Origin of the sequence: Caballeronia sp. LZ028 (genome assembly GCF_031451415.1) — a bacterium.
Lineage (GTDB): Bacteria > Pseudomonadota > Gammaproteobacteria > Burkholderiales > Burkholderiaceae > Caballeronia > Caballeronia zhejiangensis.
On record NZ_JARUXN010000015.1, the window covers coordinates 1 to 57,108 of the forward strand.

Genomic DNA, 57,108 nt, shown 5'->3' on the forward strand with positions numbered 1-57,108 from the left:
CGCGGCGAACATCTCGTACAACCTGCTGAAGACGGCGGCGGGAAGCGGCATCGCGATCGGGCCGATCCTGCTCGGCGCGGCGAAGCCGGTTCACGTGCTGACGTCGTCGGCCACGGTGCGGCGGATCGTCAATATGACGGCACTGATCGGTGCGTGCGCAAAGACCAAGGAGCGCCATGAGTGCAGATGACAGACTACATCGACTGATCGGAGGCGATCGCTTCTCGCAAAGGCCGAAAGGGAACTATAAAAACATCACACGGTGGGGAGATCTTGTCTTCGTCTCGGGCAAATCCGCGGGTAGATCCGTCGACGGCAAGATGCCCAAGGGCCGTTTAGGGCAAACGCTGTCGCTCGATGACGGGATCGCATTCGCACGTGAAGCGGCTCTCGAGCTACTGCTGACGCTGTGCGAAGAACTGGATCGCTCGAGCGCGTGCAACAAGTACTCGACATACAGGGCTTCGTCAATGCGGACGCTTAGTTCGAAGAACATGGGAAGGTACTCGATGGTGCTTCGGATGTTCTCGTTGACGTCCCCTTGGTGACGCGGGATTACACGCGCGTTCGGTTTTCGGATGCGCTTCATTGCGTGGAGGTCAGCCCGTGATCTTGCGTGCCGTGGTCGGACTGAAAACCTCACCGCAAGGAAAGCTGTTGATTTTCGCCGGATTCTCGCTGAAGCCTATCCTACAACGACGAAAATTCTCCGATTTCACTGATGCCGGACGACGGAGGATATCCGGTTTGAGGCATTAACATTGACTATCGTCAGGAGACCGCGTTGGGTCGCGATCTGCCCGAACCGGACCGGTCAATGGCGGACTACCTGTCGATCAACGTCGGAGCGGGGTCGGCCACGAGCCGCCTTTCGCGCGACGATTGAAGCGGTCAGTCGAACGGCTGTTGATTGCTCAATAGCTGCCGCCACGGCGGTCTGACCCGGGACCGCCTCGCGACGCGCGGTGAACCATGAGGGGCTCGGGCACATTAACGCTCGATTGCCTCACGAATCTTTTCGACCGCGACAAAGTACGGCCCCTTGCAATCCCGGATTCGCTGAAAGCAATGAATCCGGAAGTGTGGCGTCAACTGGCTGATGAGCTGCGCCAGTTCGATATCAATCGCGTCCATCGACTAGTCCGCCAAGTGTTTAATCGCGAAATCCACGAAGGCGCGAAGACGATGTAGCCGCCTGAGATCGCGATGGTACCCCATCCAGACGTCCCGATGCGGGGGCTCGTCGCTCAGATCGAGCCTTCGGATGGTATCGAGCTGATCACCGACAGGTCGCGGCAATACAGCAATGCCTAAGCCCCTGCCGCACATCTGCGCCTGGACGTTACGGTTATTTGACTGCAAAACCACGCTCGCGTTTGGGAAGCGACTCTTTAGCCAGTCAATATCCGGAAATGTGCCCGTCGACGTATCCATCGCGATCAGCCGCTGCCCCGCGCCATCACCTTCCACCGGATCGGCACTCGTGGTGGCCACGTAGACGCCGTACCGCATCCGGGCAAGACGTCGTTGCACGATATCAGGTCCATTGAATGGAACAATACGGAAAGCGACGTCTGCTTCGCGCTGTGCCAGATTGAACAGGCGTGTTCCTGTCAGCACCTCGATTTCAACAAGCGGATACTCGCGCGAATATTCGACAAGCACTGATGGCAGCACATAGGCGCCAAACCAGTCGGCCGACGACACCTTGAGTGTGCCCTCCATCTTCTGCTGCTCGCCGGTTAGCCGCCGCTCCATCGTCAGCGCGCTTTCCTCCATCTGCTCGGCAAGCGGAAGGATAGCCGTTCCCTCCTCGGTCAAAACGAAGCCGTCCGCGGTTCGCTGAAACAGCACCTGGCCCGTGGCCTGTTCGAGCGCGCGAAGCCGTCGCCCGATGGTCGGATGACTGAGCTGCAGCGCGCGTGCGGCGGCGCCGAGTGTCCCGGTCCTCGCGACCGCAAGGAAGATCCTGACATCGCTCCAATCCACCCCACCCCCACAATAGTGAACGACAAGGGTGCATTTTAGTGAATTGCCGAACGGAAATGAATTTGCAAAACTTCGATCCGTCGCATGTAGCAAGGCGCTCGGGAACAGCTGCCCGAGGCTTATCGAACAACAGGCAGAACGGGGATCGTCATGTCTTGCATCGCATCACCAACCGTGTATGTCACCTACGAAGGCACTCCGCACGACCGTTTTGACCGGAGCTACTACGTCGAACGCCATCTGCCGCTCGTAATGCAGGCATGGCGACGGTACGGTCTCGAGCGAATCGCGGCTTTCTTTCCCGCGCTGTCAGCCGCGGACACCGGCGTCGGCACTCTCGTGATCTGCGAATGCCGTTTTTGCGACGAGGCAGCAATTGAAGCAGCCTTCGGATCTCCGGAAGCTGTGGAAGTCATGGCCGACGTTACGGCCTTCACCGACATTTTCCCGACCCGCTTACGCGTCGCCCAGATCTGATCGGACCGATGCACAACTCGTGCGCCGCGCGCCGTCAAATTCTAAACAACGGAGAATGACCATGGCCTTTTGGAACAGTACAGTCCCGCGCACCGTGCGTCGCGGACACATGTGGATTCCGGGCGACCGGATCGAACAACACGGCGAGACGTACCAAAGCGGCCCGCTCTTTGTCGAGTGGGAAGCGCCGGAGCAGGTGAGTCGTCCGTGGCCAATTGTGCTGTTGCATGGAGGCGGCTATCAGGGAACCGAGTGGTTCGACACGCCGGATGGACGGCCAGGCTGGGCCCAGCGCCTCGTGGAAGCTGGTTATGCGGTTCTCGTCGCCGACCGTCCGGGACAAGGACGCTCGCCCTTTCACGTCGAGACGATGGGGCCGATGGGCCCGGCGTTTTCCTATGAACACGGCCGCCATATCTACTTCCCGACCGAATATGAAGGTCAGCACACGCAGTGGCCCTTTGCCCGCGACGACGACGCCGCGATGGACGAGTTCATCGCTGGCTATGGGCCGCTTCCCGCCGATCTCACGTTTTCCGAGGACATGGAGGCGGACCGGATCGCAAAGCTGTTGGACCGAATCGGCCCGGCGATCCTGCTGACGCACTCGGCGTCAGGGCCGGTCGGCTGGTTGGTGGCTGATCGTCGGCCGGGCCTCGTGAAGGCGATCATCGCAATCGAGCCGATGGGCCCTCCTTTCGCGGAAATTCCCAACATCGGATCGCTGACGTGGGGCCTCGCGGCGGCGCCGCTGAGTTGGGAGCCGCCGGTCGCATCGCCTGAAGAATTGCGCGCAGCCGCACCGGGTACGCATCGGCTGCCCGCGCTCGCCGGTTTGCCGATCGTCGCCGTCACGGCGGAGGCTTCCTCGTTCGCTGCTGCCAGTCGACCTGCAATCGAGCAACTCAAGGCAGCAGGCAGCCACGCCGAAGTACTGCATCTTCCCGACCATGGCGTGTTCGGTAACGGGCATGGACTCATCTATGAGAAAAACTCGGATGACGCGCTGCTGCCGGTATTGAACTGGCTAATCGAACACACGGAAGCACCGGACCCGGATCGAGCAAGATCGTGAAAAAACAAGGTTCATTACGGGCTGTTCCAGCGCCCTAGGTCAACACCTCGCGCGGGCTGTCGCGGCGCGAGGGGACCAACTGATAGCGACAGCCCGTGACGTGGGGACGCTGCGCGCACTCGCGCACGACTATCCGCAGACTGTGCACGTGTGCACGCTGGACGTCACGCTGATCGCGGTGGCGAGGCATCGGATCAGCGACTACGACCAAACTGCGGGCCAGCGACGCGCCTATCGCGACAGCAACGATGGCAAGCAGTCGGGCGACCCGGTCAAGGCTGTCACGTGATGCTGCGGGCCGTCGACAGCGAAGCGCCGCCGTCGCATTCGCCGTTGGTGCCAGTCGCCTACGGCATTGCCGAGCGCAAGCTGGTGGCGAAGACATCGACGCATGGCGTCAGGTCTCCGTCGCAACCGATTTCAGCTGAGACCCGGCAGTTTTGTCGGGCAGCACCTCGCTCGTTTGCCACCTCGTTAGGCAGCTAAATTATCTGGGAGAATCAAATGGAGATCGGAATCATCGGTCTAGGAGCAATGGGCCGGGAAATCGCCCGCAATCTGGTCGCCGCCGGTCATACCGTCACGGCATGGAATCGTTCCGGCGGGAATGTCGAGGGTGTGCGGATGGTCCAAACACCTGCGCAAGCATTGCAGGCCGATGTGGCCCTGACGATGCTGTCCGACGACCGGGCAATCCGCAACGTCCTGCTAGATACGAATCTGCTGTTGAAGACGCGGCCGGGCCTCGTACACGTCGTGGCGTCGACAATCTCCGTGGCGCTCGCGCGGGAGCTGGTGGAGCTTCACCGCGCGGCGGGTGTCGCCTATGTGGCGGCTCCTGTGCTGGGGCGGCCGGATGTCGCCGCCCGGGGCGAACTCAACGTCCTCACAGCAGGCGCGCCTACTGCGGTGGTAAAAGTAATGCCGGCGCTAAAAGTCATTAGCAAACAGGTCTGGGACCTGGGCGAAGAGCCGCCCGCGGCCTATGCCGCGAAGATTGCCTGCAACATGATGATCACAATGGCGATCGAGGCGATGGCCGAAGCCGTTGTTCTAACTCAGACGAACGGCCTTTCGCGAGAGCGCTTCTTCGAATTGATCCTGGGAACACTGTTCGGCAGTCGCCCTTATCAGACCTATTCCGGCAATATCATCCGCAACGAGTATCAACCTGGCTTCAAAGCGGTGCTTGGGTTGAAGGATCTCCGTCTCGCTGCCGAAGCAGCCGAACAGGCTGGGCGCGTGTTGCCGATGCTCGACGCCGTACATGGCCGGATGGCCGAAACCGTCGACGCTGGCATGGGCGATTGCGACTGGTCGGCAATCGCAGCCTTGACGGCGGATCCGGATGCGCAGAAGCGCATGATTGGCGCTGCTGCGAAGCCAAACGAGTAAACGAGATCGCATCATTTGCCGAGGAATGGGCCGCGTGAGCGTATCCGATTGACGGTGCTTTTGTGGTCAACCGGGTGCCGCACTTTGTGCATGCCGGAGCAAACCCGAATCGCTGCATTAATCTGACACCGGGCCCTGGCAGTTCCGAACGCGCGATCGGCGATAACGGGTCGCCTGCAGCCGACGGCCCTGTCCGGCGGGCGTCTACTAGGAATGCCAGGCTTGCGACAGGCGTCGAGCAATGCTGAACGTGCTCGGGCGGCTACCTTTGGCGTAACGATAAGCTCACTGTTCCCGAGCAGCCGGGCGTACCATTCGTCTATCGATCCCTTGAAAGTGTCATCGCCTGATCGCCTCGATTGACCTGCTGGCAATTTCCACGGTGCTCATCAACGAATCAAGCGGCACCGCATCGCGTGCCTGAATCGACAAGCCCTGGACGACGCTCGTTATATATCGCGCCCATGCAGCGCAATCGACATCCGCCCTGACTTGCCCTTCCTGTTTCCCGCGCTCGAGTCTCACTGTCGCCCTCTCGATCCCTTCGGCGCGAAGTTGGCGACCATATTCCGTTAGCGCGTCGTCGCCTGGCCATGCCTGCGCGAGGGTGATCATGCAACCGGGCGTCGCTGGATTATTCGAAAAAGCTCTCGCAGCATCGTGAAGTAGCCGGATCATCGCATCAACCGCGTTGTCTTCCTGCTCCAGTGCCCGCGCACCGAAGCCACCAATCGTTGCGCGATAGCGTTCCATCGCTTCGCGATACAGCGCTTCTTTGGACTCGAACGCGGCATAGAGACTTTGCGCCGAAATACCCATTGCGACGGTCAGCATCGGAATCGACGCGCCCGCGAAACCCTCGGCCCAGAACACGTGCATCGCGCGCTCCAGCGCGACGTCCCGATCAAAAGCGCGCGGACGGCCCCGCACCCTCCTATTTATCACATCGACCATTGTGATATTTACCAGAAGTCTGTATTATGGAACGGTCATTGTGACATATCTCGGGTCGAGCGGTGATGTGACCGGACCGCGCCCTTTCCCACCGATGCAAACCGGAGCCTTTCCATGCTGTTCGATTCGATAGCAGACTACTTCAAGCCGGAAGCGGTGTCGCAAGACACCATCGCGATAAATCAGCGCCTTAAGAAGATGCTCGCCGCCAGCGCCACGCCGGCGGATCTTGCCGCGTCGCGCGACGCGTACGTTAGCGGACGGCTAGGCATTCCCGTCGGACCACGCTCAACGCGCGCTCTGACGCGCGTGATCCCCGGTCCGCGGGGCGACATTGAACTGCGCATTCTGGTTCCGAAGGTCGTGCGCGGCGCTTACCTGTATATCCACGGCGGCGGCTGGATGATGGGTTCGAATGATCTTAGCGATGACCAGCTCGAGCTGATCGGACAGCGCGCAGGGCTCGTTGCCGTCAGCGTGCAATACCGGCTTGCGCCCGAGCACCCGTTTCCGGCGCCCGTCGACGATTGCGTCGCCGCAGCGCGCTGGCTGATTGCCAACGTGGAGAGCAAGTTCGGCGTGTCGTGGCTGGCGATCGGCGGCGAATCCGCAGGCGCACATCTGACTGCCGCGACCCTGCTGAGGCTGCGCGATGACGGACTCGGCAACGCGTATCGCGCCGCGAGCCTGATGTACGGGTGCTTCGATCTTTCAATTACGCCGAGCCTACGGTGCGCCGCGCCCGATACGCCCTTCGTGAATACTGCATCGGTGGCAGCGATGGTCGATGCCTTCCGTTCGAACGTCGACTCCCGCGATCCTGCCATCTCCCCTTTGTACGCCGACCTGTGCGGGCTGCCGCCGGCTCTCTTCTCCGTCGGCACGGCGGATTCGCTGGTCGATGACACCCTCTTCATGAACATGCGCTGGCAGGCTGCCGGTAATGATGCGCAACTTGCGATCTATCCTGGCGGCGTCCACGGCTTCAATTTTCTTGAAGGCGAACTGGCCTCATCCGCGAATGAGAAAGTAGCCAACTTCCTGAATCAGCTGAACCTGGCGGATAACGGACACCGCGCGTTCGATTCAGAAGAGCCTTTGACCTGCGACCACTGAAACAGACACGCTATGACGTTACGAGACCAACCGGCCTACATCATCAGGATGCGCGCCAAACCGGGGGCAGGCGACAAGTTATTTCAATTGGCGACCGCGGGCATGGAGCGGTCCGGGGCTTCCGACCGCTTCATCATTCTTCGCGAGGACGGGGAGCCAGACGTCTTATGGAACATCGAGGTGTTCAAGTCCGACGCGGCTAAGGCGGCCTATGAAAGCGGTCCGCTCGCGGACATGCTTCGCGACGAGATTCTGCAACTTCTAGAGGAGCCGCCGATGCGCATTGCGGCCCACCCTTACTCTGCCGCCCCTTGAATGAAGCATTGATGGCCACAGCGTCGCCGCACAAATCGAAGGGTGATTTGTGGCCCGTCAATGCTGCACCATATGGCCGCTGCAGTTCGGAAGCCGCCGTTTGCATGCTGCTGCCGGGACTGGCTCAAACGGGGGTGTCAAGAGCCAATGGTGTCCGCCGGACGGCCGCCGTTCAAGGATTGCGACAACCTTCTGAAGCATGGTTCCGGTTACAAATGTGCTTTCAGGCCCGTATCAACGCGTCCGCGCGCGCGGAATTTCGCCTTGCATGATGGCCCCAATCGGCACGCCTGAGATTTTTGAAGCGCCAACCTCCTCGCTCGGCAGATGTTCAGGCGAACGGAATGCGTAAGCACGATGGAGCGAGACGGCGCACGATCGACCCCGTGTGACCTTCCGCCTCGCGCAATAAACTCTGAGTCCCTCCAGAGGAGCCGTCACCGTCAGCGAGCGCGTAGTCCGGGTGAATAGCCTGAGACCAAAATACTGCCGCAGCCGCTGGGTGCTCTACTGCATCGAGCGCGCGACGAGTCCCTTCGCTTCGTTGCTGCTCGAATCGATCGAAAGCGCAGCGTTGGCATTTTGCCAGGCACACATGGCACGCTCCTGCACGACGCAACTGCGTGCCGCTTGCAAGGCCGCATTGCGAGCCCTCTCCCGCGACAGAAAATCCTGCTTGAGCCGAAGGGCCTCGGGATTGTCAGGCTGCAACGAAAGCGCCCAAGAAATGCCGGACCGCGCCAGTTGCAGGTTGTTTTTTTGGAGACCGTCGTGCGCTCGTGCGAGGGCAAGCGGCATCAATTTCAGATTTTTGTCAGCGGATAACTTGTCACTCGGCGGCGGCGCTTCCGAGCTTGGGGCGATCGCCGGAACCTTCGGCATGGTCCTGGCCTGCGCGGGCCGATTCAAGTCGTTCGACGTCACCGTGCCTCTCGCGGCGATCGATCTCGTCGGATCCTCCTGCGCGTTATGGCTCTGAATCGAGAACAAGAGCCCCGATCCGCCGATCAGCACGAAGGCCGACGCAAGCGTCAGCACTGCCCCCTTTTTCATGCTCCGACGACCGGCATCGCGGCGCGGTGACGGATGGACCTCATCGTCGGGATAGACGGCGTCGTTCGATGCGAACGAGAATGCATTTTGCCGCGGCCACGGCGGCGGGTTAGCTGGAACATTAACACGCGCGTTCGGTGCGCCGTGCGCTGCCGCTCTGGGCTTCCTGGCGGCGGGCGCACTGTCGCCAACCACAAACCGCTCAGGCGCGCCGCAACGAGGACATGCCGGAATCGGCCGCAGCACCTTGCCACCGCAGCGTGCGCATGTACCCGTGACACTTGCGGCACGAACGTCCTGATCGTTCATCTGAACTCTTCTCCTTGTGAAGTCGAACGAAACATCAGACCGGAGAAGTGCTTGATGCGACTGGCATGACGGGCACAGGTGGCCGTTCGATCGATATGGGAGGGCTGTCTTCGTCGCGATGACGAGGTCGACTAGCGCTGTTAGTTTAACATCGGCCGCTCGGGCGCATCTTTACGCGATCGCCATGGGACGTTAGCGATAGAGCGACGGGACGTCTTAATACCGGTATCCATATTACTTACTGAGGACCGAAAAGGTCCTTGATCAACAGTCAAACCGACCGCGTCGAATAAGCAGTCGAATAGTTGAGTGAAGCGCACGACCGATTCGGGCTATGGTTCTTCATTGCGCATAACAGCCAGGCGGGCGCCTTCGCATCGGACTCCAATCGAATCTCAGCCTTTGCTGCCTAAAACGTCAAATCCGCTAGATTTGGAAATGACGGACGGCCGAAAGCCTGCCGCGTCGGCTATGCGGACACTCTGCGTCTCGGCGAAGCTTGGGCGTAGCGTGTTCTGCGTCAGCGTGATGGCGCGTTCGGGTGTGTTGGACTGTGCGCGTGGTAAAGCGATTCTGGGATCAATGAACGCCGCAGCGAACGTCAACTGTCGATTAGTCTTCCATGCCGTCAACATCGACTTCCAGGCGGCGTCGCACGGCGTTTCCGCGACATCCCTGCCGCTCCTCTTAAGGTTTGTTCGACGCCTGCCTATGCCGCCTGCCCGCAAGCGCGAGGCAGCGTATGCGGGCAGGCGTTGGACAAACCTGAAGGGAGGAAACCGCGGAGTGCTCCGATGCAATAGGAGTTTTCGGGTCTATGGCGATTGATCGACCAGGAGAACCTGCGGAACTACGGGATGCGCGGTCCGGCGGTGTGCCGAGTGAACGCTAATGATGTGCCGACGGGGTGCAGTCGTGCAATCGTGATGTCGGATCGAAGGTGTGAGGGAATGCGGGGAGCGACAGGCGCGAACGTCCGCTCGTGGGCCCCGTTGCCGCAGAGCCGACGATGGGGTTGCTCGTCCTGGAACAGTTGCGTTCATGTCTCGGCCCGACGCGTGGGTGGTGCGCGGATCGGTGCGGTGCGCGCAAGGATATCGATGACGATCATCGGTGCGCCGCAGTGACGGCAGATGAAGGCAGGTCGCGTTTCGATGACGGTTTCGTGGGGTGATGGGTCGACTCCGGGCGTGACGTCCAGCAGTTCACGCACCTTCGCGAGACTGGCGCGGCGCACCGGGTTGGCAAGCAATCCGTAGTGACGGATACGATGGAAGCCGCTGGGCAACACATGGAGCAGGAAGCGGCGCATGAACTCGCCGGTTTCGAGAGTCATGGTCTTGTAGCGAGTGCGTCCCGTTGCACGGTAGTCCTTCCAGCGGAAGGTGACGCCGCGTTCATCGAATGCGAGCAGGCGCTGGTTGGAGATCGCCACGCGGTGCGTATAACGCGATAGATACGCCAGCACCGCTTCGGGTCCTGCAAAGGGGCGCTTTGCGTAGACGACCCATTCGCAGGCACGTAGCGGTGCAAGCCAGGCGTCAAAGACAGCTGGGTCGGCCAGTTCAGCGTACTGGCTGAAGAACTGCAGGTGGCCATGCCGGTGTGCGTCCGTAAGCGCTTCGAGGAAGCGCCTGCGGAACAGGCGCGAGAGCACACGCACCGGCAGGAAGAAGCCGGGCCGGCAGGCGCCGGGTGAAAGCCTTGCAACGGATGCTGACCCGCACGTTGTCCGCAAAGCTGTACGCGGTACGACGTGTTACGCAGAATCAAGGTGCGCGAACGGCCGGAGTCGATCGCGAACTGTGGGATTCGCCTGAGAGCCGGTGGGAAGCTATCGGCAGGTTGAAGCGGCGTGGGTACAAGCCTTTGCCATTACGGAGAGTCTTTATCCCCAAGGCCAATGGAAAGGAGCGCCCTTTGGGCATTCCGACCATGCGAGACAGGGCGATGCAAGCCCTGTATCTGCTGGCCTTGGAGCCGGTGTCGGAATCGACGAGTGATCCGAACTCTTATGGGTTCAGACTCAATCGCTCGACAGCCGATGCCATGTCGCAGATATTCGTCGCAATGTCCCAAAAGGGCTCGGCCCGATGGGTGCTGGAAGCGGATATCAAAGGCTGCTTTGACTGGATCAACCACGACTGGTTAGAAAGCCATGTCCCGATGGACAAGGAGATCCTCCGCAAGTGGTTGAGGGCTGGCCTGATTTACAAGGGGCAGCTACAGGCGACCGAGGCCGGTACGCCGCAGGGGGGCATCATCTCCCCGACGCTGGCAAATGTGACGCTGAACGGGCTGGAGCGTGAACTGATTGGGCACCTCGGTGCGACGTTGGGAATCGCGAAAGCCAAGAAGCTGAAAGTGAATGTGGTGCGATACGCGGATGACTTCGTGATCACCGGCGACTCGAAAGAGATTCTGGAAAACGAGGTCAGGCCTTGGGTGGAAGCATTCCTTGCTGTTCGGGGCTTGCAACTGTCCGAGACAAAAACGCGGATCACTCACATTGACGAAGGCTTCGATTTCCTTGGGTGGAATTTCCGGAAGTACTCGGGAAAGCTGCTCATCAAGCCGAGCAAGAAGAACGTGCAGACGTTCTATCGCAAGGTGTCGGAAACGATCAGCGGTAACAAGACGGTGAAGCACGAGGATTTAATCCGATTGCTGAATCCGATGCTACGGGGTTGGGCGCAATATCACAGCCCCGTCGTAGCTAAGCAGGCATACAGCCGCATGGAGTCTCTGATCTTCCGAAGACTTTGGTGGTGGTCAAAACGGCGACATCCAAACAAGGGTGCTGAATGGGTGAGGAAGAAATACTTTCATTCCAATGGCACTCGACACTGGATTTTTGCTGTTCCTGTAGTTCGAGACGATGGCAGTAACGGCTTGACCGAGTTGTACCAGCTTCGCGGTACATCGATCAGGCGGCATCGCAAGATCAAAGGCGACTTCAATCCTTTTGATCTTGGTTGGGAGCAGTATGGCGAACAATTGCGACAGGCGCGCATGGAAGTATCAATGCGTCATCGCAAGCAATGGGTTTCGCTATACCTATCGCAAGGCGGGCTGTGTGCGCACTGCGGCGGTGCTCTGACACGAGAGACCGGTTGGCACGATCATCATCTGGAATACCGGATGCATGGTGGTTCCGACGGCCTCTTCAATCGAGTGCTATTGCATCCCGACTGCCACCGACAAGTGCATGTAGGTAAAATTGCGCTAACTAAGCCGGCCCGGTCATAAAACTGGGCTTTGTACGTAGATTGGAGCCGTATGCGGGGAAACTCGCACGTACGGTTCTTAGGGGGCTCTCCTTCTGCGAAGAAGGGGGGCTACCCTCCTCACGGTACTTGAACGCGGAGCCTATCCCGAGGGGTTTGCTCAATCATCGCATATCGAGTTGCAGCCTGAATCGAAGCAGCTAGTCGTTGCCTATGACCTGCCCGAATGCGACAAAATTGTCCCGACGATAAAATCGGTCAAATACGTTAAAGCCTCGGATTCATTCACCGAATCTGCACGTCCTGACAGCCAACGACGTACGATGTACGCCGATGCAGTGGCCCAAACCACGTTGCGGTCGCTTCACGAAATCTTTGCATCGGATGCTGTCGGACACGTTGAGACAGTCGTCTTTAATGGGTATGTCGATTCAATCGACAGAGGTACTGGCAAGCCTATTCGGCCTTGCATCATAACCGTTCGCGCCACGCGAGAAGTATTCCAGGACATCGACCTAGCGCATGTCGATCCGCTAACCTGCTTGAAATCGCTGAACGCCTCAGTTTCGAAGAGTGCGGCAGAGCTAGCGCCTGTACGGCCCGTGCTTGAGCTAAACATGACTGACCCTCGCTTCATCGATGAAGGCGACGTGCTTTCTACGCTCGATCAGCGGCCCAATTTGATGGACCTCACGCCTGGCGAGTTCGAATCACTGATTACCAATCTGTTCCATGCGATGGGTTTGGAGTCGCGTCAGACGCAGGCCTCCAGGGACGGCGGCGTGGATTGTGTGGCGTTTGACCCGCGTCCCATCTTTGGGGGTAAGGTCGTGATCCAAGCGAAACGATACAAAAACACCGTGGGAGTGAGCGCCGTCCGCGACCTGTACGGTACGATGCAAAACGAAGGCGCGTCGAAGGGCATTTTGGTTGCGACCAGCGGCTACGGGAAGGCGGCTTTTGAGTTCGCCAACGGCAAGCCTATTGAACTCCTAGCCGGTAGCAATCTACTGTAAGCACCCGGGGAAGGCATCTTGACGGGGCAATCGCTGAAACCATCAAGCAGTGGTCGGCGTCCAGCGATGAGGAAGAAGTTGCGTGATGTCGGCGGCACGGTGTGTCGGCAAGCGCGTCAGCACGTTCTTCAGGTAAGCCAGCGGATCGTGCCCGTTTAGTTGTGCCGAGCGGATCAATGTCATGATCGCGGCCGCGCGTTTTCCGGCACGCAGGGATCCTGCGAACAACCAGTTCGACCGCCCCAGGGCCCATGGACGTATTTGATTCTCGACCCAATTATGCCGACTCCTCGATTATGCCGCGTCATGCATGCACGGACACAACGGTTGGCGGATCTCTGTTCCCGGTCACTCCGGTTGTCGGCATTATCAGAGGGCCTCCAGGAAGGCGAGCAACGGATCTGGAGGTTTGTAGCGTGTCGGTGCAACGCCACTCGCCGTCGCGTGCGCGAGCGCCCGTTCCTTGAGTTGCATGTCGGCGTGCAAATAGATCTGAGTAGTCTCGGAGGACTCGTGCCCGAGCCAGAGTGCGATCACGGTCAGGTCGACGCCGTGATGCATCAGGCTCATCGCGGCCGTGTGCCGAAGCGTATGAGGCGTTATTGATTTCTTCTTCAGCGAGGGGCACGAGAGGCGCGCGATTTCGGCGTTGCGCGACACGAGTTGCTGAAGAGCATCAGCACTGAGATGACCGCCGCGCGAACTGGGGAAGACCGGATCGCCTGGTTCGCCTGGTTGATACAGCAGCCACTGTTTCAGGACGGCAACTACATCGGGTCGCAGCGGAGTACATCTCATCTTTCTGCCTTTGCCGAGGCAACGAACGTGGGCGCCTGTCCCGAGCGCCACATCCTGACGCCGGAGTGCGGTCAATTCGCTATTGCGCAGACCCGTTTGAACCGCTACAAGAAGCAGCGTTCGGTCGCGGTTGCCGATCCAGTTTCGTACGTCAGGCGCCCCTACCAGGGGTAATCGTCCTTTTCGTGCAAAATCTGGCGGTTTCACTCCAACCCCTTCATTACAAGGCTCTCGCGGCGATTCTGACAATGGTGGTCAACTCAAAACGGCGTCTGCGGTAACATACCAAGCCGCGAATCTGGATCGCGCCGTTTCGGGGGGAGTCAGGACATGCCAGGCCTGGAACTTCGCTATGTGGGACAGGATCGCCTACCCACCCGGTTGACGGAATTTGATGTCGAACGTTACTTCGCGCTCACCGAACATGATGTCGCGGCGATCAACGCGCGCTTCCGGCACGACCGACGCCCGGGTGCCGCGATTCAGTTGGTCTTTCTGCGGGCGAGCGGTCATACTCTTGACCATGTTGGCACCTTGCCGCGCCAGTTGCTGCGGTACGTCGGTGAGAGGCTCGACCTACCTACCCCGACGATTGCCTCGCTTCGTACGCTCTATCGACGCTACAAGACGCAGTACGAGCATCAGATCTGGGCTTGCGAATATCTCGGACTGAGGTCAATCGAGACGGGCCATTGGGCGGAACTCGAAGCATGGATGCGACGAGATGCCACCGAGTCCATTACGCTCGACGAGCTGTTCCAGCATGCTCATTACTGGCTATATGAGCGGCGGATCCTGATACCCGCCGAGCGGACCCTTCGAGATCTCGGGCGTTCCATTTGGTCGGACATCGAGCGCGACGTCCTCGCCATGATCGAGGCGACTGTCACAGAAACACAGCTGATACGTGCCGATGCCGTCCTCGCTACCCAAGAGGAAACCTCCGGCATGAGCGTTCTCGAATGGCTAAAAACACCCCCTGCCCGTCACAGTCCTTCGACCCTCACCGAGACTCTCGCGAAGGTCCGTTTCCTCAAGGAGCTCGGTGCACATGAGTGGGCGCTTGATTCAGTGCCAATCGAGAAGCAGCGTGCGTATGCACAACGCATTCAGGCCCGCCGTCCTGCAAAGGTTCGCGAACTCAAGGCGTCGACCCGCACAATCGAGCTGATCTGTTTCCTGCGTGTGACCCTGCTCGATCTGACGGACGCGCTGCTCTATCAAACGGGGCGTCGAGTCTCCGATCTTGTGCGGCAGGCTTACGACCGCACCACTGTCCGCCAGGCACGATCAGCAATCGAGTACAGGCAGAAGTTGGTCGCGATCAAAGCGCTTGTTCAGGATCACGAACGGCCGGCGGAAGACCGCATCGCCGAGATTTCCAGGCTGCTTGGTGACGTCACGGACAAACCACCCACGAGCCATGCAGCCAGCGTGCGAGAAGCGCTTACCGACGATTATCTGCGCATGCGCAACTTGCTGGGTCCGTTACGAGAGTTGCAATTCGCCGGCCGGGATGCGGAACCGAGCCTGCGGCAGCTCGATCTCATCGGCGCTCTCCATGATAGCGGCACCACCGAATTGCCGCCCGACTGCGACGTGCCGGTCAGTGTCGGCTGGCGTGATCTAGTCAAGGGCGACGATCGGGCACGTGCACTGCGTGCGTTGGAAGCCTCGGCAATCACGGGTCTGCGAAAGGGACTCCGCCGCGGTTCCGTGTGGATCAACCATAGTTTGTCGTTCCGGGAGCGTGACCAGTTGCTGATCCCACCCGTGCAATGGGAAAAGGAACGAGACCGATACGTATCGTCGCTTGGCTTGCCGGCAACGGCCGAGCCTTTCCTCGAACGCCTGACGGAACATTTGAAGGCTGGTCTGGCAGCGCTGGAGGAAGGGCACGAGACAGGACGCGTGGCGATCGGCGCCGACGGCGCGCTGCATCTGACGACGATCGAGGCGTTGCCGATCGATGGCATACCGAAACGCACGCGGGATCTGATATTCAGAGAAATTGGCACTGCGCAGTTTGCCGACGTGATCATGGAGATGGATGCTCACACAGGCTTCAGCGAAGTGCTGCTTTCACGCAAGGCGCGCAATGCGGACGAACTCATCGCGCTGTACGCCGCGCTGATCGCCCACGGCACGGAAGTTGATGCAAAGAACGTCGCGGCTATGATCCCGCAACTGGATCCGACGCATATTTCGACGGCTATGCGCTCCCTCGAGATGCCTGGTCGGTTGCCGCGTGCCAACGAGCGCGTCGTGGAATTCCAACGCACGCACGCCATTACGGAACTTTGGGGTACGGGACGACGGGCATCGAGCGACTCGATGAGCCTGGATACGTCACCGCACCTCTTCTATGCCCGGGTCGATCCGCGACGTCGGACCCATGCGGTGGGCATGTACACACACGTGCTAGACCAGCACGGCATTGTCTATAACCAGCCGATCGTGCTGAACGAGCGCCAAGCAGGCGTAGCGATCGAGGGCGTAGTGCGTCACAACGAGAACCGTGATGACGGCGGACTGCTGCGGCTTTCAGTAGACACGCACGGATATACGAACGTGGGGATGACGGTGTCGAAGCTGCTTGGTTTCGACCTCTGCCCGCGTCTGCGCAACCTCTCGGAACGCAAGCTATATTTGCCGAGAGGCATTGCTGCTCCCGATAAACTGGCGGCAGTCGTTGCCTACGAGAGCTCCCACAAGGCGATTTGCGAGGGCTGGGACGAATTGCTTCGCCTTGTCGCGTCGATTTACTCGGGACGCTTGAGCGCTATTGTCGCGTTGCAGCGATTCGGTAGCGCAGCGCAGGGCGACCCCGTATTCCGTGCCGCCGACCGTCTCGGCAAGCTGCTACGTACGCTATTTCTTTGCGACTACTTCAGCAACACGGAATTTCGTCGTGAGATGCACACACTGCTCAACCGCGGTGAATCGGTTCATCAGCTGCAGCGCGCGATCTACACCGGCAAGGTCGCGCCAGAGCGTGGACGCCGTCGCGACGAAATGATCGCGATATCCGGCTCGTTGACGCTGCTAACGAACGTGGTGATTGCGTGGAACACGCAGCGCATGCAGGCAACCCTCGACGCCTGGCAAAAGAAGGGGCAAGGGATTGACGATGACTGGCTGCGGCGACTGGGACCGGCGCACTTCGCGCATTTAAATTTCCGCGGGACTCTGAGCTTTCCGATCGACCGCTACCGCGAGATGCTTTTGGATGCGGCGCCGTGGCAACGCACGGCCGGATCGTGAGTCTTTGAGGAGGGGGCGATGGACATCAATCTTGACGCTATTGATGAGGTGGTGCTCGCGCTGCTCCACCTGAATTTGTGCGACGGAAATCGCGCCTGGAAAAGCTTCGACTGGTCTGCGCTGAACCGCTTGCACGAGAAGGGCTTTATTCGCGACCCGGTCAACCGCTCAAAATCGGTGGGGCTGACCGACGACGGCTTGCGCGAAGCGGAGCGGTTGTTCGCAAAGTACTTTGGGCGCTCGCCAAGCCCCGAAACCGAGGCCAAACCAACGTAATCAACGTCGGTGCCCGTCGACAATCGAATCGTGCAGTACCGCTCCGGCCCCGCGGAAAAGGCGAATTTCGACGAGCAACTCTTCGATCGTGATGTTCGTCAATGGAAGCGCACCCGGGAAACCAGATTCGGCGCAGTACATACGTACACGCGATGCGACGAGTCGCGAAAACGCCAGATTTTGCATCAAAAGGACCGGATTCAACTATCTCAACATTCAGTCAAGCGTCTGATTTTAAAGGCGATTTAGAAAAAAGCCGCCAGATTTTGCACGAAAAGGACGATTACCCCATCTCGCGCTGGCCGCCGGCCGTCGCACAGGGCGGTCTCAGGAGGTGGAGTCCGAGCGGCACGGTCACGTCCGCATCGCTGCGCTCATGAGTGCGGACCGGCTGCTGGGCGCCATGCTCATCAGAACCGGGCGACCCATGACGCCCACCCAGGTTCGAACCTTCGAGCGCGGCGCGCTCGTGGCGGGTGTCGTTCTCCTGTCGCAGGAACGCAGCGAACTGGTCACGAGCAACGAATCCGCCGCCGCCATTCGCGCGCTGGTGAGCTGGCAGCAGGAAAGCGCGTCTGCGCTTCAGTCGCGCACCAGGCCTTTCGGGCTGACGCTGACCGGCGCCTTGCGTCTGACCGTGCTGGACGTGGGGGAAAGGGACATCGAGTACGCGCTGCGAAAAGTGCGCGCGAGCGTTCCCTATGGCACCTTGCTGGAGAAATTCGAGGGCTCGATGGTTGCGGTCTGTGCGGAAGAAACCTTCCCGCAAGTGGAGAAGGTCTTGCGCTACGCACTGTTGAAAGACGAACGCCTGAACACCCTGGCCGTGTTCTCCGATGAACTGCCGGATGTGAGCGTACTGCCGAGAAGCTTCAAGTCGCTCAGGGACGGCATCGATATCCTCAAGGCGCTCGGACGTTCTCGTGAAATGGTCATCGAGGATGCACTCACCATGTACTCGCTGCTCTTCGAGCAGCGCAAGGCTGCGGACATATCGGGTTTTATCGCCGCGACCGTCGGACGCCTGGTCGCTCATGACGAACGAAGGCACACCGATCTGGCGGGAACGCTGCTCGCCTATCTTGAGCACGCGCAGAATGCAAAGTCGGCCGCCGACTTCCTGAGCGTTCACGTGAATACCTTGCGGCAGCGGCTCGATGCAGTGGATGGGCTGCTCCCGGGATGGAGAGAAGGAGGACGCTTCCTCGAACTTCATGTCGCCCTTCGCCTGCACACGCTGAGAAAAGGAATGGCGGCGTAACCCGTAGTAAGGAGGAGCCGCCACAGTACAAGAACCGCCAGTCGGAAGCACTCTCCAGCGTGCACGGCACCATCCTTGTGACCGGCGTCGAGTGGTGCTCAAGGGCTGGAGATCGCTCATCCGGATAGCCAAAGCCCAACGCTTGAGGCAGGATACTGCTACCTTCCCATCACCTGTCACTCCAAATAGATGGATGTTCGCCAACTGAAGTACTTCGTCGCCATCATCGATTCAGGCAGCATGTCGAAGGCCGCCGAGCGCTTGTTCGTCGCTCAGCCGTCACTCAGCCAGATGATGGTCACACTGGAAACTGAACTGGCGGAACCGCTCCTGATCCGCAGCCCACAAGGCGTCACCGCTACCGAGGCCGGCAAGGCGTTGTATCAGCTCGCACGCGACGTCCTGCGGCGCATGGACGAGATTCCACAGCGCGTCAGATCGGGCGGCGGCAGCGAATCGGGGACCGTTGCCATCGGCTTTCCCACCACCATCGCCTCCGTGCTCGCCACGCCGCTGTTCAACAGCATTGCCCGCACCTATCCCGGCATCCGCCTGCAGATCTTCGAGAGCATGAGTGGCTACATCACCGAACTGCTCGCCAACGGCCGGCTCGACCTCGCCATCCTGTTCCGCGATACCGAAAGCCTCGGCGTCTCGGTGCATCCGCTTTTCGACGAGGATTTGTACGTGGTGGGCGGCACCATCGAGGGCCTGCCCGAAGAGGCCGACACCTGTTCGCTTGCGTTGCTCGCAAACATGCCCATGGTCGCGCCGGGCCGCGCGAACGGGCTGCGGCTGCTGATCGAGCGGACCTTCTTTCAGGCGGACGTTGATCTGAACATCGTGGCCGACATCGACTCCCTGCCGACCATGCTCGAAATCGCCGAGTCCGGCATGGCCTGCACGGTGCTGCCCGCGTCGGCGCTGGCGCGCCGTCAGTTCCAGAAGCAACCGCGCATCGCACGCATCGAGGCGCCCCGGATGACGCGCGCCGCGAGCCTCTGCTGGTCCAAGGCCGTGCCGATGATCGCCGCCACGCAAGCCGTGCGCAACACGATGATAGAGTTGATCCGCGAGTTGCAGGAAAGCGGCGTGTGGCAGGGAATTACGTTGCGGGCTTAGAACCTTTGTTGGCCGGCACGGCAAGGATGCGTTCGGCCTTGCGCAGGACGGGCGCATCGACCATCTTTCCATCGACGGTCGTGGCCGCGCCGCCGCTCGCCGCGAGTGCGTCGATCACCCGCTGTGCCCACGCCCGCTCTTCCGCGGTGGCGTCGAACGCCGCGTGCACGGACGCAATCTGCCGTGGATGGATGCACAGCTTCGCGCCGAAGCCGAGATTGCGCGCGTACAGCGTTTCATCGTGGATGCGGTCTGTATCGTCGAGGGTCTCGGTCACGCCGTCCACCGGCGCATCCAGTCCCGCCAGCACGGATTCGAACGTCAGCATCGAACGGAAGAACAGCAGTTCCTTGCCCGCGCCGCGCATGCCGGTGTCCACCTGAAAGTCGAGCATGCCGAACAGCAGGCGCGCCACGCGCGGCGCACGCGCGATCTCGCGCAACGCCGCGAATCCGGCGGCGCTCTCGATGAGCGGCAGCAGCACCGCGCCCTCCGGCAGACGCGCGGCCAGTGCATGCAGCTGTGCGCCCTCCGCCGCCTTCGAAACGACGACGCCCTTCAGCCCGCCTTGCGCGGCGAGACAGGCGATGTCGTCGGCGTAGTACGGCGTGTCCATCGCGTTGATGCGCACATACGCGCGGCCGCCCTGCTCAAGCCACGCGCCGACCGCCTCGCGCGCCGCTGCCTTCTCCGCAGGCGCGACCGCATCCTCGAAGTCGAGAATGACGGCGTCCGCGCCGCTTGCGCAGGCCTTGTCGAAACGCTCGGGCCGGTTGCCGGGGACGAACAGGTAGCTGCGTTCGCTCATGGACGTGTCACGGCCGTCACGCATTCGTTGCATAGTCTTCGTTCTCCGAGCGCGCGAAACCCAGTTCCTTCAGGATCGCCTCCGTATGCTCGCCGAGCGCGGGAATCGGGTCCATGCGCGGCATGAAGGCGTCCGGCACGCCGGGCGGGTACATCGCCGGCATCTTGCCCGCCGGGCTGTCCACCGTCGTCCAGCGCTTGCGCGCTTCGAGCTGCGGGTGCTGCCATACGCCATGCATGTCGTTGACGTTGGCGTTCGCAATGCCCGCCGCATCCAGGCGCGCGATGATCTCCGCGCCGGTCATCGCGGACATCGTCGCGGTGATGATCGCGCGCAATTCGCCCTTGTGCGTCACGCGCTTGTGATTGGCGTCGAAGCGCGGGTCGGTGGTCAGTTCCGGCTGTTGCAGCACCTGACGGCAGAAGACATCCCATTCGCGCTCGTTCTGCAGGCCCAGCATGACGGTGCTGCCGTCGCCCGCATCGAACGGTCCGTACGGAAAGATGGTCGCGTGCGAAGCGCCCGAGCGCGGCGGCGGGCTCTGTTCGTCCATCGCGTAGTAGAGCGGGAAGCTCATCCACTCCGCCATGCTTTCGAGCATCGAGACGTCGATGCGGCAGCCCTCGCCTGTCTTCTGCCGCCGCAGCAGCGCCGCCAGCACGTTGGTGAACGCATACATGCCTGCCGCGATGTCCGCAACCGAACAGCCCGCCTTCGCGACCTCGTCGCCGGAACCGGTGACGGACAGGAAGCCCGCCTCGCTCTGGATCAGCAGGTCGTACGCCTTCTTGTCGCGATACGGACCGTCCGGCCCGTAGCCGCTGATGTTGCAGACGATCATGCGCGGATAGCGCTCGCGCAACGCCTCGTAGCTCAGGCCCAGCCGGTCCGCCGCGCCCGGCGCGAGATTCTGCACGAGCACGTCGGTATCGGCGAGCAGCGCGTGCAGGATGGCATCGGCATCGGCGCTCTTCAGATCCAGCGCGAAGCTCTCCTTCGAGCGGTTCGTCCACACGAAGTGCGACGACATGCCCCGCGCGCGCTTGTCATAACCGCGCGCGAAGTCGCCGACATCGGGCCGCTCGATCTTGATGACGCGCGCGCCCAGATCGGCGAGCTGCCGTGTGCAGAACGGCGCGGCGATCGCGTGCTCCAGGGCGACAACCTTGATTCCGTCGAGCGGCCGCATGCTTGGCTCCTGTAGTGTTGTGTGTCGATGCGCGTTCAGCGGACGAACCGGTTGACGTAGTCCGCGCCCAGCCCGATGCGCTCGTAATGCGCGCGGCAGCTCTCGATCTTGGTGAAGACGTCTTCATAGCCGATCGCCTTGCCCTTCTCGTCGAGATAGACATAGCCGCCGGTCGCGTGGAACAGCGTGATCATTTCCTTCACGTCTTCCGGCACGAACAGCGTGTGGATCTCGCCCGGCGGCTCGAAGGCATAGCCGCCCGCCTCCGCGACCCAGTCGTGTTCGAGGTAGTACCAGCGGCCCTTGATCGGGAACGCATGCACCGGCCCCGTGTGATGGTGCACGGACAGCACGCCCGAGCGCCGCACGCGCAGCAGGTTGATGAAATAGCCCTGCGTGGCGTGCAGCATGATGGGCTTGAAGCTGACGCCTTCCGATTGCGGCACCCACAGATGGTCGTCGTCTTCGGCGCCGGAGATGGCGGCGGGCAGCACCAGCCCCTGCGCATCGTGGAATTCGCGCGGATACTTGAAGGCCGCCGGTTCCGGCAGGCCGTTGTTGCGGTTCATGGCTCGATCGTTCATGTTCGTGGGACCCTTATGTTGTTGCGTGTCATGTCATCAACCAGCCGCCGGCCACATCCACGACCTGGCCGGTGACGAATCCTGCTTCTTCCTTCGACGCGAGATACAGGGACAGCGACGCCACTTCGCGCGTCGTGCCGAGCCGTTGCAGCGGCGTCTGCGCCACATACGCGGCGTTGGTCGCCGCGCCCGCCACCGCCACCATCTCCGTGTCGATGCGTCCCGGCGCAATCGCGTTCACGTTGATGCCGAACGGCCCGAGTTCGCCGGCGAGCTGGCGCGTGAGGCCGATCACGGCCGCCTTGGTCGCGGCGTAATGCACCGCGCAGACGTCGAGATAGGCCTTGCCCGCAACCGACGACATCGACACGATGCGGCCGAAGCGCGCGCGCTTCATCGCCGGCACGGCCAGCTTCGCGAAATAGAAAATACCGTTGAGATTGACGTCCACCACGCGCCGCCATTCGTCGACATCCATCTCGTCGACGGCCACGCCGCGCCCATTCGTCTTCGGTGAAATGCCCGCGTTGTTGACGAGCGTGTCGATGGGACCGATCAGCGACGCCGCGCATTCGTAGGCGGCCTGGCACGACTCGAAGCGGCCGACATCCGCCGCCACGAAATGCACGCGCGCATGCTCCTGGCGCAAGCGGCTTTCGGCTTCGCGGCCGAGCTGCTCGTCGTAGTCGACGAAGACCACGTTCGCGCCGCTTTCGAGAAACGCGCGCACGATCCCCAGTCCGATGCCGCGTCCGCCGCCGGTCACCAGCACGTTGCGTTCGTTGAAGTTCATGATCCTGTCCTCGTGCCGGCGCGGCTCACAACACCACCACCATCTTCTCGACCTCCTGCGGATGGTCGATCGAATAGTCCATCATGGCGGGCAAGGTATCGAGCCCTTGCGAGATGGAGATGATCTGCTCCACCTTGGCGACGTTACGCTGCAACAGCGCGACGGCGTCCGCGAACACGTTCGAACTGTTGCGCGAGCCGATGATGTCGATCTCCTTCGCCACCACGCTGCTGATCGGGATCGGGAGGTTCTTGCCCGACATGCCCACCAGCACGTAGCGCCCGGCCGCGCGCAGCACGTCGATGCCGAGCTTGATCGCCGGCTCGACGGCGACCGCGTCGATGACCGCCGTCACGCCGCCGCCCGACCATTCGCGGATCGATTGCGGGTCGTCGCGCTCCGGGTTGAACACGTGGTCCGCGCCCAGCGCCGCAGCTTTGTTCAGGCGCGATGCCATCACGTCCGAAATCACCACGCGCGCGCCGATGTCCTTGCACGCCAGCACTGTCGCGAGGCCGATCGGTCCCGCGCCGAGGATCAGCACGATGTCGTCCGCCGTGATGCGTCCGCGCCTGACCGCCTGCACCGCGATGGACAGCGGCTCCGCGAACGTGGCGACCTGCGGCGCGACGTCGCCGCTCGCATGCATCAGATACTCCGGCACGACCACGCGCTGCTGGAACGCGCCCGGCCGATGCACGCCGAAGATCGCGAGGCTTTCGCAGCAGTTGTAGCGCCCTTGCCGGCAGGCGTAACAGGTGCCGCAGCGGAGCAGCGGTTCGATCACGACCTGGCTGCCCACGGGATGAGCCTGCTTGCAATCGGCTCCGTATGCGAGGATCCGCGCGCAGAATTCGTGACCCTGCACCATCGGCAGCTTCGCGTACGGATGGTGGCCGAGGTAGATGTGATGGTCCGATCCGCAGATGCCGACCGCGCGCACTTCGAGGAGCACCTGGCCCGGTCCGGCCTGCGGCTCGTCCACTTCGGTCAGCGTGAGCTGGCGGGCCTTTTCGGTAACGTAAGCTTTCATGCGTCTCGTCTCTTTTATCGTGGTCTTGCGATGGTGGGGAACGTCAGGCCCGGTTCAGCCGAGCGATTCCGTGCTCGCCGCGGGCAGCGCATTCGGGCGGAACGTGTAGTACAGCCCCTTGATGCCGATGGCCGAAGCAGCGATGGCGGCGGGCACGGCGAGCGCCAGGAAGATCTCGTGCGATTCCCAGCCCCGCGACATCAGGATGCCGCCCATCGACGCGCCGAACACACCGCCGAAGCGGCCGATGCCCAGTACCCAGCTCACGCCGGTCGCACGGTATTGCGTGCGGTAGAACTGCGTCGCGAGGATCACGGTCTGGACCTGGCTGCCCATCGCGAAGCCCGCCAGGAAGACCAGCGCTTCCTGCATCGGCACGTCGTTGAGCGGATGCAGCGCGATCGCGACGAGGCACAGCGCCGAAGCCGCATACGCCGCCGCGATCACCACGTAGCCGCTCATGCGGTCCATCAGCCAGCCCATGATGATGTTGCCCACCGTGCTGCCGGTCAGGAACATGCCCGTGACGATGGCCGCCTGTGCAACCGGCACGCCTGCGTCCTTCATCATCGTCGGCATCCAGCCGGTCACCGTGTAGACGATGATCAGCCCCATGAAGTAGGTCAGCCACAGCATGACGGTGCCGAGACCATTGTTGTTCTGGAACAGCGCGAGCACCGGCGACGACGATCCGTTCTGCGGATTCACGCTTTCCGGCAGCACGAAGCGCGCATCGGTGAAATCGGTCTGCGCGGAAATGCGCCGGAGAATGCGTGCGATCCGTTCCGCCGGCGCATTCCGCACCACCATGAAGCGCACCGATTCAGGCAGGATGAAGGCCAGGAACACCACGCAGATCAGGGGCAGCACGCCGCCGATGATCAACAGGCTGCGCCAGCCGTGCGAAGGAATCACTGCGGACGCGATGAATCCCGCCGAAGCCGAGCCGATGGACAGGCCGCAGAACATCAGCGTGGACAGCAGCGAACGGCGGCGGTGCGGCACGTATTCGCTCATCAGCGTGACGGTGTTCGGCAACGCGGCGCCGAGCCCGAGACCGGTGATGAAGCGGAACAGCGTCAATGACCACGGCGACCATGCCGCCGCGCTCGCCAGTGTCATCAGGCCGAACAGCAACGCGGAAATGACGATGACCTTCTTGCGCCCGAAGCGGTCCGCGAGCGGCCCCGCGGTCAGCGCGCCGAACGCGAGGCCGAGCAGCGCCGCGCTCATGACCGGCGCGAGCGCGGCCTTCGAGACATGCCACTCCGCAATCAGCGACGGCGCGATATAACCCATCGCAGCCGTATCGAGTCCGTCGATGGACACGATCAGGAAGCACAGGACGAGGATCGTCCATTGGAAAGGGGAAAAGCGGTGCTCGTCGAGAAACTGCTCGACGTCGATTATTTTTTTACTCATGGGGTGTCTCCTCAAACGTCTTGAGAATGGGTTTTGAATGCTTGTAATGTCTTCTTCCTGACCGGCTGGCTGAATACTAAACGCGCGTGCGCCCGCCGAGGAAAGACGAATTTCCATACCCGCTATTGCTTCAGCCTATTACGGTCAGCGCCCCCTGGACTCGGTCTCCAGGCACCGGCGGAACGCGGGGTCGTCCAGATACGCGACGTTGAGCCGGGTCCACGGGTTCGCCGTCTGCCGGTCCACCGAGAAAATCGCGCCGGGTGCGAGCACCACGCCATGCGCGAGACAATGCTGCGTAAACACCCTCGAATCGTCGACGTGAGGAAAGCGCGCCCACAGGTACAGGCTCTGTTCCGGGCGGCAGAAGACCTCGGCGCCCACATCGTCGAGAATGCGCAGCCCGCGGCGCGTGGCGTGGCGCACGCGCTCCTGCAGACGCGCAACGCGCTGCGGAAAGTGGCCTTCGTGAAGGATCGCGTCGATCACGCGCTCGCTGTATTCCGCGCCTGTGGTATGCACCAGCATCTTGATGTCCGCGAGTTCTTCCACCCGTTCGCGGCTCGCCGCCACGAAGCCGACCCGCAGCGCCGCCGAGATCGACTTCGAGAACGTGCCGAGGTAAATCGTGCGCTGATGATGACTCGCTTCCGGAAATGAGTGACGCGAAGTCCGAGCAGCAAATCATCGCGTGCGACACCCCGTGCCGGGAATGTCTGAAGCTGCATGCAGAAATCGACGATCGAATCAACGTACCGTTCTGCCGTGATCGGACTGCCAGCGTTGGCGATTCGCTTCTCAGGTCTCCGCAGCTGATCGAGCGCTTCGGGCGCAAATTGGACGTGCCAATTCATTCGAGGCGCGTGCGAGATTTTTTCAGCTCAGCACGGACCTGATCGGCTGAAAGCGCACGGCTTGGATCGTCCCGAAGCGCTTGCGCTGCAGGAACGACTTCGTTTTGCAACCACGCCTCGACGGCACGGTCACGCTCGCGCAGCGCCCGAAGCGCGTCTCTGAGCACTTCGCTATCAGACGCGTAGTCGCCGCTTGCCACTTTTGTGCGGACGAACTCGGCCATCTCGTTGGGTAAAGTGATGCTCATCTGCTGCGTCGTTCTCATAGCAGCCTCCGTTCAGTAGGATTTAATCCTACTCGCGTCCGCCCTCGCCTGCAACAATGCCCTGCCTGGCGAACCCCGCCCGCTCAATCTCTCGTGGCCCGTCCAAAAAACGGGGACAAATAGATTGATGTCAAATTGACTTGCGACCGTCTTGCCGATCAACGCGGCCGACCAACTCGCTTCTTCGCAATCTGCTCCCGCCTGCGTGCGAGCCGAGTCTTTTCCTGACTTGCCCCGTGCTCTGCTTTGGCAGCGGTGACTGCACCAGCGACTGCGCCAGCAAGGTCCACGCGCACAGCGCCTTCGACGAGACAAGGTCCAATAGCGTTGGCCACGACACGAGCTTCACGCCGTTTCGAGCATCTCGTTCGCTGAGTCCAAGCGACGCCGCTTTCTCAAGCACGTCCTTAAGAATCCCGACCTTGAGCGAGACCTTTGGTGTCGGACTGCGCGGAAACGCCTGCGGGAAATGTCGTTGCAACGTAGTGACCGCGCGCGCGGCTGCGTCGGCAGACGTGCGCCGAGGCTTCGGTGGCTGCTTGATTTCCCGTGCGACGTCCACTGGCTGTGACGTCGAGCGTGAAGCCACCTCTTTGCCCTTCGCGCCCTGATTCAGCTGCGCCTTAAGCGCAACGAGCTGTTCGAATCCCATGGTGCATGCCTGAAATCAGTCACCAGATTTTGCCGGTCGCCTTCAAACATCGCGGTTCAGCGCCCGTGGCGGTCTTCCCAGGCGGCGGTGCCGAGCGCGGCCGCAACTCTAGCTCAAGCCCGTTTGCGAAAATGAAAATGCCGGTTGCGTGGCGACGACGCGTTGTCATGAGTCGTTTCGAGCGGCGCGCCGCAACAACCGCGGGTCAGTCTCCCATTCATCACGCGCCCCAACCGCGATTTGGGCGAAGTCTGGATGACTGGGATTGAGCAGGTAGTTAGTTTCGGCAGGGACGACCGCGCTCGGCACCGCAAGCACCGCGCTCGTTCGGCTCTGCGCCCACATAGCGCCAATCTGTTGCAACACGGTCCGTGCACTGAGCTCTCGCCAGTCGGTCGGCAGAATCGCAGCATCGACGCGCTCGATCAGGGTCTCAGGAATTCGCGCCGGAATCATCACGTACCGGGCACGCAGCGGTGAGTCCTGCACGAGCATCTCGAGGAGCGCAAGCGATTGTGTCTGTGCTGTATATACGAGCGCCACCCCTTTCGGGTTCCACCGCCCCCCAAAGAGGCGCGCACCTTCGCCGGAAAAGGCGCTATCAGCATACCGCTCTGTCACTACCCGCCACGCCATCAAGGTCATGCAAACACACCATGCTCGATGCGCCCGAGAGTATCCATCACGCTATCGGCACCAATGTCCGTATCGAGAAGACTGAGCGGAGTTGCATCGCCTAGTGCCGCTGCCGGTGCCTTGAGCCACGCGATCGCCAGATCGAGATCTTCGAATACTTCCGCCGCGCGCGCCGCGACACGCGCGAGTCGTAGCAACTTGGCCGACTCCTCGCGGCTGAAGACGCCTTCGCGCTTGCGCCGCGCCAAGGTCCGCTCGGGAATATCGAGCGCCTGCGCCAGTTCTGACTGCGAAATCGCGATGGATTTGAGCATTGAGTCGAGCGCCTGGGAGGAGATGCCGTGACGGACGATATCCACCCATTCGAGGCCCGACCGAGGTGCACGGCGCAAGACCGAGCGTCCGCCCAACAACGAATCTGCCGAAATTTTGCCGATGACGGCCATAGCGCCTCCTGCCATTTGGCGCCTATTTTACACCAAATTGGCAGCTTCGGCCGCTGATGCGGTTCGCCGGGGCAGAACGTGTTTACCCCAAGTCGCGTGCGACTCGTAGGGATGGCGGTTGCGTGGCAGACCTCGCTGAGCTCACAACTTTCCGGAGACTGGAAATGGACACGACTGAGGCGAGAGGAATGTTGAAAGACGCGACAGGCAAGGTACAGGAGGCCATTGGCAGCGGTGCCGGCGACGCGATGAGCCAATCAAAGATCGGGTCGGGCAAGTAGCCGGGACCACCCAGAAGCTCGCGGGCCGCACGGTCGATGCGGTCGAGATCAGACCGGCGAAAATCCGCTGGCCGTGCTGGGCATCGTTGCGGTCTCGAGCTTCTTGCTAGGATTTGCTGATCTGCAATGCAAGGCGCGACAAAAAGTTCAATTCGAGGAGGACCCGCCCTCACTCATTGATTGGGTCAAAGGGGGCGCGCGGCGCTCCCCGCTCGCCTCAGTACAGTCCGCACGCTCTGAACTATCCCCTAGGCCAAACGGCCTACGCGCCACACCGACGAAGCTGTTGCTAAGGGAAAATCTAAGACGTCCCTTTCTTCTCCAACTTGCTTAACCATCTCTCGGAAGACCACTAGCACCCCGATCGCGTCCGGAGGATATGATTCGGACCTCGAATGATCATACCCATTGTGTCAAATGATTTAAATAGGTTTTTGAATGCTCAGCTTGCGTGGAATGAACCGTAGCGGCAATGGGAAGCAACGATCCGAGCAACACTGCACAACTAGACAGCTACGGCACAAGCGGCTGAGAGCGCTCAAGCATCGCACCACCGACAAGCCGTTCGCATGTAGTACCGGTTCGGTGGTTTCTTGCAAACCTGCTATGCACGCAGCGCCATAAGCGCCGTCACCCAAACTCTCATACTGTGCGACACAACAAAAGGCACGTAACGCGATCGACGGCCATCACAGACAGGAGATACGGATGCAATCGTGGTATAGCAGCATGCGGCCCGCCCATAAGCGCACGTTCTGGGCGTGCTTTCTCGGCTGGGTTCTTGATGCGATGGACGTACAGTTTTTCGCGTTCGTCATCCCGACGCTCCTGACCGTGTGGGGTATGAGCAAGCCGCAGGCGGGCATCATCGGCACGTCGGCGCTGGTGGCGTCGGCGCTCGGAGGCGTGGTTGCAGGCGTGCTCGCGGACCGCATCGGTCGCGTGAAGGTGCTCAAGCTCGCCATTCTGTGGTTCTCGCTGTTCACCGGACTGTCCGCCTTTACCAACGGCTTTCATCAGCTTCTCATCACGCGCAGCCTGCAAGGTATCGGCTTCGGCGGCGAGTGGGCGGCGGGCGCAATCCTCATCGGCGAAGTGGTCGACAAGCGCATTCGCGGCCGCGCCGTGGGTTCCGTGCAGAGCGGCTGGCCGGTCGGCTATGCCATCGCGGCGTTGCTGTACTGGGCCCTATATTCCGTGCTGCCCGAAGCCACCGCGTGGCGGGTGCTGTTCCTCGTCGGCATCCTGCCCGGCCTGCTCGTGCTGTGGATGCGCCGCAATGTCGACGAATCCGAAGCCTTCGAAGCGGCATCGGCTTTGAATGGAAAGCGCGACTTTGTCGGCACTTTCGCGCTGATCTTTTCGCCCGGCGTGTTCCGCCTCACTGCACTCGCGTCACTGATGGCCGCAGGCGCGCTCGGCGGCAACTACACCATCCTCACGTGGCTCGTCACCTATCTGCGCTAGTCGCAAGGGCTGACGGTCAGCATGACGTCGGTGTTTCTCGGCGTGAATATCGTCGGCTCGTTCGTCGGTTATATCGGCATGGCCTATCTGAGCGATGGCCTCGGCCGCCGCAAGACCTTCGCGTTGTCGGCAGCGGGCGCCACACTCACCGTGCTGGCTTATACGCGGCTCCATCTGACATCGGCTGAACTGCTCGTGCTCGGCTTTCCGCTCGGGCTGTTCCAGTCGGGCATTGTGTCCGGCATGGGCGCGTGCTTCACAGAACTCTTCCCCGCGCAGATTCGCGGCACGGCAGGCGGATTCTCGTACAACTTCGGGCGCGGCATCGGTGCGCTGGTGCCGGCTGCGGTCGGCATCACGAGCACCTCGCTCGGACTCGCGCCGTCGATCGGTATCTGGGCGGCGCTCGCTTACATGCTTGTTTTCATCGTCGCGATCTTCCTGCCGGAAACCCGCAATAAGGAGCTTGAAGTCCATGTCTGAGCACAATCAAAACCCCAACGCACGGAACGGCGGCCAGATTCTCGTCGATGCCCTCGCCCGTAACGCCGTCGATACCGTGTACTGCGTGCCCGGCGAAAGTTATCTCGCCGTCCTCGACGCGCTTCACGACGCGCACGGCATTCGCACGATCGTGACGCGTCATGAAGGCGCGGCCTCGAATATGGCCGATGCCTACGGCAAGCTCACCGGCCGTCCCGGCATCTGCTTCGTCACGCGCGGCCCCGGCGCGACACACGCGGCCAACGGCGTGCATACCGCGAGCGAAGACTCCACGCCGATGATTCTGTTCATCGGTCAGGTCGAGCAGAGTTTCATTGGGCGCGGCGCGTTTCAGGAAGTCGATTACCGGCAGATGTTCGGCGGCATCGCCAAATGGGTGACCGAGATCGACAGCCTCGAACGCATTCCGGAGATCGTGTCGAAGGCGTTCAGCATTGCCATGTCGGGACGGCCGGGGCCGGTGGTCATCAGCCTGCCGGAAGACGTGCTGTTCGACTCGGGCGAGGTCGCCGATGCCTCTCCCGTGCGCATCGTGCAGGCCGAGCCGACGCCCGCGGCGATGGATGAATTGCAGACGCTCCTGAACGAAGCGCAGAAGCCGCTGGTCATCGTCGGCGGCACCGGCTGGGACAGCGATGCAATCGCCGCGTTCGCACGCTTTGTCTTGAAGAACGACTTGCCGGTGGCGGCCTCTTTCCGTCGTCAGGACCTGTTCGACAACCGCGATGAACACTATGTCGGCCAGGTTGGTCTTGGCCTCTCGCCGAAGCTCGCGGACCGCGTACGCCATGCCGACTTGCTGCTCGTGATCGGCTCGCGGCTCGCAGAAACGGTGTCGCAAGGCTACACGCTGTTCGACGTGCCTACGCGGCGTCAGACGATGGTTCACGTCCACCCCGATCTGGAAGAACTCGGGCGCGTGTATCAGGCGCGCCTGCCGATCAATTCGGGCATGCGTGCATTCGCATCGGCGCTTGACGAGATGAACAAGCGCGATGCATCGCCAGCGCAACGTCCGTGGCACGCGTGGACCGCCGACGCCCGCGCCGACTATGTCGCGCATTCGACGCCGCCCGCCGCGTCGCCGAAACTCGATGGCGTCGATCTGGCAAGCGTCGTCTCGCACCTCGACTATGTGCTGCCCGACAATGCCGTCATCACGAACGGCGCGGGCAACTACACGGTGTGGGTGCATCGCTTCTATCGTTACCGGCAGATGGCGACGGAGCTTGCACCGACTAACGGCGCGATGGGCTACGGCCTCCCCGCTGCGATCGCGGCAAAATTGCTGGACCCGACGCGCGATGTCGTGTGCTTTGCGGGCGACGGCTGCTTCATGATGTATCCGCAGGAGCTTGCAACTGCCATGCAGTTCGGCGCGCCGCTCGTGGTCATCGTCGCGAATAACAGCATGCTGGGCACGATCCGCATGCATCAGGAACGCGAATATCCGGACCGCGTATCCGCCACGCGGCTGGCCAATCCTGATTTCATCGCGATGGCGAAGTCGTTCGGCGCGCATGCGGAACGGGTTGAGCGCACGGAAGATTTTCCGGCAGCGTTCGAACGCGCGCGCAAGGCGGGCGTCGCTGCGCTGATCGAACTGAAGACCGATCCGCTGCAGATCACGCCTGCCAACCGCCTGACGAAGGTTTAAGCAGGATCAGCCCGGTGCGAGTTCCGTGCCAGGCCAGTCGCCGTTGCGCACCAGCGCTTCCGCGCATTGACGGATGGTGCGCGACACCGCGAACGCGCCATCCACGCCCGCGCGATGCTGCGGCCAGAACATGCCGACATCGCGCGTCACCGGCGGATTCTCCAGCCGCAGACACTTCACCCGCCCCGCTGCGACTTCTTCGACCACCGCCGCCGAAGGCAAAACCGTGCAGCCGCGATGCGCGAGCACAAGGCGCTTGGTCAACGAAATGGAGCCATCGCATTCCAGCGCGATATGCGGCGTAAAGCCGTGCTTTGCCGCGAGCGTTTCTACCAGCAGCCGCAAGCCGTGGTGCGTGCTCGGCAGAATCAGCGGCACGTTGCCGAGATTGCGCACGTCGAAACGCGCGCCATCCACCGGATAATCGTTCGGCATGACGAGACAGACGTTCTCGGTGAGCAACGAATCGAACTGAAGCGTGCCGCGATGCTCCGGCACGTACAACAACGCGACATCCACCTCGCCGTCTTTCAGCGAGCCGAGCAAGTGGCTCGCGAGCCCTTCGACGAAACGCACTTTCGTCGCGGGAAACTGCGCTTCCAGCGCCTGCGCGAGCGGGCCGAACATGATCCGCGCGATGGTAGGCTGCGCTGCGATACTCAATCGCGTCGGCCCGAGCGCGGACGTGCCGCGCAGCGTGCGGCCCGCTTCGTCGAGCATGCGTTGCATGTCGAGCGCATACGCCAGCAATTGCTCGCCGCGCTCGGTCAGCGCAACGCCGCGTCCGCTGCGGCGAAACAGGCGCACGCCGAGTTCGGCTTCGAGCGTGGCAATGCGGCGGCTCACCGTGGATTGGTCGGCGCCCGCGTCGAGCGCGGCGCGCGAGATGCTGCCGGCGCGCGACACGCGGGCAAAAAGATCGAGGTCGTCTGAGTTCATGCAGCGATTCTAAGCGCTGCTCAATCGCCTTCCTTCGCGACCGTTGCGCCTTCGATGCGATGGCGCTTCAACGAGGCATCGACGAAGCCGGAGCTTCTCATCTCTTCGACGAAACTCGCGAGGTAAGACGCGGCGGCATCGCCATAAGATTTGGGCGCGCCCATTGCCTGACGGATGACCATGAAGCGCTGGTCCAGCAGACGCACGTCCTTCATGTTCGCCGTGTACTTCTGAAGCTGCTGCTTCACGCCTGCCGCGACGTCCAGATGCTCGTCCAGAAAGGCCGGCACGACCGCGGCCGAGGTCGGCATGCGCACGATCGTCGCCTGATGCAGTTCGCGCGTGAGGAACAAGTCGTAGGCGCTGCCCTGGCCGACCGCCACTTTCACGCCGGCCTTGTCGACATCTTCGTTGCTGCGAATGGGCGAATGGTCGTGCACGAGGTAGAAGCCTTCGATCAGCACATACGGCTTCGTGAAGGCGATATCCTGCCCGCGCTTGGGATCGACGGCGAAGAAACCGACATCGGCATGATGCTGCACGACATTCTCGACCGACGCCGCCGCGCCTTTCACGACGACGAGTTCCAGCGGCACATGAAGGCGCGAAGCAAGTTCATTCGCCAGATCGACCGAGACGCCGACAGGTTTGCCGGTTTGGGAATCGATATTCGCGAGCACCGGATTGCCGAGATTGATCGATGCCCGCAGCGTGCCGGTAGGCGCGAAAACCTTGATAATGGATGGTTCCACAGCTTTGGAGTTGCCGGCGGCGATCGCAAGCGCCATGCCGAATGTGCAAACAATTAAGCGCATCGCCTTCTCGGTAAGATGTTCTCGCAGGTTCCGTCCGATGTCTAGACCCTTCCGCAGCCCAGCGTTATTGAAGCCTAGTTTGTGGCGGCTGCAATTGTCACGCTTTAACGACAACGCTTGTGCCAGTGACCATGCACCTTCACCTTTTGGCAGACCGAGTGATGATGGGGTGCCGCAGCAGCAGAAAAAGAAGCAACCGTTGCAATGCAAGCGAACAAACCTAACAAAACCGTTTTCATAGTCAATTTTTAGTGGAATGAATGAAACGCGAAGATAGCACTCGTCTCAGGCACACATCTGAAGGCCATCGCTGTCAAATCCGCGTTGCTACGCATCAAAAGTAAGAAAAAGTAATGGAAAGACTCGCTCAAAAGGCCCTATACCGACTGAGTTCTAATCCTTGACCTACAGAGACGGAGAAGCTGGACATACCGGGAATCGCGCGGATTGCTTGGCAGTAGTTCGCGGCGTGCTCACGGTTAGGCGTTATGTTGTCAGCCACGACAATTGCCCCTGTTTCCAGTTTAGGAGCGAACCTCTCTAGACAAGCAACGTACAGTTCCTTCCACAGATCAAGGAGCACAAAGTCGATACTCCGATCTAGCTCCTCCAGGATCTGTAGCGCGTTGCCTACCCGAAAATCGACGAATTGAGCGAGGTCGGCTTTTTCAGCCATTCGCTGCGCAAATGCCGATTTGTAGTCGGCGATCTCCATCGTGATGACTTTGCCACCACTCGAGCGCGCCGCGTCGGCAAGCCACATGGTCGAATAGCCGTACGACGTTCCGATTTCGATGATCGTAGGTTTATGAAGGCTGCCGGCAAGGAGATTGATCAGTTGACCGGTTTGCGGGCCGACCGCAAGGATTCGTTCGTCTCGCTCGCCTCGACTCGCCATCAGTTCGCCGCTCTCTCGCTTCCTCCGCTCCTCCGCGAGCAACACATCATATTCTTCAAAAACGTCCACCAATAGTTGGTCCATCCGCATCCTCGAAGTCTTACATGTTGGTTATATAATTCACGAGATACCTATCGCACATCGCGTGCAATCGAGTAACCTTCGTCAGCACTCGCAGCCTGATGTTTGAGTGACACCTGGCATGCTCGCCCGTTCCATGGCGTCTTCCGCTTCACCATTACTAACGCTTACGTCGTGTGGGACGGCACATGCCGTCCAGGCGGGGATTGCGATCGATGATGCGCGAAGTCCGCGATAGCCTTGAGCAATGTGAGGCCATCTGATGTCAATGCCTCACGTATCGTTCGGCCAGGCCTGCTCGATCGCCTGTAGCGCGCCGATCACAATTGAACGATTCAGCGCGGCGGCCAACATGCTATCGCGCTCCTCATAGGCCTCGCACAATCGATGATGATCCGCGCAGGATCGTTGCAGGCGTCCCGGCAGCGATGTGCTGAGCCGGCGAAGCCGATTGATGCGCAGCCGCATGGAATCGAGCACTTCCTTAAAAATACCATTGCCGCACACGCGCAGTTCCTCGTCTCGGAATATGACGTTAGCCCAAAAGTAGGCATCGACGTCACCTCGCACTGCGGCCTCCGCCAGGCGGCGATGGGCGTCCCATAAACGTGCGATCTCCTGCGCGGTAGCACGCTCGACGATCGTGCAAGAGATTTGCGCGTAGAGAATTGCGCGCAGCTGATAAAGCTCGCGCACATCCTCGAGCCTGATTTTGGACACTCTCGGCCGCTTACGAGGCATCCAATCGACCAGCCCCTCCCTGCTCAGGACGAACAGCGCCTCCCGTACCGGTGTGCGGCTCACATCGAAGTGCCTCGCAAGTTCGACCGAGTTCAAGTCGCTACCCGGCGCCAGCCTGCCCTCGATGATGCCGCGTGCCACCCAGTCAATGATTTCCTCGACCCGAGACAATTCATCGGTGCGCTCGGCAGCCATAGTGTCGACACGTGTACTATTCATCAGGATCGCCCATGCGTAGTATGGTAAAAAAAGCAGGGCAATACGAACACTTTACGCTTAGCTTCACCATAAGATCAATCTAACTGTCGACAGTTGGAGTTCAGGAGACGTCTTCTCATGTCCACGCATCCATTGCTCCGGCGGCGCCGGCTTTTGCAATCGGCAGGCGCGCTCGCCGCGCTGTCACTGAGTGGCACGCGCGTCGCATGGAGCGCTGGCGGACCCGCTAGCGAGACCGAAGCCCATGACGCCGACGCTCACATCACCGCGCGCCTTGCACACTACATGGTTCAGGCACGCACGATGCCTTTGCCCGCTCCCGTCGTGCTCGCCTGCAAGCATCGCATCCTCGACACCTTCGGGGCAATGGTATCCGGCTCGCGCATGCGCCCCGGCTTGCTCGCCGCAAAGTACGTCCGTGAACTCGGTGGCCCACCGCAGGCAATTGTCATCGGCACACGCATCCGGACGAATGTTGTCAATGCCGCGCTAGCTAATGCGATGTGCGCCCATTCCGACGAAACCGACGACTTCGAGCCGGTCACCAAGGCGCATCCCGGCAGCGCGGTCGTGCCGTCCGCCTGGGCCATGGGAGAACATCATTCACAAAGCGGTGCCGCAATGATCCGCGCAGTCGCGCTCGGCTACGACCTCGCGTGCCGTCTGCTGATGGCGCTCGGGCCGGACCTGGTGCGCGGTTCACATCGTAGCGCGGAAGGCACGGCATCGACTTTTGGCGCGCTGGGTGCGGCAGCGGCTCTCGCAAGCCTCGATGAGACCGGCATGCGATACGCGATCTCCTATGCCGCGCAGCAGGTGTCGGGCTTGTGGAGTTGGGTGAAGGACAAGGACCACATCGAAAAGGCGTTCGATTTTGCCGGCATGGGCGCGCGCAACGGCGTCATGGCGGTGAGCATGGTGGAATCCGGAATGACCGGCGTTCGCGACGTGCTCGACGGGACGCACAATCTGTTCATCGCACTCTCCACGAAGCCGTCGCCGGAAGCGATGCTGGACGGACTCGGCACGCGTTTCTATGTGACCGAGACGGCAATCAAGACTTTCTCGGTCGGCTATCCGATCCAGTCGCCACTGGACGCTCTGCTTGCGTTGCGCCGGCAGTACGGACTCACGCCGGAAAATGTGCGCAGCATCACCGTGCGCATTCCGCCGGATGCGGAGGGCATTGTCGGCGATAGCGCCATGCCCGATGTGAACTGCCAACACCTCGTGGCGCTCGCGCTCGTCAAAGGCGCTGTCTCCTTTCGTGATAGCCACGACGTTGCACTGATGCACGATCCGGCCATTCTCCGCGAACGAGCGAAGGTCACCGTGCAGCCCGACCCGGCTCTGCACGATCCCGACGCGCCGCGCGGCGCGAAGGTCGAAGTCATGCTGACCGATGGTCGCACCGTCGACCATCTCACGCGCTTTCCGCCCGGCACGAAAGAGAATCCTCTGTCGAGCGAGGCGGTTGCCGCGAAAGCCAGCGATTTGATGTCGCCGGTGCTCGGCGCCGCCCGAACCCGCGCGCTCATCGAAAAGATCGGAAGGCTGGAAACGCTTGCCGACGTACGCGAGCTGCGGCCGCTCATCACCGCGTGACACCCATTTAAAAACCGGAGGAGACGAACACATGGCCGCAATCGACCGGCGCAATTTTCTCAAGACAGGCGCCGTGGGGGCGCTCGCATCGGCGACCGCGGGAACCGGTGCGTTCGCGCAAGGCAACGATACGTCAGCCGCGTCCTCTGCGGCGTCCGCGCCTGCGGGCAAAGCCGACCCGCGTCCACCGAAAGTCACCCGCATCCTTGCCGAATTCATCCAGAAGACGAGTTATCAAGATTTGCCTGCGAACGTACGGCGGGAAGGCGTGCGTACGCTCATGAACTGGGTGGGCGTCGCGGTCGGCGGCTCGCACGATGAAACGGTCAATCGCGCGGTAAGCGCGCTGACGCCGTTCTCGGGCCCGCCACAGGCGAATCTGCTGGGTCGGACCGAGCGCTTCGACATCGTGAACGCGGCGTTCATCAACGGCGTCAGCAGTCACATCTTCGATTACGACGATACCCATCTGAAGACGATCATTCACCCGGCCGGACCGGTCGTTTCCGCCATCCTCGCGTACTCACAGTATCGCCCGGTCTCGGGCGCCGACTTCCTCAATGCGCTGGTGCTCGGCGTCGAAACGGAACTGCGTATCGGCAATGCCGTGTACCCGAACCATTACGACGTCGGTTGGCACATCACAGGGACATGCGGCGTATTCGGCTCGGCAGCCGCCATGGCCAAGCTCATGCATCTGAGCGTGCAGCAAACGGTCTGGGCACTCGGACTGGCGGCATCGCAGCCGGTGGGTTTGCGCGAGTCGTTTGGCTCGATGAACAAGAGTTTCAATCCGGGACGGGCGGCCGCGAACGGCATGTTCGCCGCGATCCTCGCGAATCAGGACTACACGAGTTCAGACGGAATGATCGAAGCGAAGCGCGGATGGGCCAACACCATCAGCACGAAGCAGGACTACCGTGAGATTACCGATGGTCTCGGCACGCGCTGGGAATCGACACTCAACACGTACAAGCCCTTTGCATGCGGCATCGTGATTCATCCGGCGCTCGATGCGGCTATCCAACTTCGCGACCAGAACCATCTGAGCGCCGATCAGATCGAACGCATCGACTTGCGCGTGCATCCGCTCGTCATCGAACTGACGGGCAAGAAAACGCCGCAGATCGGACTCGAAGGCAAGTTCAGCATCTATCACGCGGTGGCTATCGCGATCATCGACGGCGCGGCGGGCGAAAAGCAGTTCAGCGACGCCAAGGTGCGCGATCCGCAAACAGTGGCGCTGCGCGAAAAGGTCAACACGACGGTCGATCCGTCGATCAAGCCGGAACAGGTCGACATGACCATCACACTCAAGGACGGACGCAAGCTACACAAGTTCATTGAACACGCGATTGGCAGCACCGAAGTGCCCATGACCGATGAACAGTTGGAGAAGAAATTCCGCGATCTCGCGGAAGGAATTCTTCCGTCCGATCAGACGCAAGCGCTGATCCAGAAGTGTTGGCGAGTCGCGCAACTAGGCAATGCGGCGGAAATTGCGACCGCAGCGGTTCGGCGTCAAAGCTGATTCAACAATCGTGTGGCGAGACGGGAAGCATGGATTCCGCATCCTGGCTTACCGTCTTCTTCTTAGGTGAAAGTACCAATGCCCGCCTGGCTACATATTCATAGAATGACTGGCATACCAGATGGCACACACCACATCTCGATCAATGACCAGCCAAGGCGCCGGGTAGAAGCTTGCACACTCGAACTTGCATCCGGCGCCGGGCGATCTGGCAAGCCGCCAATGACGAGACGACACCACCAAAGGAGAACCATGAACAAACGCATCCTGACGGTCCTTGCGGCCTCTATCGCTTTCTCAAGCGGAGGTCTGGCGCGCGCGGCAGACACTGTCGCCATCGCCGGCATCGTGTTTCAGCAGGACATGTTCATGCGAAGCGTTGCGCGGGGCATGAGTGAGGAGGCAAAAGCCGAAAACGTGACATTGCTGGATGGCAACTCCGACAATAAGGCCGAGAAGGAAGCAAGCCTCATCGATACTTACATTTCGCGAGGCGTCAAAGCGATCGTCATTGCGCCGCTGAGCGATCAGGCGTCGATTCCCGCACTTAAGCGCGCACACGACAAAGGCATACAGGTCGTCACCTGGACGACGGACATCAAGGCCGATTTCCCGGCCGCGCGTGTCGGCTCTTCTGGCGCCATCATGGGCGGCGGCACCGGCAAGGCCGCTGCGCGCTTCATCAAGGAAAAGCTCGGCGGCAATGCCACGGTCGGTCTCATCGGCTTCAAGGCTCAGTTGCCCGAGCTGAGCACCGCGCGCACGCAAGGCTTTCTGACCGAGGCGCGCAAGGGCAGCACGCTCAAGATCGCAGCAGAGCAGGATGCGTGGCTCGCCGAGAAAGCAGTCACGGTGGTCAGCGACATGCTGACGGCCAATCCGAATATCAACGTCATCTATGCGGCAAACGAAGGCGGAACCGTGGGCGCGGTGCAGGCAGTGCGGCGCATGAACAAGCAGGGCAAGGTCTTCGTGTTTGGCACCGACGGCTCCGAGCAATTGACCAAGTTCTTGCAAGATAACGACGATGTCCTCATCGCCACCACTGCGGCCCAACCCAAGCTGATTGGTCGTGAAGCTGTTAAAGCTGCCTTGAAGGCCGTGAAAGGCCAACCGGTCGACAAAGTCGTCGAAGTGCCTGCCGTGCCGCTGAGCCGCGATGATCCGAAGACTCTCGCCGCTTACGCATCGAGCCTGAAGAATGTCAACTGAAACGCCCGTTGCGGCCCGCTCGAACGACGAGACCGAGACAGCGCGCAAGACGTTCGCACGCATCGAAGCGCGTGGCTTGTCGCGCAGTTTCGGATCCATCGTCGCGCTAAGACCATTCACACATACATTCGAGTCGGGACAGATCCATGCGCTGATGGGCAAAAACGGCTCGGGAAAGTCGACGCTCCTGAAGATCTTGGGCGGCTCGATTCGCGCGGACGGCGGTCAGTTGCTGCTCAACGACGCAGCGTGCGATTTCCACCACCCTGCCGACGCGTTCTCGGTCGGTATCCGGATGGTGCATCAGGAACTGTCGCTGGTTCCGACGCTTTCGGTGGCGGAGAACATCTTCCTCGGTCGTCTGCCCGTCGTGCGCAAAGGCCTAAGGCCGGGCGTCGACTGGAAGCAGTTGCGAAGCGACGCTGAACGCATGCTCGCGGCGACCGGCCTCGACATCTCGCCGGAAGATCCGGTATCGAAGCTCCCGGTCGGTCAGCAGCAGATGGTGGAAATCGTCAAGGCGTATGCGACTTCGCCTTCGGTGCTGTTGCTGGACGAGCCGACATCGGCGCTCAGTCATCGCGAGGTAGACCGGCTATTCGCCCTGGTGCGCCTGCTTCGCTCGCACGGTGTGACGATGCTCTACATCACGCATCGCATGAATGAAATCTTCGACATCGCCGACACCTGCACCGTGCTGCGCGATGGCGATCACATCAACTCGGTGCCCATTGCGCAGACCAGTCCGAGAGAAGTGGTGCGAGCGATGTTCGGCGAACATCATGTGCCGGCTCGCGTCCAGCCGCGTGAGTTGCCGGCGGGACAACCTGCGCTGTCCGTGAAGAACCTGCAACGAAACGGCGTCTTCGAAGACATCAGCTTCGACTTGCGGCGCGGCGAGGTGCTCGGCATCTCCGGCATGCTCGGCGCGGGACGCACCGAGTTGCTGCGCTCGATCTTCGGCGCGGACCCGCTGGACAGCGGCACCATCGAAATGGACGGTAAAGCGGTGCAGGCACCATCGCCGGCACGAATGAAGAAGCTGGGCCTGGGCTATACGCCCGAGAACCGCAAGGAACATGGCCTCGTTCAGATGCACTCGATTCATACCAATTTGTGCCTGGCGGGCCTGAGCCGAATGTCGCGCCGTTCGTTCATCAATCAGCAGATGGAAGCCGGGCCGGTGCGCCAGCAGATTGCCGACCTGGCGATCAAGGCGCCGCGCCCTCAATTGCCCGTATCGTCGATGTCCGGTGGAAACCAACAAAAGGTGGTTCTGGGTAACTGGTTCAACACCAATCCACGCGTGATGTTCTTCGATGAACCGAGCCGCGGCATCGACATACAGGCGAAAGAGCAGATTTTTGGGATCATCCGCGAGAAGGCGTTGCATGGCATGAGCGCCATCGTCGTGTCGAGCGAGCCGGAGGAATTGCTCGAAGTCTGCGACCGCATCTTGATCATGCATCGCGGACGATTCGTGGCCGAGGTCAACCCGCAAACGATCGCTCTCGACGATCTTTATCAAATCATGATGGAGGGCGTGCAATGAGCGCCAAAGGAAGTGCAATGTCGAATACCACTTCGGCTGTCAAGGCGGGCGGAACGGGTGAAACCGTGTTTTATCGCTACATGCTGGAAATCGTGCTGATAGTGGTTGCCGTCATGCTGGCGTTCTGCGCGCCCGGGTTTTCGACCTTCTCCAATCTGCTCAATGTCATGCGCGCGATCTCGATGCTCGGTATCGTCGCGTGCGGGATGACCGCCGTCATCATCTGCGCCGAGATCGACTTGTCGGTGGGATCGGGCATGGCGCTGGCAGGTTGCATCCTCGCGTGGGTCGTCGGCGCCTGCACGCCGATGGTGGGCAGCGTCGCCGCGGTCATTCTCGGCTCCTGCGCCGCCATCGCGGCCGGCATGGCGTGCGGGGCGTTCAGCGGGATGATGAAAGCAAGCTTCAATGTTCCGACCTTTATCACGACGCTCGGCCTGTTCGCCGCATTGCGCGGCGCCGCGAATCTGATCACCGGCGGCTACCCGCTCGCCACGTTTCCGGGATGGTTCGATTTCATCGGCAACGGTTCGCTATTCGGCTTGCCCTTCCCGGCCTTCGTGTTCGTCGCGGTCGTGCTGATCATGCATTTTGTCATGAGCTATACGACCTTCGGCCGCGCGGTGTATGCAGTCGGCGGCAATGCGGAGGCGGCCCGCCTGTCGGGCATCAAGGTATCTTGGGTCAAGACCGCGACGCTGGTGCTGACAGGCGGCCTGTCCGCGCTGAGCGGTATCCTGATCGCGTCGCAGATCGGCTCAGGAACGGGTACGACAGCGACGGGCATGGAGCTCGACGTGATCGCCGCGACCATCATCGGCGGGACCAGTCTTTTCGGCGGCAAGGGACGCATCTGGGGTACCTTCATCGGCGTATTGTTTCTCGGCGTGATCGGCAATGGCATGACGCTGATGAACGTGTCCGAGTACTGGCAATATGTCGTGCGCGGTGCATTGATCGTCGGCGCGGTCATGCTCAGTCAGGTGACCGATAACCGCCGACGTTGATTTTCCCGCAGCCTTGCGAACCGCGAGCGAGCAATGCCGCTTGCGTATTCGCAGGACCGGCGGCACGACCCTTCGAAGTCCTTCTCCGTGACGGTTCTCGCGTATCATTTCTCCGCACTCTGCATTAACCCGGACGCATCATGGAGCCCATCGAACGCGGTACATCGCTTACGGAAACCGTCGCCGCCAAATTGCGCGCGGCCATCGTCAGCGGCGATTATGAACTCGGTCAGCCTTTGTCCGAGCGGATTCTGGCGGAGATCCTACACGTATCGAAGACGCCCGTGCGCGAGGCCTTGTCGCTGTTGCGGATGGAAGGCCTCGTAAAAGTGCTGCCGCAGCGCGGCGCGACTGTATTTCTGCCCAGCGAGGACGAAGTGCGCGAATTATGCGAGCTTCGTCAGGCGCTCGAATGCACGGCCGTGACGCGTGCCATGCAGCGTGACTGCGAAGGCTTTGCCGACAAGCTCGACGAGATCGTGCAGAAGATGACCGCGGCGCGCGCGAAAGGTAAAACACGCGTCTACCTTGAATGCGACACCGCATTCCATCAGTGCTTCTTCGATTTTTGCGGTAATCAGTTGATGGCGAGCACGTACGCCCTTCACAGCGGAAAGATCGCCGCACTGAGAACACATCTCGCAGTCAGGCCGATGCACACGGATCTCAGTTTTGATGAACATCGGCAGATTGCGGAAGCCGCGCGCGAGAACGATATCGACCGCATCCTCGCGCTCATCAATACGCATATCGATCGGACGCGGCAAAGCTTTACGCGTATCGTTGATTCGATACAAGCCGGACCGCAACCCCGTTCGGAAATCACGCACGGCCGTCAGCGCGGCTCGTTTGTGTCGCGGAGCAACTAGCTTGTTGCAGTCATATAAGCCAGCGCATTGGACTTCGTCACATCGACGCCCTGGCCTGGCTTGTACAAGCCGGATCCGAGTCCGAAGCCGCTCGCGCCCGTTGCGCGCAGCCAGGCAATGTCCACGGGCTGCACGCCACCCACGGGAATCAGCGCGGTTTCGCGGGGCATCACGCTGCGCCACGCCTTCAGTACGCTCGCGCCCAATTGCTCGAACGGAAACAGCTTGAGCACGTCTGCACCATTCTTCAGCGCCGCGAACGCTTCTGCCGGCGTAGCGACGCCGGGCGCTGTCATCATGCCGCGCTCGCGCGCCGCCGCGATGATCACGGGATCGCTGTGCGGCATGACGATCAACTGGCCGCCCGCTTCTTCGACGTCACGCACGTCCGCCGCACGCAAGACGGTTCCGGCTCCGATGATCGCATCGGCGGGCAACGCGTCGCGAATCGCGCGGATGCTGTCCAGCGGACGCGGCGAGTTGAGCGGTACTTCGATGACACGAAAGCCCGCCTCGTACAGCACCCTCCCATGCGCGGCTGCTTCGCGCGCTTCTATACCGCGCAGTATCGCGATGAGCGGACAGGTTTCGAGCGATCCGGTTAGCCGGGCGCGCGTCGTCTCGCGAGAGCGATGGTTCGTCGGTGCTTGCATGTTCGCTGTGTTCATCCTGACTTAACCGGCACGCGAGGTCGACAGCAGACCCGCATCGTGAGCGATGTGAAAGAGCCCGTGTTCCGTCGTGCCTTGAAGCACGCAAACATCGGTACAGCCGAGGCGTTCGAGCGCCAGTTCGTATCGGCGGCACAGCGCACGCTCGCCGATCAATCCGAGCGTCCAGTCGGCAAGCGTGCTGTGTTCGCTCGCAAGGTGACTCGACAATCCAAGCAGTTCATGCGCGATGAGCAGCCCCGACAGATAGTCCGCCTGTTGCTCGGCCCGCAAGTCGCCGGTTAAGCCGAGCGTGCGTGAGCTGAAGATCGTCGCGAGCATGCCTGCGTCGCCGCAGTTCCTGGCGGTATCGACGCCGCGTAGGAACGCGGCCTCGTCGGTGCCCGGACGCGGATGCATCGTGCGTCCGAGGATGGTGTAATCGCGCAAAACCCCGAACACTTCGCCTGTCATGAATGTAAGGAAGCGTTCGATGCTTCCATCGACGACGAACGCCCATTTCGCGTGCGTACCAGGAAGGCCGATCAAGGTCCTGCCGCCATCGGCGAATTCCGGATGCGCAACGAGCGCACCGAAAATCTGCGTTTCTTCGCCGCGCATCACGTTCGGAAGCCTGCTCCGCTCGATGATTCCCGGCACGATATGAACCGCCACGCCGCGCGACGACTTCACCGTCTTGAGTCCGCCGCTCAATGGCGCGCAATTCGCGGGTGCGGTCACGTAAGGCGCTTCGGCCCAGCCTTGCGCGCTGCCGATCATGCCTGCCGCGATGACCGGCACTTCGCGCGCGGTCAGCCAGTCGCCGCAGATGGCTTCGAACGCTTCGTCGAATCCGCCCGCCTCTTTCGGCTTCGGCAAACGCATGATGCCGTTCGTGGACTGGCGCGTATCCATGACGCCGCCCACCGCGTCGAACAGATAGGCGCGCAATGACGAGGTGCCCCAGTCGAGACCGATGAGCGCGGGGGAGCCGTGGGATTCAATGTGCATTCGAAAGTCCAAGAACAGGTGCTTTGCTATTCATCGCGCGGGCTTCGCAGCGCGAGCCCGTCTCAGCGATATCAGGCCACGAGGTAGCCGCCATCCACCGGTACGATCGATGCCGTCATGAACGACGCCGCCGGCGTGCACAGAAACACCGCGACCTGCGCGACCTCTTCGGGCGTGCCCCATCGCGCGAGCGGCGTGCGGCCGAGAATAGCCTGCGAGCGGGCATCGTCGTTCTGTAGCGCCTGCGTCAGCGGCGTGGCGATCCATCCCGGCGCGATCGCGTTCACGCGGATGCCGTCGGCCGCATAAGCGATCGCGAGCGACTTGGTCAGCTGCGCGACGCCACCCTTGCTGGCGCTGTACGCCGGCACCAGGCCGCCACCGAAAAAGCTGAGCATCGACGCCGTATTCACGATGCATCCAGACGATTTCTTCAGCAACGCGCGCGCGGCCGCGCATGCGCGCATCGTGCCGTTGAGGTTAATATCCAGCACCTTTTCGAACACGTCGACCTCGTGCTCGTCGCCACGCCGGATCACGCCCGCGCAATTGACGAGCATATCTAGGCGTTCGAATCGGCCGATAACTGCGGTGACATCTTCAGTAGAACAGACATCGAGCGATACCTGTTCGACGGCTGCATCGAGCGTATCGGTGGCGCCTTCAGGCTGGGCCAAGCCGGCCGCGATGACACGCGCACCGAGTTGCGCAAGACGGTTGGCGATCGCCGCCCCGATTCCCGACCGGCCGCCCGTCACGAGGGCTACCTTGCCATCGAGAATATTCTCTTTGAACGTCATATGTGTTCCGGATGTTGTGAAGCTGTTCATTTGATTGCAATAACCATCAGGTTCGTTGTACTACAAGACGGACGCGTCTCGAAACGTCAGAGTGAGCGCTTGCTTAACGGATGAACTGATCGACGTAATCTTCGCCCAGCCCGACCGATGCATAGTGCTTGCGGCACATGTCGATCTTCGTGAACACGTCTTCGTACCCGGTGTAGTTGCCATACGGATCGCAGTAGAACATCACGCCGTTGACCTGGAAATACGTGATCATTTCCTCGACGTCTTCGGGCACGTAGAGCGTGTGCGTTTCGCCCGGCGGCTCGTACACGTAGCTGCCTTCCGTGGCGGTCCATTCGTGTTCGAGATATTTCCAGCGGCCCTTGAGCACCATGCCATGCACGCCCTGCGGATGACGATGCCGGCTGAGCACGCCTGACTTGCGCACGCGCAACAGGTTCATCCAGTAACCCTGCGACGCGTTCAGGCAAAGCGGACGGAACGACACGTTCTCCGCTTGCGGAACCCACACACGCTCGTCCTGCGGAATGGCGAACGGCACCACTACTTCCTTCTGCGCTTCCTTCGGGAAAGGAAGTTGATACGGCGTCATGGGTGAATACTTTTCGACGATCTCAGCCATCACTAACTCCTTGCAGTTTATGGGGAATGTCTTGTAGCGAAGTGCTTAACATCAGTGCGATGCCTGCACCTCACGTGCAATGCCGTCGAGCAGATGCCCGACATCGGGCGCAAGCTCGCCCGGTCCTGGCGTGAAGCGATGCTGCACGGCGCCGCGGTTCGCGCGAAGCTCGTCGATAGAACACATGCCCATCAGGGCCAAGGTCAGATCGGTCTCCGTGCGCAGCAGCTCGATCGCCTGGCGCACGCCCTTGCGTCCCGATGCACCCAGTCCGTAGGCATACGCGCGGCCCAGCAGGACTGCATCCGCGCCCAGTCCAATGGCTTTTACGATGTGACTGCCACGCCGTATTCCGCTATCGAGCAGCACCTCGGCGCGGCCCGCGACGAAGCGGGCAATCTCGGGCAACATGGAGATGGACGAACGTGCGCCGTCGAGCTGACGTCCACCGTGATTCGATACGCAAACGCCGTCCGCCCCGCCGTCGAGCGCGCGGCCGGCGTCCTGCACCGACAACACGCCCTTGACGACAAGCTTGCCGGGCCATTCGCGGCGTAACCAGGCGAGGTCGGACCAGCTCATGCTCGCATCGACGTTCGCGGACAGATACGCGGCCTGCGCCATCAGATTGGCGGGCACGCCGGCCTTACCCTTGACGTTGCCGAGCAATAGGCGGCCATGCAGACCCATGCGCACACACCACGCGGGCCGCGACATCAGGTCGACGATTGTGCCGAGCTTTAGCGACGACGACGTACGAAAACCATTACGCGTGTCGCGCTCGCGTACGGACGACACGTTCGTGTCCGCCGTGAGAAAGAGCGTCGTCACGCCGACCTGCCGCGCGCGCTGCATGATTTCGGATGCAAGTTCGCGGTCCTTAAAGACGTAGAGCTGCATGGACAAGCCGCTCGGCATCGCGGCGCCCACTTCCTCGATCGAATTGATGGAGAAGGTGGAGAGGCACATCGGAATCTTCGCGTCGCGCGCGGCGTGCGCGGCCTGCACTTCGCCGTCGGGCCAGAACGATCCGGCGAATCCGACCGGCGCGAGCATGGCGGGCATCGAATAGCGCGCGCCGAGGAATTCGGTCGACAGATCGCGCGTCGAGAGATCGACGAGCACGCGCTGCTCGAGCGTGCACCGGTCGAAGTCTTCTGTATTGCGCGCCAGCGTACGCTCGGAAAACGCGCCGCCGTCGATGTAGTCGAAGAACATCCGAGGCAACTTGCGCCGCGCTTCGCGCCGCAGGTCTTCAATGTTGGAGATGGTCATGGGCGCGTGACCTCGCTACGCCCTTTCGACGTGAGCGTAGACGTCGTCTTCGGGCCGATAGCCGAGATACTCGATCGCGCCGCTCAGATCCCAGTCCATGTCCTTGTTGTTCGAAACACCGTTGACGACGATCGACTGCGAAGGCCATGCGTCGCTGGACGCGAGCACCGAGCGAATGAACAACTGGTCGAGATCACGATTTGACAGCCACATGTTGCGGAACCATCGCAAGGTGCGGCGGGCTTCATCGTCTAGCACGGTCGTGTCGGACGTCGATGCGGGCGAGCCCGAGTGCGTGATGTCGCGCGCGTTGTTCTCGCCGGTGAGCGCCCAGCCCACTCGCACGGACACGGTGCTCAGTTTGCCGCCTGCGAGTTCCGCCACGGACGCGCAGAGCTTTTCGCCCATCACCTTGGCCGTGCCGTAGGCGAGCGAATACAGTTCGCGTTTGCCGTCGTGCCATTTCGTTCCCGGCGCGGTGGCGATGTCCGTGGTCAGCAGCCCCGGCCCCATCTTCGCGGCGAGCGGCATGTCCTTGTAGGCACCCACCGTGTGATTGGACGATGCGAACACGAAGCGCCCCACGCCAGCGCGGACGCATTCCATCAACAGATTCGAAGTCATGTCGTAGGACGCCATCGAATCGAGCCATGACGAATCCGGCACGGGATTGAGCGCGGCGAAATGAATCACGGCATCGACTTCGTCCATGGCGCGCGTCCATTCGCCGGCGCGTTGAGTCAGATCGCCCTGAACCAGACGAAGGCGCCTGCGGGCGACTTCGGAGAACTTCGAATAATCGCCGCTGCGGTCGATACCGATGACCTGCTCGCACCATTCGGCGCGGGTCAGCGCCTCAACGACCTTCTGGCCCAGATTGCCGCCGGCGCCGGTCACCATCACACAGCGAGGAATAGGTTGATTCATGCTGCCATTCTCCTTAGATGAATTCCATGCAGACTGCCGAGGGAATCGCGTGCGTATGCCCCGTGTCGGTCAGCGCGCCGGTTTGCTCGTCGATCGAGAACACGCGGATGAAGCCGTCGTCCTGCGTAGCGGCAAGCAGAAAACGCCCGTCCGACGACACGCGGATATCGCGCGGCGTCCTGCCGCCGACCGCCCACGTTCCGATCGGCTCGAGCGTGCCCTGCGCTTCGTCGATGCGCGCGGCGAAGACGGAGTCGTGTCCTCGATTGCCGACATACACAAACTTCCCCGACGGATGCAAACGCATGCCGCCTGTCGCGCTTTCCTGATCGAACGACTCCGGCAATGTCGAAACTTCGCTCACCGGTTGCGCGTCGTGATCGCCGAGTGCGTACATGCGAACCGTCGAACTCAACTCGTAGTTCACGAGCATGTGCGTGCCCGAGCGCGTGAAGGTGAGATGACGCGGACCCGCGCCGGGAGCGGCGTGTAGCATGAGATCGGGCGTCGGCTCCGGCTCCCCGTTCGCTTTCAGCCGATGCCGCACCACGCTGTCAACGCCGAGATCCGAGAGATACAGATGGCGTTTGTCGGGGCTGACGAGCGCGCAATGCGCATGCGGGCCGTCCTGACGTGCGGTGTTCGGGCCACGGCCTTCGCGCGTCAGCACGTGCGGCTCGCCGGAAGGAACGCCGTTCGCATCCAGGGCATAGGCGAGCACTTCCCCGGTCGCATAGTTCGAGACGAGCAACATGGAGAGATCGCTATCGACCGACACGTGACACGGCCAGCCGCCAGGCGTCGCAAGGTCGTGCAAAAGTTCGAGCGCGCCGTTTTCCGGATCGAGTTCATAAACGCCGATGCCCGGCCCGTCTTTCGAATCCACTTCGCGCACGGCATAAAGACGCTTGCGGTCCGCGGACAACCCGACATACGAAGGATTGACTGCCGCCTCAACCGAGCGATCGCGCAGCTTCCCGGTGGCGGTATCGAAGCCGAGTACGTAGATTCCCTTACCTTCGCCGTTCACATGCGGCATCGGCAACGTATAAGTACCGACGACGAGCAACGCTTCCTTGCCCGGCTCTTTCATCTGTCTTGTCTCCTTGATTAGTTCGATCCGGCGCGCCCGACTTACAGCACGCCGCCGCTATTGCGAATGTTGTTGATCATCTTCTCGCGCGTCGACGCGAGGTGCTGGCTGATTGCGCGTTCCGCCGCCGCTTCATCCCTTGACGCGACCGCCTTAAGGATCGCGAGATGTTCCGTGTGCACGCGCTTCGGCGGCACCAGTGGCCGGTAGTAGTGGCTGCGCATGATGTGCATGTAGATGTTCAGATTCTCGTAAGTGATCTTCATACGCTGGTTGTTGCACGCATCGATCAGCGTGTTGTGGAACGCGCTGTCGGCGAGCGAAAACGCCAGGTAGTCCTTGAACTCGCTGTCGGACATGAATCCGCTCATTTCGTCGATTAACGCCCGCATGCGTTTGGTGACCTGCGGATTCTCGGGGCTGTGAATGACGAACCGCGCCGAATAGAGCTCGAGCGCTTCACGAACCTGGAAGATCTCGACCGCATCTTGTTCGGTGATGCCTTTGACAAAGGTGCCCCGCCGTGCCCTGACCTCGACGAGACCATCCGACGCCAGTCGCTTGATGGCGTCCACCACCGGTGTGCGGCTGACCTGCAACTCGAGCGCAACCTCATCCACGTTGATCTGCTCGTCGATCTTGATCGCGCGACTCAGGATGCGCGCCCGCACGGCGTCGTACACCTGATCGGTCAGATGGGTGTGCTGAATCGGTGTAAAACCGCGGCTCATTTGCACTGCTCCTCTCATTCATTTGCGACGGTCCGTCGCAGATGTTGTTGACATCAACATCTAACATGTGAAATATTACACTACACAACGAGCGCTGCCAAGCAACCGCGAGGTCAACGCAAAAACGCAGTACAACCCCGGAGACAACGAAACATGAAGCAACCCAACGCCTTCTTCTTGCGCGCCATCGTCGCAGCCGTGCTGTCCCTGACTGGCGTGGCAAGTCAGGCTGCACAGCCGGTTCTGATGCCGGGCGCCATCGTGCGCGAAGGCACTAATCCGATGACTGCGCCGAATCAGTATAAGAAGGCGGCGCCCTGGAAAATCGGCTTCAGCATCTGGGGTTTCGGCAACACCTGGATGACGCAGATGGTGCATGAAACTGACGCGGAAGCGGCCAAGCACAAGGAAATCGCCAAGGTCGTTTTCGCCGACGCCAACTCCAAGCCCGCCAAGCAGATCGCAGATATCGAAGACATGATCGCGCAGAAGGTCGATGCGATTATCATCGCACCGGTGTCATACACCGCGCTCACACCGGTCATCAAGAAGGCGGTCGCGGCGGGTATTCCCGTGATTGTGCACTCGACCGAAGTCGATACGGACGCCTACACCACTGAGATTCAGGGCGAATCGCTCTACTTCGGGCAGGTAGGCGGCAAGTGGCTGGTCGATACGCTGCACGGCAAGGGCAATATCTGGGTGCTTCGCGGCCAGGCCGGCATCGCGGCCGACACCATGCGCTACGACGGGCTGCGCAAGGCACTCGCGGGGTCGAATATCAAGATCGCATCCGAGCAATACGGCGACTGGTCCTACAACAAGGGAAAGCAGGTGTGCGAGTCGCTCATGCTCTCCAACCCGAATCCGGACGGTATCTGGTCTTCGGGCGGCGATATGAGCCGCGCCTGTATCGAAGTGTTCAAGGAATTCGGTAAGCCCGTTCCGCCCATCACCGGCGAAGGGAACAACGGCTTCATGCGCGCCTGGAAAAACAGCGGCGCAAATGCAATGGCGGCTGTGTTTCCGTCCGAACAAGGCGCGGCCGGCATTCGCGCGGCGGTGGCGTTACTCAATGGCGAGTCGCTGCACAAGCGATACGTACTGCGCCCCGACCCGATCACCAAGGCCAATTTCGACAAGTTCTTCCGGCCCGATCTCAACGACAACTACTGGGCGCCCAGTTCGTTGCCCGAAGCCGATCTGAAGAAATACTACGGTTCGAAGTAAGCGGCGGAGACACGCGTCATGGAAACGTTAGTCGCTGCAAGTCACATCACGAAATTGTATGACGGCGTGCCTTCGCTCGTGGATGTCGGCATCACGGGGAAGGCCGGTTCGATTCACGCCGTCACCGGTGAAAACGGCGCGGGCAAATCCACGTTGATGAAGATCATCGCCGGCGTGGTCGCGCCGAACGAAGGTCAAGTCACGGTGCGCGGCAGGCCGGTGCGGTTCTCGTCTCCGCTCGACGCGCTCAACGCAGGCATTTCGACCGTATTTCAGGAGTTCTCGCTTGTCGGCAATCTCACCGTGGCCGAGACGATGTTCCTCGGCCGCGAGCCGAAGCGCGGACTGTATGGCGTAGACCGCAGGCGCATGGAGGAAGAAGCGCGCGCGGCACTCGGCTATCTCGGCCTGAAAATCGATCCGCGCCGGCTGGTGAGTTCGCTCACCGTGGCCGAGCAGCAGTCTGTCGAGATCGCGAAGGGTCTGGCCGTCAGTGCGGACATTTTCATCTTCGACGAGCCGACCGCCGCGCTGAACACGAAAGATGTGGAGCGCATCGAGTCGCTGCTCCTCAAACTGCGTGATCAGGGCAAGTGCATCTTCTACATATCGCATCGGATGCGGGAAATTTTCGACCTGTGCGATACCGCGACGGTCCTCAAGGACGGCAAGCTGGTCGGCTCATACGCCACCGCCGATCTGAACCCCGACCGTCTGCTGTCACTGATGGTCGGGCGCGATGTGGAGCACCTCTATCCGCCGCGCGCGGATTATCACAACGGCGCGGCGCTGAAGGTAAGCGCGCTGAGCACCGCGCCGGGCCGCACCGGCGTCGACTTCGATGTGAGACGCGGCGAGATCCTCGCGCTCGGCGGACTCGAGGGTCAGGGACAACGCGAAATCGTGCGCTCGCTCGCGGGCGTGGCGAAAGGCTGCACCGGCAAGCTGCAATTGCAGCGCCGTTCGGGTGCGTCGATCTCCTTCCGACCGCGTGCGGGCGTGCGCCTCGCACTGTCGAACGGCCTCGCCTTCATGCCAGAAGACCGCAAGGGCGAAGGCCTCTATCTCGACTTGCCAATTCGCGAAAACCTGACGCTCGGCGTGCATCAACGCAAGCAGCCGTGGGCCATCGCGCGGCCGCTCGCGGCGCTCGTCAAGCGGCTCTCCGACGAACTGCGGATACGCGCGGCCAGCCCGGCTCAAGCAGTCGTCAGCCTGTCGGGCGGCAATCAGCAAAAGGTGATGCTCGGGCGCTGGATCGCTATCGACGCCGATGTGCTGCTGATCGAAGAGCCGACGCGCGGCGTCGATGTGGGCGCCAAGGTCGAGATCTACAACGCGTTGCGCACTTTTTGCGAGCGCGGCGGCGCAGTGATCTTCACGTCGCGCGAGTTGCCCGAAGTGATCGGCCTGGCCGACCGCATTCTCGTTGTCAGCGACCATCGGATCGTCAAGGAAATCGACGGGAAGGACGCCACGGAAGAGGACATTCTTCAGGCGGCCGTCGCCCGTACCGAAACGCTTGCAGGAGCCACAGCATGATTCAGCGCCTCACTTCTCTCCGGGCCGACCGCACCGGCGGGCAATACGTGTCCGGCGCGCTGCTGGTGTTCGCGATCGTGGCGCTGGCGGTCTCGTTCGCGAGCTTCCGGACGCCGCAGAACCTCGGCAACCTCATCGTGCAGGCCACACCGCTGATGGTCGTCGCGCTCGGACAGACCTTGCCGATCCTCACCGGCGGTCTCGACCTGTCGGTCGGTGTCGTGATGAGCCTGTCCACGTGCATTCTCGCCACTACCAACTCGCCCGCGCTCGGGATCGCGCTCACCATCCTGAGCGCCGCGCTCGTCGGTATCGTGAACGGTGTCGGCGTGACGCGCTTTCGCGTGCATCCGATCATCATGACCTTGTCCACCGGAACTGTGCTGCAAGGCATCGTGCTTCTCGTGCAGCCGTCGCCCGGCGGCAGTGTCTGGCCGATGATTCCCGCAGCCGTCGGCAACTCCGTGATGGGCGTACCAATCGCGCTTTTGTGGGTCGCGCTGGCAATTTGGTTTGCATGGTCGCTGCTGCATCGCTCGCGGCTTGGCCTCCATGTCTACGCGGTCGGCGGCGGCGCGGACAACGCGGCGCTTGCGGGCGTCTCCGTCATGCGCACCACCATCGCCTCCTATGTAATTTGCGCACTATTCGCGGCCGTCGCCGGCATCTTCCTCGCCGGACGCATTTCCTCGGGCGATCCGTGGGTCGGCGCATCGTACGGACTCGACTCGGTGGCCGCCGTCGCGCTCGGCGGCACGCAACTGAGCGGCGGGATCGGCGGGCCGCTCGGCACGGCGTTCGGTGCGTTGCTGTTGAGTATATTAGGCAAAGCCAAGAATAAACTGCAGATCAGTCCCTTCCTAATGTCGGTGGTCAACGGCGCACTGCTGCTATTCGCGGTCTGCCTGCGTCGCCGCAAAGAAATCGGAATCTAAGTCTGGAAACTAACGCCATGCCCGTCCAACCTGCTTCCGAAGCCGGAAAGCTTTCGATGCGCGCCGCGCCGCGCTTCGACTTCCGCAAATTTTTCGTCGCGGTCCCGCCGTCGATCTTTGTGCTCGCCGCGCTGTTGCTGTTCTGCGTGTTCTTTCGCCCGGTGCTGTTGCAATTGCCGTTTCAGATGGTCATCGCGCGTCAGGCCGCGCCGCTCGGCCTGGCCGTTGCGGCACAGATGATCGTGATGCGATGCCGTTCCATCGACCTGTCCGTGGGCGGTGTGTTCGTGATGACAAACTATCTGATCACCACCGCGCCCCTCAATGAGATGTCCGCGCCGATGCTGATTCTCGGCGCGCTCGCGACGGGCGCGCTGATCGGCCTGGTCAACGGCGTGCTCATTACACAGTTTCGCGCATCCGCCGTGATCGCCACGCTGGCGATGGCGTCCATTTTGACGGGGACCGTGCTGTTCCTGAGCTCCGGCAGCAGTCCCGGCTCGGTGCCGGACCCGGTGCAAGTGCTCGGCAGCGCGAAGCTCGGCATGGTGCCGATCGCAACCGTGATCTGGGCGGGCGTGCTGCTGCTCCTCGCCATCCCGTTGCGCTTCATGGTGTTCGGCCGTCTGCTCAAGGCCGTTGGCAGCAATCCGGTCGCGGCCACGCTGTCGGGCTTGCCGGTCGAGGGCGTGTTTATCGCCTCGCATGTCGCTGCGGGTCTGCTCGCCGCGGCGGGCGGTCTGCTGCTGTCGGGCTATGTCGGCGTAAGCACGACCAGCGTGGGCACCGACGTGGTGATGAACTCGATCGCAGGCGTGATCCTTGGCGGCATTACCTTCGGCGGCGGACGCGGCGGCTTGATCGGACCGTGCGCGGCCGCCTTCGCGCTCACGCTGCTCTTCAACGTGCTCAACGCCTACGGCGCGGGCGAGTCTGGCAAGCTGATCGTGCAGGGTCTGGCGATCGCGGGCGCGGCCATTCTTGCGGGCATGGCGCGGCGCACGCGCCGCTGATTACTTGCGACGGATCACATCGCTTTTCAAGGTTCCAGGTTTCGAGAAATGGCGAAAGCAACGACACACTACGATTTCATCGTGATTGGCGCGGGCGCGGCGGGTTGTCTGACCGCCGGCCGTCTGGTGCGCGATCATGGCGCGCGGGTTCTGCTCGTCGAAGCGGGCGCGCGCGACCGCAACCCGCTCATCCACATGCCCGCGGGCTTCGTTAAGCTGCTGACGAATCGCGACTACATGACGTTTCATCGCAGCGCGGAACATGCGCATCTGAACCGCCGCCAGCCTTCGATTCCGCAGGGTAAGGTGCTCGGTGGCGGCAGTTCCGTCAACGCGATGGTCTACATTCGCGGCCAGGCGCGCGACTACGACGATTGGGTGTCCATCACCGGCGACGCGTCTTTGCATTACCGTCGTCTGCTGCCGCACTTCATCCGGCTCGAAGGCAACTCCACGTTCAACAACGCGGAGCACGGCGTCGACGGTCCGCTGAAGGTATCCGACGGCGCGAACTTAAGCGACGTATCGCGCGCCTTCGTGCTGGCGGCGCAGCAGACCGGCCTGCCCTTCAACCCCGATTTCAACAGCGGCACGCAAACGGGCGCGGGCTTCTATCAGACGACGACGTATCGCGGCCGCCGATGCAGCGGCGTCGACGCATTCCTCACACCCGTCATGAACGATCCGCGTCTGGAGATCCGCACGGATACCACGGTCACGCGCATTTTGATCGAAGGTAACGTGGCGCGCGGCATCGAAGTGCAAAGCGGATCGCAGCGCGAGCAGATTCTCGGCGGACAGGTGATTCTGACCGCGGGCGCGCTCGTGACGCCCAAACTGCTGATGTTGTCGGGCGTCGGCGCGGCGGGCGAACTGGCGCGTTTGGATATCCCGGTGAAGGCCGATCTTCCCGGCGTCGGCGAGAATTTGCAGGATCATCATGAGGTGCCCGTCGTCGCGTTCTGCAAAGGAAGACACGGCTACTTCAATCAGGATCGCGGCTGGAACCAGATACGCAACGGGCTGCAATATCTCGCGTTCCACAACGGCCCGGTCGCATCCAACGCGGTCGAAGCCGGTGCGTTCTTCAATCCCGACGACGCTTTCGGCGCGCCGTCCATTCAGGTGTTTTGTCTGCCGACCGTATATCTCGACCCCGATGTCACGTCGACACGCGCCACGTACGGCTTCACCCTGAACAGTTGCGTGATGCGCCCGAAAAGTCGTGGCCGCGTGTCGCTGCAAACGGCCGATCCGGCGGCGACGCCAATCGTCTATCCCAACTATCTGCATCATTCCGATGACCTTCGACTGTCCATCGCGGGCATGCGCCGCGCGGCCCGCATCATGCGCGCTGGACCGCTCGAAAAGATGGTTGAACGGATCGTGCTGCCGGACGAACGCGCGTTATGGGATGCCTCTGCGGCATCGGACGAGGCGCTCGCGGAACATTGCCGCCGCACCGTCAAAACGGTCTATCACCCGGCGGGCACGGCGCGCATGGGCGCCGACACCGATCCGATGGCCGTCCTGCGCACGGACATGACGGTGCGCGGCATCGA

The 57,108-nt window shown here is 61.5% G+C and carries 53 protein-coding genes and 5 pseudogenes (1 of these 58 only partly in view); 26 read left to right on the forward strand and 32 right to left on the reverse strand.

Translation table 11 applies throughout. The features are described 5' to 3' along the window. Positions 1–190, forward strand: a 190-nt coding sequence (locus QCE58_RS32110; protein ID WP_309780926.1) for a phosphate acyltransferase, incomplete at its 5' end; no start/stop codon positions are given. A gap of 800 nt (positions 191–990) precedes the next feature. On the opposite strand, the gene QCE58_RS32115 is transcribed toward QCE58_RS32110, so the two are convergent. After that, a complete protein-coding gene (locus QCE58_RS32115; protein WP_309780928.1) occupies positions 991–1,134 on the reverse strand; it encodes a hypothetical protein in 144 nt (47 codons plus the stop codon). A 3-nt stretch (positions 1,135–1,137) separates the two neighbouring features. Further along, positions 1,138–1,989, reverse strand: coding sequence for a LysR family transcriptional regulator (locus tag QCE58_RS32120; RefSeq protein WP_250519122.1), 852 nt, complete (start codon positions 1,987–1,989; stop codon positions 1,138–1,140). 150 nt (positions 1,990–2,139) lie between these two features. Between QCE58_RS32120 and QCE58_RS32125 the strand changes: the two genes are divergently transcribed. From QCE58_RS32125 to QCE58_RS32140, 4 genes are all read left to right on the forward strand, one after another. Then, positions 2,140–2,466: an EthD family reductase gene (locus QCE58_RS32125; protein ID WP_309780931.1), complete on the forward strand. Its 327-nt coding sequence runs from the start codon at positions 2,140–2,142 to the stop codon at positions 2,464–2,466. A 61-nt stretch (positions 2,467–2,527) separates the two neighbouring features. Further along, a complete protein-coding gene (locus QCE58_RS32130; protein ID WP_309780933.1) occupies positions 2,528–3,541 on the forward strand; it encodes an alpha/beta hydrolase in 1,014 nt (337 codons plus the stop codon). 100 nt (positions 3,542–3,641) lie between these two features. Continuing rightward, positions 3,642–3,830 (forward strand): hypothetical protein, encoded by a 189-nt coding sequence (locus QCE58_RS32135; protein ID WP_309780934.1) that lies wholly within the window; start codon positions 3,642–3,644, stop codon positions 3,828–3,830. A gap of 215 nt (positions 3,831–4,045) precedes the next feature. After that, positions 4,046–4,936 carry an NAD(P)-dependent oxidoreductase gene (locus QCE58_RS32140; protein ID WP_309780937.1) on the forward strand — a complete coding sequence of 297 codons (891 nt, stop codon included), beginning with the start codon at positions 4,046–4,048 and terminating at the stop codon, positions 4,934–4,936. A gap of 339 nt (positions 4,937–5,275) precedes the next feature. On the opposite strand, the gene QCE58_RS32145 is transcribed toward QCE58_RS32140, so the two are convergent. After that, positions 5,276–5,815 (reverse strand): TetR/AcrR family transcriptional regulator, encoded by a 540-nt coding sequence (locus QCE58_RS32145; protein ID WP_309780939.1) that lies wholly within the window; start codon positions 5,813–5,815, stop codon positions 5,276–5,278. A 189-nt stretch (positions 5,816–6,004) separates the two neighbouring features. Here QCE58_RS32145 and QCE58_RS32150 point away from each other — a divergent pair, with 189 nt between their 5' ends. Both QCE58_RS32150 and QCE58_RS32155 read left to right on the forward strand, forming a co-directional pair. Continuing rightward, the gene (locus tag QCE58_RS32150; RefSeq protein ID WP_309780942.1) at positions 6,005–7,006 is read left to right on the forward strand and encodes an alpha/beta hydrolase; all 1,002 of its coding nucleotides are present in this window, start codon (positions 6,005–6,007) and stop codon (positions 7,004–7,006) included. Between the two features lie 12 nt (positions 7,007–7,018). Further along, complete coding sequence (locus QCE58_RS32155) at positions 7,019–7,321, forward strand: hypothetical protein (protein ID WP_309780945.1); 303 nt, start codon at positions 7,019–7,021, stop codon at positions 7,319–7,321. Positions 7,322–7,828: 507 nt separating this feature from the next. On the opposite strand, the gene QCE58_RS32160 is transcribed toward QCE58_RS32155, so the two are convergent. Together QCE58_RS32160 and QCE58_RS32165 are read right to left on the reverse strand one after the other, a co-directional pair. After that, positions 7,829–8,683, reverse strand: a complete 855-nt coding sequence (locus QCE58_RS32160; protein ID WP_309780948.1) for a hypothetical protein — start codon at positions 8,681–8,683, stop codon at positions 7,829–7,831. Positions 8,684–9,722: 1,039 nt separating this feature from the next. Continuing rightward, positions 9,723–10,373, reverse strand: a pseudogene (locus QCE58_RS32165) (transposase); the annotation flags it as partial. Between QCE58_RS32165 and ltrA the strand changes: the two are divergent. Both ltrA and QCE58_RS32175 read left to right on the forward strand, forming a co-directional pair. Then, positions 10,373–11,932, forward strand: a pseudogene (gene ltrA, locus QCE58_RS32170) (group II intron reverse transcriptase/maturase); the annotation flags it as partial. The pseudogenes QCE58_RS32165 and ltrA sit on opposite strands and share 1 nt — an antisense overlap. A 595-nt stretch (positions 11,933–12,527) precedes the next feature. Continuing rightward, entirely contained in the window at positions 12,528–12,926 is a 399-nt protein-coding gene (locus tag QCE58_RS32175) for a restriction endonuclease (RefSeq protein WP_309780949.1), read from the forward strand. A gap of 42 nt (positions 12,927–12,968) precedes the next feature. Here the strand turns inward: QCE58_RS32175 and QCE58_RS32180 are convergent. Together QCE58_RS32180 and QCE58_RS32185 are read right to left on the reverse strand one after the other, a co-directional pair. Next, positions 12,969–13,208: pseudogene (locus QCE58_RS32180) on the reverse strand (transposase domain-containing protein); the annotation flags it as partial. Between the two features lie 87 nt (positions 13,209–13,295). Continuing rightward, entirely contained in the window at positions 13,296–13,931 is a 636-nt protein-coding gene (locus tag QCE58_RS32185) for a tyrosine-type recombinase/integrase (protein WP_309780951.1), read from the reverse strand. Between the two features lie 123 nt (positions 13,932–14,054). Here QCE58_RS32185 and QCE58_RS32190 point away from each other — a divergent pair, with 123 nt between their 5' ends. From QCE58_RS32190 to QCE58_RS32205, 4 genes are all read left to right on the forward strand, one after another. After that, the gene (locus tag QCE58_RS32190; protein WP_309780953.1) at positions 14,055–16,988 is read left to right on the forward strand and encodes a Tn3 family transposase; all 2,934 of its coding nucleotides are present in this window, start codon (positions 14,055–14,057) and stop codon (positions 16,986–16,988) included. 18 nt (positions 16,989–17,006) lie between these two features. Then, entirely contained in the window at positions 17,007–17,264 is a 258-nt protein-coding gene (locus QCE58_RS32195; RefSeq protein WP_309780955.1) for a DUF6429 family protein, read from the forward strand. 427 nt (positions 17,265–17,691) lie between these two features. Further along, entirely contained in the window at positions 17,692–18,525 is an 834-nt protein-coding gene (locus QCE58_RS32200) for a helix-turn-helix domain-containing protein (RefSeq protein ID WP_309780958.1), read from the forward strand. A gap of 189 nt (positions 18,526–18,714) precedes the next feature. Then, positions 18,715–19,647 (forward strand): LysR substrate-binding domain-containing protein, encoded by a 933-nt coding sequence (locus QCE58_RS32205; RefSeq protein WP_250518752.1) that lies wholly within the window; start codon positions 18,715–18,717, stop codon positions 19,645–19,647. On the opposite strand, the gene QCE58_RS32210 is transcribed toward QCE58_RS32205, so the two are convergent. The 13 genes and pseudogenes from QCE58_RS32210 to QCE58_RS32260 all read right to left on the reverse strand — a co-directional run bounded on the left by QCE58_RS32210 (position 19,631) and on the right by QCE58_RS32260 (position 28,330). After that, on the reverse strand, positions 19,631–20,455 hold the full coding sequence (locus QCE58_RS32210; RefSeq protein WP_250518751.1) for a CoA ester lyase: 825 nt from the start codon (positions 20,453–20,455) through the stop codon (positions 19,631–19,633). The two genes, QCE58_RS32205 and QCE58_RS32210, sit on opposite strands and share 17 nt — an antisense overlap. Positions 20,456–20,471: 16 nt before the next feature. After that, positions 20,472–21,644, reverse strand: coding sequence for a CaiB/BaiF CoA-transferase family protein (locus tag QCE58_RS32215; protein WP_250518750.1), 1,173 nt, complete (start codon positions 21,642–21,644; stop codon positions 20,472–20,474). A gap of 35 nt (positions 21,645–21,679) precedes the next feature. Continuing rightward, the gene (locus tag QCE58_RS32220) at positions 21,680–22,213 is read right to left on the reverse strand and encodes a 2,4'-dihydroxyacetophenone dioxygenase family protein (RefSeq protein WP_250518749.1); all 534 of its coding nucleotides are present in this window, start codon (positions 22,211–22,213) and stop codon (positions 21,680–21,682) included. 43 nt (positions 22,214–22,256) lie between these two features. After that, entirely contained in the window at positions 22,257–23,021 is a 765-nt protein-coding gene (locus tag QCE58_RS32225) for an SDR family NAD(P)-dependent oxidoreductase (protein ID WP_250518748.1), read from the reverse strand. A 25-nt stretch (positions 23,022–23,046) separates the two neighbouring features. Further along, complete coding sequence (locus QCE58_RS32230; protein ID WP_250518747.1) at positions 23,047–24,054, reverse strand: zinc-binding dehydrogenase; 1,008 nt, start codon at positions 24,052–24,054, stop codon at positions 23,047–23,049. A 54-nt stretch (positions 24,055–24,108) separates the two neighbouring features. Beyond that, entirely contained in the window at positions 24,109–25,476 is a 1,368-nt protein-coding gene (locus QCE58_RS32235; protein WP_309780967.1) for an MFS transporter, read from the reverse strand. A 144-nt stretch (positions 25,477–25,620) separates the two neighbouring features. After that, entirely contained in the window at positions 25,621–26,076 is a 456-nt protein-coding gene (locus tag QCE58_RS32240) for an aminotransferase class I/II-fold pyridoxal phosphate-dependent enzyme (protein ID WP_350029615.1), read from the reverse strand. Beyond that, positions 25,962–26,330, reverse strand: coding sequence for a type II toxin-antitoxin system RelE/ParE family toxin (locus QCE58_RS34185; RefSeq protein WP_409014196.1), 369 nt, complete (start codon positions 26,328–26,330; stop codon positions 25,962–25,964). Before QCE58_RS34185 ends, QCE58_RS32240 begins: the two co-directional genes overlap by 115 nt. After that, a complete protein-coding gene (locus QCE58_RS32245) occupies positions 26,327–26,596 on the reverse strand; it encodes a type II toxin-antitoxin system ParD family antitoxin (RefSeq protein ID WP_250518745.1) in 270 nt (89 codons plus the stop codon). Before QCE58_RS32245 ends, QCE58_RS34185 begins: the two co-directional genes overlap by 4 nt. A 158-nt stretch (positions 26,597–26,754) precedes the next feature. Then, entirely contained in the window at positions 26,755–26,931 is a 177-nt protein-coding gene (locus tag QCE58_RS34190) for a ProQ/FINO family protein (RefSeq protein ID WP_409014197.1), read from the reverse strand. Positions 26,932–26,951: 20 nt separating this feature from the next. Beyond that, positions 26,952–27,248 (reverse strand): annotated as a pseudogene (locus QCE58_RS34195) (ProQ/FINO family protein); the annotation flags it as partial. Positions 27,249–27,413: 165 nt separating this feature from the next. Next, positions 27,414–27,893 carry an RES family NAD+ phosphorylase gene (locus tag QCE58_RS32255; RefSeq protein ID WP_250518744.1) on the reverse strand — a complete coding sequence of 160 codons (480 nt, stop codon included), beginning with the start codon at positions 27,891–27,893 and terminating at the stop codon, positions 27,414–27,416. After that, complete coding sequence (locus QCE58_RS32260; RefSeq protein ID WP_250518743.1) at positions 27,890–28,330, reverse strand: antitoxin Xre/MbcA/ParS toxin-binding domain-containing protein; 441 nt, start codon at positions 28,328–28,330, stop codon at positions 27,890–27,892. Before QCE58_RS32260 ends, QCE58_RS32255 begins: the two co-directional genes overlap by 4 nt. Before the next feature lie 989 nt (positions 28,331–29,319). Between QCE58_RS32260 and QCE58_RS32265 the strand changes: the two are divergent. Together QCE58_RS32265 and QCE58_RS32270 are read left to right on the forward strand one after the other, a co-directional pair. Beyond that, positions 29,320–30,561, forward strand: a pseudogene (locus QCE58_RS32265) (MFS transporter). After that, on the forward strand, positions 30,554–32,239 hold the full coding sequence (locus tag QCE58_RS32270; RefSeq protein ID WP_309780977.1) for a thiamine pyrophosphate-binding protein: 1,686 nt from the start codon (positions 30,554–30,556) through the stop codon (positions 32,237–32,239). The pseudogene QCE58_RS32265 and the gene QCE58_RS32270 overlap by 8 nt, the downstream one beginning before the upstream one ends. 6 nt (positions 32,240–32,245) lie before the next feature. On the opposite strand, the gene QCE58_RS32275 is transcribed toward QCE58_RS32270, so the two are convergent. From QCE58_RS32275 to QCE58_RS32290, 4 genes are all read right to left on the reverse strand, one after another. Then, the gene (locus tag QCE58_RS32275) at positions 32,246–33,178 is read right to left on the reverse strand and encodes a LysR family transcriptional regulator (RefSeq protein WP_250518740.1); all 933 of its coding nucleotides are present in this window, start codon (positions 33,176–33,178) and stop codon (positions 32,246–32,248) included. 20 nt (positions 33,179–33,198) lie between these two features. After that, positions 33,199–33,930 carry an ABC transporter substrate-binding protein gene (locus QCE58_RS32280; RefSeq protein WP_309780980.1) on the reverse strand — a complete coding sequence of 244 codons (732 nt, stop codon included), beginning with the start codon at positions 33,928–33,930 and terminating at the stop codon, positions 33,199–33,201. A gap of 430 nt (positions 33,931–34,360) precedes the next feature. Further along, the gene (locus QCE58_RS32285) at positions 34,361–34,975 is read right to left on the reverse strand and encodes a class I SAM-dependent methyltransferase (protein WP_309780982.1); all 615 of its coding nucleotides are present in this window, start codon (positions 34,973–34,975) and stop codon (positions 34,361–34,363) included. Positions 34,976–35,245: 270 nt separating this feature from the next. Then, a complete protein-coding gene (locus tag QCE58_RS32290; protein WP_309780984.1) occupies positions 35,246–35,908 on the reverse strand; it encodes a GntR family transcriptional regulator in 663 nt (220 codons plus the stop codon). A gap of 141 nt (positions 35,909–36,049) precedes the next feature. On the opposite strand from QCE58_RS32290, the gene QCE58_RS32295 reads away from it, so the two are divergent. From QCE58_RS32295 to QCE58_RS32320, 6 genes are all read left to right on the forward strand, one after another. Beyond that, complete coding sequence (locus QCE58_RS32295) at positions 36,050–37,537, forward strand: MmgE/PrpD family protein (protein WP_309780985.1); 1,488 nt, start codon at positions 36,050–36,052, stop codon at positions 37,535–37,537. A 31-nt stretch (positions 37,538–37,568) separates the two neighbouring features. Next, on the forward strand, positions 37,569–39,068 hold the full coding sequence (locus tag QCE58_RS32300) for an MmgE/PrpD family protein (RefSeq protein ID WP_250518736.1): 1,500 nt from the start codon (positions 37,569–37,571) through the stop codon (positions 39,066–39,068). A gap of 252 nt (positions 39,069–39,320) precedes the next feature. Next, positions 39,321–40,280 carry a substrate-binding domain-containing protein gene (locus tag QCE58_RS32305; RefSeq protein WP_250518735.1) on the forward strand — a complete coding sequence of 320 codons (960 nt, stop codon included), beginning with the start codon at positions 39,321–39,323 and terminating at the stop codon, positions 40,278–40,280. Further along, entirely contained in the window at positions 40,270–41,832 is a 1,563-nt protein-coding gene (locus tag QCE58_RS32310) for a sugar ABC transporter ATP-binding protein (protein ID WP_309780988.1), read from the forward strand. Before QCE58_RS32305 ends, QCE58_RS32310 begins: the two co-directional genes overlap by 11 nt. A 17-nt stretch (positions 41,833–41,849) precedes the next feature. Continuing rightward, positions 41,850–42,839, forward strand: a complete 990-nt coding sequence (locus QCE58_RS32315; protein WP_250518734.1) for an ABC transporter permease — start codon at positions 41,850–41,852, stop codon at positions 42,837–42,839. 140 nt (positions 42,840–42,979) lie between these two features. After that, complete coding sequence (locus QCE58_RS32320; protein ID WP_309780989.1) at positions 42,980–43,708, forward strand: GntR family transcriptional regulator; 729 nt, start codon at positions 42,980–42,982, stop codon at positions 43,706–43,708. Here QCE58_RS32320 and QCE58_RS32325 read toward each other — a convergent pair. From QCE58_RS32325 to QCE58_RS32360, 8 genes are all read right to left on the reverse strand, one after another. Beyond that, complete coding sequence (locus QCE58_RS32325) at positions 43,705–44,361, reverse strand: 2-dehydro-3-deoxy-6-phosphogalactonate aldolase (protein ID WP_309780992.1); 657 nt, start codon at positions 44,359–44,361, stop codon at positions 43,705–43,707. The genes QCE58_RS32320 and QCE58_RS32325 overlap by 4 nt on opposite strands. Positions 44,362–44,382: 21 nt before the next feature. Beyond that, on the reverse strand, positions 44,383–45,369 hold the full coding sequence (locus tag QCE58_RS32330; protein WP_309780993.1) for a 2-dehydro-3-deoxygalactonokinase: 987 nt from the start codon (positions 45,367–45,369) through the stop codon (positions 44,383–44,385). 71 nt (positions 45,370–45,440) lie between these two features. After that, entirely contained in the window at positions 45,441–46,169 is a 729-nt protein-coding gene (locus tag QCE58_RS32335) for an SDR family oxidoreductase (protein WP_309780994.1), read from the reverse strand. A gap of 103 nt (positions 46,170–46,272) precedes the next feature. Then, positions 46,273–46,800: a 2,4'-dihydroxyacetophenone dioxygenase family protein gene (locus tag QCE58_RS32340; RefSeq protein WP_244797755.1), complete on the reverse strand. Its 528-nt coding sequence runs from the start codon at positions 46,798–46,800 to the stop codon at positions 46,273–46,275. A gap of 51 nt (positions 46,801–46,851) precedes the next feature. Next, positions 46,852–48,075, reverse strand: a complete 1,224-nt coding sequence (locus QCE58_RS32345; RefSeq protein WP_309780997.1) for an alpha-hydroxy acid oxidase — start codon at positions 48,073–48,075, stop codon at positions 46,852–46,854. A gap of 15 nt (positions 48,076–48,090) precedes the next feature. Next, complete coding sequence (locus QCE58_RS32350; protein WP_309780998.1) at positions 48,091–49,002, reverse strand: NAD(P)-dependent oxidoreductase; 912 nt, start codon at positions 49,000–49,002, stop codon at positions 48,091–48,093. Positions 49,003–49,015: 13 nt separating this feature from the next. Continuing rightward, complete coding sequence (locus QCE58_RS32355) at positions 49,016–50,095, reverse strand: lactonase family protein (protein ID WP_309780999.1); 1,080 nt, start codon at positions 50,093–50,095, stop codon at positions 49,016–49,018. Between the two features lie 41 nt (positions 50,096–50,136). After that, complete coding sequence (locus tag QCE58_RS32360) at positions 50,137–50,826, reverse strand: GntR family transcriptional regulator (RefSeq protein ID WP_309781000.1); 690 nt, start codon at positions 50,824–50,826, stop codon at positions 50,137–50,139. 153 nt (positions 50,827–50,979) lie between these two features. Between QCE58_RS32360 and QCE58_RS32365 the strand changes: the two genes are divergently transcribed. The 5 genes in view from QCE58_RS32365 to QCE58_RS32385 are tightly spaced (at most 48 nt apart) and all read left to right on the forward strand, a layout consistent with a single transcriptional unit that may run on beyond the window. Beyond that, positions 50,980–52,056, forward strand: coding sequence for an ABC transporter substrate-binding protein (locus QCE58_RS32365; protein WP_309781002.1), 1,077 nt, complete (start codon positions 50,980–50,982; stop codon positions 52,054–52,056). Between the two features lie 18 nt (positions 52,057–52,074). Further along, positions 52,075–53,598: a sugar ABC transporter ATP-binding protein gene (locus QCE58_RS32370; protein WP_309781005.1), complete on the forward strand. Its 1,524-nt coding sequence runs from the start codon at positions 52,075–52,077 to the stop codon at positions 53,596–53,598. Beyond that, entirely contained in the window at positions 53,595–54,533 is a 939-nt protein-coding gene (locus tag QCE58_RS32375; protein ID WP_309781006.1) for an ABC transporter permease, read from the forward strand. The genes QCE58_RS32370 and QCE58_RS32375 overlap by 4 nt, the downstream gene beginning before the upstream one ends. A gap of 17 nt (positions 54,534–54,550) precedes the next feature. Then, entirely contained in the window at positions 54,551–55,546 is a 996-nt protein-coding gene (locus QCE58_RS32380) for an ABC transporter permease (RefSeq protein ID WP_309781008.1), read from the forward strand. Between the two features lie 48 nt (positions 55,547–55,594). After that, on the forward strand, positions 55,595–57,108 hold the 5' portion of the coding sequence (locus tag QCE58_RS32385; protein ID WP_309781009.1) for a GMC family oxidoreductase N-terminal domain-containing protein. The gene runs 178 nt beyond the window's last position; the window shows 1,514 of its 1,692 coding nt (coding positions 1–1,514); it begins with the start codon at positions 55,595–55,597; its stop codon lies beyond the right edge, outside the window.

Coding starts and splice junctions, on each gene's coding strand:
- QCE58_RS32325 (WP_309780992.1), bottom strand. CDS start 44,361: ATGCAAGCACCGACGAACCATCGCTCTCGCGAGACGACGCGCGCCCGG.
- QCE58_RS32355 (WP_309780999.1), bottom strand. CDS start 50,095: ATGAAAGAGCCGGGCAAGGAAGCGTTGCTCGTCGTCGGTACTTATACG.
- QCE58_RS32230 (WP_250518747.1), bottom strand. CDS start 24,054: ATGAAAGCTTACGTTACCGAAAAGGCCCGCCAGCTCACGCTGACCGAA.
- QCE58_RS32270 (WP_309780977.1), top strand. CDS start 30,554: ATGTCTGAGCACAATCAAAACCCCAACGCACGGAACGGCGGCCAGATT.
- QCE58_RS32190 (WP_309780953.1), top strand. CDS start 14,055: ATGCCAGGCCTGGAACTTCGCTATGTGGGACAGGATCGCCTACCCACC.
- QCE58_RS32335 (WP_309780994.1), bottom strand. CDS start 46,169: ATGACGTTCAAAGAGAATATTCTCGATGGCAAGGTAGCCCTCGTGACG.
- QCE58_RS32360 (WP_309781000.1), bottom strand. CDS start 50,826: ATGAGCCGCGGTTTTACACCGATTCAGCACACCCATCTGACCGATCAG.
- QCE58_RS32370 (WP_309781005.1), top strand. CDS start 52,075: ATGGAAACGTTAGTCGCTGCAAGTCACATCACGAAATTGTATGACGGC.
- QCE58_RS32235 (WP_309780967.1), bottom strand. CDS start 25,476: ATGAGTAAAAAAATAATCGACGTCGAGCAGTTTCTCGACGAGCACCGC.
- QCE58_RS32155 (WP_309780945.1), top strand. CDS start 7,019: ATGACGTTACGAGACCAACCGGCCTACATCATCAGGATGCGCGCCAAA.
- QCE58_RS32300 (WP_250518736.1), top strand. CDS start 37,569: ATGGCCGCAATCGACCGGCGCAATTTTCTCAAGACAGGCGCCGTGGGG.
- QCE58_RS32260 (WP_250518743.1), bottom strand. CDS start 28,330: ATGGCCGTCATCGGCAAAATTTCGGCAGATTCGTTGTTGGGCGGACGC.
- QCE58_RS32115 (WP_309780928.1), bottom strand. CDS start 1,134: ATGGACGCGATTGATATCGAACTGGCGCAGCTCATCAGCCAGTTGACG.
- QCE58_RS34185 (WP_409014196.1), bottom strand. CDS start 26,330: ATGAATTGGCACGTCCAATTTGCGCCCGAAGCGCTCGATCAGCTGCGG.
- QCE58_RS32365 (WP_309781002.1), top strand. CDS start 50,980: ATGAAGCAACCCAACGCCTTCTTCTTGCGCGCCATCGTCGCAGCCGTG.
- QCE58_RS32225 (WP_250518748.1), bottom strand. CDS start 23,021: ATGAACTTCAACGAACGCAACGTGCTGGTGACCGGCGGCGGACGCGGC.
- QCE58_RS32305 (WP_250518735.1), top strand. CDS start 39,321: ATGAACAAACGCATCCTGACGGTCCTTGCGGCCTCTATCGCTTTCTCA.
- QCE58_RS32375 (WP_309781006.1), top strand. CDS start 53,595: ATGATTCAGCGCCTCACTTCTCTCCGGGCCGACCGCACCGGCGGGCAA.
- QCE58_RS32150 (WP_309780942.1), top strand. CDS start 6,005: ATGCTGTTCGATTCGATAGCAGACTACTTCAAGCCGGAAGCGGTGTCG.
- QCE58_RS32295 (WP_309780985.1), top strand. CDS start 36,050: ATGTCCACGCATCCATTGCTCCGGCGGCGCCGGCTTTTGCAATCGGCA.
- QCE58_RS32345 (WP_309780997.1), bottom strand. CDS start 48,075: ATGACCATCTCCAACATTGAAGACCTGCGGCGCGAAGCGCGGCGCAAG.
- QCE58_RS32145 (WP_309780939.1), bottom strand. CDS start 5,815: ATGCACGTGTTCTGGGCCGAGGGTTTCGCGGGCGCGTCGATTCCGATG.
- QCE58_RS32290 (WP_309780984.1), bottom strand. CDS start 35,908: ATGGCTGCCGAGCGCACCGATGAATTGTCTCGGGTCGAGGAAATCATT.
- QCE58_RS32130 (WP_309780933.1), top strand. CDS start 2,528: ATGGCCTTTTGGAACAGTACAGTCCCGCGCACCGTGCGTCGCGGACAC.
- QCE58_RS32200 (WP_309780958.1), top strand. CDS start 17,692: ATGACGCCCACCCAGGTTCGAACCTTCGAGCGCGGCGCGCTCGTGGCG.
- QCE58_RS32215 (WP_250518750.1), bottom strand. CDS start 21,644: ATGCGGCCGCTCGACGGAATCAAGGTTGTCGCCCTGGAGCACGCGATC.
- QCE58_RS32220 (WP_250518749.1), bottom strand. CDS start 22,213: ATGAACCGCAACAACGGCCTGCCGGAACCGGCGGCCTTCAAGTATCCG.
- QCE58_RS32340 (WP_244797755.1), bottom strand. CDS start 46,800: ATGGCTGAGATCGTCGAAAAGTATTCACCCATGACGCCGTATCAACTT.
- QCE58_RS32255 (WP_250518744.1), bottom strand. CDS start 27,893: ATGACCTTGATGGCGTGGCGGGTAGTGACAGAGCGGTATGCTGATAGC.
- QCE58_RS32140 (WP_309780937.1), top strand. CDS start 4,046: ATGGAGATCGGAATCATCGGTCTAGGAGCAATGGGCCGGGAAATCGCC.
- QCE58_RS32125 (WP_309780931.1), top strand. CDS start 2,140: ATGTCTTGCATCGCATCACCAACCGTGTATGTCACCTACGAAGGCACT.
- QCE58_RS32315 (WP_250518734.1), top strand. CDS start 41,850: ATGTCGAATACCACTTCGGCTGTCAAGGCGGGCGGAACGGGTGAAACC.
- QCE58_RS32310 (WP_309780988.1), top strand. CDS start 40,270: ATGTCAACTGAAACGCCCGTTGCGGCCCGCTCGAACGACGAGACCGAG.
- QCE58_RS32380 (WP_309781008.1), top strand. CDS start 54,551: ATGCCCGTCCAACCTGCTTCCGAAGCCGGAAAGCTTTCGATGCGCGCC.
- QCE58_RS32195 (WP_309780955.1), top strand. CDS start 17,007: ATGGACATCAATCTTGACGCTATTGATGAGGTGGTGCTCGCGCTGCTC.
- QCE58_RS32350 (WP_309780998.1), bottom strand. CDS start 49,002: ATGAATCAACCTATTCCTCGCTGTGTGATGGTGACCGGCGCCGGCGGC.
- QCE58_RS32175 (WP_309780949.1), top strand. CDS start 12,528: ATGACTGACCCTCGCTTCATCGATGAAGGCGACGTGCTTTCTACGCTC.
- QCE58_RS32245 (WP_250518745.1), bottom strand. CDS start 26,596: ATGAGAACGACGCAGCAGATGAGCATCACTTTACCCAACGAGATGGCC.
- QCE58_RS32285 (WP_309780982.1), bottom strand. CDS start 34,975: ATGGACCAACTATTGGTGGACGTTTTTGAAGAATATGATGTGTTGCTC.
- QCE58_RS32205 (WP_250518752.1), top strand. CDS start 18,715: ATGGATGTTCGCCAACTGAAGTACTTCGTCGCCATCATCGATTCAGGC.
- QCE58_RS32210 (WP_250518751.1), bottom strand. CDS start 20,455: ATGAGCGAACGCAGCTACCTGTTCGTCCCCGGCAACCGGCCCGAGCGT.
- QCE58_RS32160 (WP_309780948.1), bottom strand. CDS start 8,683: ATGAACGATCAGGACGTTCGTGCCGCAAGTGTCACGGGTACATGCGCA.
- QCE58_RS32330 (WP_309780993.1), bottom strand. CDS start 45,369: ATGCACATTGAATCCCACGGCTCCCCCGCGCTCATCGGTCTCGACTGG.
- QCE58_RS32320 (WP_309780989.1), top strand. CDS start 42,980: ATGGAGCCCATCGAACGCGGTACATCGCTTACGGAAACCGTCGCCGCC.
- QCE58_RS32275 (WP_250518740.1), bottom strand. CDS start 33,178: ATGAACTCAGACGACCTCGATCTTTTTGCCCGCGTGTCGCGCGCCGGC.